Origin of the sequence: Clostridium sartagoforme (assembly GCF_039521405.1) — a bacterium.
Classification (GTDB): domain Bacteria; phylum Bacillota; class Clostridia; order Clostridiales; family Clostridiaceae; genus Clostridium; species Clostridium sartagoforme.
The window spans coordinates 57,672-115,342 of record NZ_BAAACH010000022.1 but is presented as its reverse complement, the minus strand read 5'-3'; the positions used below and the strand labels follow the sequence as shown (position 1 = coordinate 115,342).

Annotated in this window: 52 protein-coding genes, 8 tRNA genes and 2 riboswitches (2 of these 62 cut by a window edge); of the genes, 49 read left to right on the top strand and 11 right to left on the bottom strand. The window is 28.6% G+C overall.

What is annotated here, in order from left to right:
* Together ABDZ60_RS10735 and rpmE are read right to left on the bottom strand one after the other, a co-directional pair.
* Positions 1 to 251: the beginning of an MGDG synthase family glycosyltransferase gene (locus ABDZ60_RS10735; RefSeq protein ID WP_343778045.1), read on the bottom strand. The gene continues 850 nt to the left of window position 1, outside the view; 251 of the gene's 1,101 nt are visible here — the first part of the coding sequence; it begins with the start codon at positions 249 to 251; its stop codon lies beyond the left edge, outside the window.
* 227 nt (positions 252 to 478) lie between these two features.
* The gene (gene rpmE, locus ABDZ60_RS10730) at positions 479 to 685 is read right to left on the bottom strand and encodes a 50S ribosomal protein L31 (protein ID WP_016209119.1); all 207 of its coding nucleotides are present in this window, start codon (positions 683 to 685) and stop codon (positions 479 to 481) included.
* A gap of 152 nt (positions 686 to 837) precedes the next feature.
* Between rpmE and ABDZ60_RS10725 the strand changes: the two genes are divergently transcribed.
* From ABDZ60_RS10725 to mreB, 24 genes are all read left to right on the top strand, one after another.
* Positions 838 to 1,425 (top strand): thymidine kinase, encoded by a 588-nt coding sequence (locus ABDZ60_RS10725; protein ID WP_016209118.1) that lies wholly within the window; start codon positions 838 to 840, stop codon positions 1,423 to 1,425.
* A gap of 17 nt (positions 1,426 to 1,442) precedes the next feature.
* Positions 1,443 to 3,209, top strand: coding sequence for a peptide chain release factor N(5)-glutamine methyltransferase (gene prmC, locus ABDZ60_RS10720; protein ID WP_343778041.1), 1,767 nt, complete (start codon positions 1,443 to 1,445; stop codon positions 3,207 to 3,209).
* A gap of 63 nt (positions 3,210 to 3,272) precedes the next feature.
* Positions 3,273 to 4,358 (top strand): peptide chain release factor 1, encoded by a 1,086-nt coding sequence (gene prfA, locus ABDZ60_RS10715; protein ID WP_343778039.1) that lies wholly within the window; start codon positions 3,273 to 3,275, stop codon positions 4,356 to 4,358.
* A gap of 50 nt (positions 4,359 to 4,408) precedes the next feature.
* On the top strand, positions 4,409 to 4,996 hold the full coding sequence (locus ABDZ60_RS10710) for a hypothetical protein (RefSeq protein WP_016209115.1): 588 nt from the start codon (positions 4,409 to 4,411) through the stop codon (positions 4,994 to 4,996).
* Between the two features lie 20 nt (positions 4,997 to 5,016).
* Positions 5,017 to 6,066 carry an L-threonylcarbamoyladenylate synthase gene (locus tag ABDZ60_RS10705; RefSeq protein ID WP_016209114.1) on the top strand — a complete coding sequence of 350 codons (1,050 nt, stop codon included), beginning with the start codon at positions 5,017 to 5,019 and terminating at the stop codon, positions 6,064 to 6,066.
* A gap of 74 nt (positions 6,067 to 6,140) precedes the next feature.
* A complete protein-coding gene (gene rpiB, locus ABDZ60_RS10700) occupies positions 6,141 to 6,590 on the top strand; it encodes a ribose 5-phosphate isomerase B (protein WP_016209113.1) in 450 nt (149 codons plus the stop codon).
* A gap of 30 nt (positions 6,591 to 6,620) precedes the next feature.
* Positions 6,621 to 7,250, top strand: a complete 630-nt coding sequence (upp, locus tag ABDZ60_RS10695; protein ID WP_016209112.1) for a uracil phosphoribosyltransferase — start codon at positions 6,621 to 6,623, stop codon at positions 7,248 to 7,250.
* A gap of 320 nt (positions 7,251 to 7,570) precedes the next feature.
* A complete protein-coding gene (gene wecB / locus ABDZ60_RS10690; protein WP_047000228.1) occupies positions 7,571 to 8,722 on the top strand; it encodes a non-hydrolyzing UDP-N-acetylglucosamine 2-epimerase in 1,152 nt (383 codons plus the stop codon).
* Positions 8,723 to 8,837: 115 nt separating this feature from the next.
* Entirely contained in the window at positions 8,838 to 10,019 is a 1,182-nt protein-coding gene (locus tag ABDZ60_RS10685; protein WP_343778033.1) for an acetyl-CoA C-acetyltransferase, read from the top strand.
* Positions 10,020 to 10,603: 584 nt separating this feature from the next.
* Positions 10,604 to 10,966: an ATP synthase subunit I gene (locus tag ABDZ60_RS10680; RefSeq protein ID WP_343778030.1), complete on the top strand. Its 363-nt coding sequence runs from the start codon at positions 10,604 to 10,606 to the stop codon at positions 10,964 to 10,966.
* Positions 10,967 to 11,665 (top strand): F0F1 ATP synthase subunit A, encoded by a 699-nt coding sequence (locus ABDZ60_RS10675; RefSeq protein ID WP_343778028.1) that lies wholly within the window; start codon positions 10,967 to 10,969, stop codon positions 11,663 to 11,665.
* 154 nt (positions 11,666 to 11,819) lie between these two features.
* A complete protein-coding gene (gene atpE, locus ABDZ60_RS10670) occupies positions 11,820 to 12,050 on the top strand; it encodes an ATP synthase F0 subunit C (protein WP_016208052.1) in 231 nt (76 codons plus the stop codon).
* A 39-nt stretch (positions 12,051 to 12,089) separates the two neighbouring features.
* Positions 12,090 to 12,572 (top strand): F0F1 ATP synthase subunit B, encoded by a 483-nt coding sequence (locus ABDZ60_RS10665; RefSeq protein ID WP_343778055.1) that lies wholly within the window; start codon positions 12,090 to 12,092, stop codon positions 12,570 to 12,572.
* Positions 12,572 to 13,111 carry a F0F1 ATP synthase subunit delta gene (locus tag ABDZ60_RS10660; protein WP_343778026.1) on the top strand — a complete coding sequence of 180 codons (540 nt, stop codon included), beginning with the start codon at positions 12,572 to 12,574 and terminating at the stop codon, positions 13,109 to 13,111. Before ABDZ60_RS10665 ends, ABDZ60_RS10660 begins: the two co-directional genes overlap by 1 nt.
* A 10-nt stretch (positions 13,112 to 13,121) precedes the next feature.
* Positions 13,122 to 14,636 carry a F0F1 ATP synthase subunit alpha gene (gene atpA / locus ABDZ60_RS10655; protein ID WP_047000234.1) on the top strand — a complete coding sequence of 505 codons (1,515 nt, stop codon included), beginning with the start codon at positions 13,122 to 13,124 and terminating at the stop codon, positions 14,634 to 14,636.
* A gap of 36 nt (positions 14,637 to 14,672) precedes the next feature.
* Positions 14,673 to 15,524 (top strand): ATP synthase F1 subunit gamma, encoded by an 852-nt coding sequence (gene atpG, locus ABDZ60_RS10650; protein ID WP_016208047.1) that lies wholly within the window; start codon positions 14,673 to 14,675, stop codon positions 15,522 to 15,524.
* A gap of 15 nt (positions 15,525 to 15,539) precedes the next feature.
* Complete coding sequence (atpD, locus tag ABDZ60_RS10645) at positions 15,540 to 16,931, top strand: F0F1 ATP synthase subunit beta (RefSeq protein WP_016208046.1); 1,392 nt, start codon at positions 15,540 to 15,542, stop codon at positions 16,929 to 16,931.
* A gap of 11 nt (positions 16,932 to 16,942) precedes the next feature.
* On the top strand, positions 16,943 to 17,347 hold the full coding sequence (locus ABDZ60_RS10640) for an ATP synthase delta/epsilon chain alpha-helix domain-containing protein (RefSeq protein ID WP_343778022.1): 405 nt from the start codon (positions 16,943 to 16,945) through the stop codon (positions 17,345 to 17,347).
* Between the two features lie 419 nt (positions 17,348 to 17,766).
* On the top strand, positions 17,767 to 18,414 hold the full coding sequence (locus ABDZ60_RS10635) for a hypothetical protein (RefSeq protein WP_016208044.1): 648 nt from the start codon (positions 17,767 to 17,769) through the stop codon (positions 18,412 to 18,414).
* 21 nt (positions 18,415 to 18,435) lie between these two features.
* Positions 18,436 to 19,695: a UDP-N-acetylglucosamine 1-carboxyvinyltransferase gene (murA, locus tag ABDZ60_RS10630; RefSeq protein WP_047000238.1), complete on the top strand. Its 1,260-nt coding sequence runs from the start codon at positions 18,436 to 18,438 to the stop codon at positions 19,693 to 19,695.
* A gap of 345 nt (positions 19,696 to 20,040) precedes the next feature.
* On the top strand, positions 20,041 to 21,084 hold the full coding sequence (gene spoIID, locus ABDZ60_RS10625; RefSeq protein ID WP_047000239.1) for a stage II sporulation protein D: 1,044 nt from the start codon (positions 20,041 to 20,043) through the stop codon (positions 21,082 to 21,084).
* A gap of 224 nt (positions 21,085 to 21,308) precedes the next feature.
* The gene (locus ABDZ60_RS10620) at positions 21,309 to 22,037 is read left to right on the top strand and encodes a M23 family metallopeptidase (RefSeq protein ID WP_047000240.1); all 729 of its coding nucleotides are present in this window, start codon (positions 21,309 to 21,311) and stop codon (positions 22,035 to 22,037) included.
* A 99-nt stretch (positions 22,038 to 22,136) separates the two neighbouring features.
* Positions 22,137 to 22,388, top strand: a complete 252-nt coding sequence (gene spoIIID, locus ABDZ60_RS10615) for a sporulation transcriptional regulator SpoIIID (RefSeq protein WP_016208040.1) — start codon at positions 22,137 to 22,139, stop codon at positions 22,386 to 22,388.
* 139 nt (positions 22,389 to 22,527) lie between these two features.
* On the top strand, positions 22,528 to 23,562 hold the full coding sequence (mreB, locus tag ABDZ60_RS10610) for a rod shape-determining protein MreB (RefSeq protein ID WP_016208039.1): 1,035 nt from the start codon (positions 22,528 to 22,530) through the stop codon (positions 23,560 to 23,562).
* A gap of 55 nt (positions 23,563 to 23,617) precedes the next feature.
* Here the strand turns inward: mreB and yyaC are convergent, their stop codons facing one another.
* Entirely contained in the window at positions 23,618 to 24,139 is a 522-nt protein-coding gene (yyaC, locus tag ABDZ60_RS10605; RefSeq protein WP_016208038.1) for a spore protease YyaC, read from the bottom strand.
* A gap of 111 nt (positions 24,140 to 24,250) precedes the next feature.
* Here yyaC and ABDZ60_RS10600 point away from each other — a divergent pair, with 111 nt between their 5' ends.
* The 9 genes from ABDZ60_RS10600 (at position 24,251) to metK (ending at position 27,932) form a co-directional block, all read left to right on the top strand.
* Positions 24,251 to 24,760 carry a hypothetical protein gene (locus tag ABDZ60_RS10600; RefSeq protein WP_047000242.1) on the top strand — a complete coding sequence of 170 codons (510 nt, stop codon included), beginning with the start codon at positions 24,251 to 24,253 and terminating at the stop codon, positions 24,758 to 24,760.
* Positions 24,761 to 25,032: 272 nt separating this feature from the next.
* Positions 25,033 to 25,117: transfer RNA gene (locus ABDZ60_RS10595), tRNA-Tyr, on the top strand.
* Between the two features lie 27 nt (positions 25,118 to 25,144).
* Positions 25,145 to 25,219 (top strand) — tRNA-Thr (locus ABDZ60_RS10590).
* A gap of 6 nt (positions 25,220 to 25,225) precedes the next feature.
* Positions 25,226 to 25,310, top strand: a tRNA-Tyr gene (locus tag ABDZ60_RS10585).
* A 29-nt stretch (positions 25,311 to 25,339) separates the two neighbouring features.
* Positions 25,340 to 25,415, top strand: a tRNA-Val gene (locus ABDZ60_RS10580).
* 105 nt (positions 25,416 to 25,520) lie between these two features.
* Positions 25,521 to 25,595, top strand: a tRNA-Thr gene (locus tag ABDZ60_RS10575).
* Positions 25,596 to 25,599: 4 nt separating this feature from the next.
* A tRNA-Tyr gene (locus tag ABDZ60_RS10570) sits at positions 25,600 to 25,684 on the top strand.
* Between the two features lie 129 nt (positions 25,685 to 25,813).
* On the top strand, positions 25,814 to 26,380 hold the full coding sequence (locus tag ABDZ60_RS10565) for a DcrB/PsbP domain-containing protein (protein WP_047000243.1): 567 nt from the start codon (positions 25,814 to 25,816) through the stop codon (positions 26,378 to 26,380).
* A gap of 169 nt (positions 26,381 to 26,549) precedes the next feature.
* Positions 26,550 to 26,657, top strand: a riboswitch (SAM riboswitch).
* A gap of 99 nt (positions 26,658 to 26,756) precedes the next feature.
* Positions 26,757 to 27,932 carry a methionine adenosyltransferase gene (metK, locus tag ABDZ60_RS10560; protein WP_016208035.1) on the top strand — a complete coding sequence of 392 codons (1,176 nt, stop codon included), beginning with the start codon at positions 26,757 to 26,759 and terminating at the stop codon, positions 27,930 to 27,932.
* Between the two features lie 176 nt (positions 27,933 to 28,108).
* On the opposite strand, the gene nagA is transcribed toward metK, so the two are convergent.
* On the bottom strand, positions 28,109 to 29,245 hold the full coding sequence (nagA, locus tag ABDZ60_RS10555; protein ID WP_343778016.1) for an N-acetylglucosamine-6-phosphate deacetylase: 1,137 nt from the start codon (positions 29,243 to 29,245) through the stop codon (positions 28,109 to 28,111).
* A 203-nt stretch (positions 29,246 to 29,448) separates the two neighbouring features.
* On the opposite strand from nagA, the gene recD2 reads away from it, so the two are divergent.
* The 6 genes from recD2 to prfB all read left to right on the top strand — a co-directional run bounded on the left by recD2 (position 29,449) and on the right by prfB (position 38,437).
* Positions 29,449 to 31,677 (top strand): SF1B family DNA helicase RecD2, encoded by a 2,229-nt coding sequence (recD2, locus tag ABDZ60_RS10550; protein WP_343778014.1) that lies wholly within the window; start codon positions 29,449 to 29,451, stop codon positions 31,675 to 31,677.
* Between the two features lie 14 nt (positions 31,678 to 31,691).
* A complete protein-coding gene (locus tag ABDZ60_RS10545; protein WP_343778012.1) occupies positions 31,692 to 32,714 on the top strand; it encodes a hypothetical protein in 1,023 nt (340 codons plus the stop codon).
* Positions 32,687 to 33,331 (top strand): ComF family protein, encoded by a 645-nt coding sequence (locus ABDZ60_RS10540; protein WP_047000247.1) that lies wholly within the window; start codon positions 32,687 to 32,689, stop codon positions 33,329 to 33,331. Before ABDZ60_RS10545 ends, ABDZ60_RS10540 begins: the two co-directional genes overlap by 28 nt.
* A 434-nt stretch (positions 33,332 to 33,765) precedes the next feature.
* Positions 33,766 to 34,302 (top strand): ribosome hibernation-promoting factor, HPF/YfiA family, encoded by a 537-nt coding sequence (hpf, locus tag ABDZ60_RS10535; protein ID WP_016208030.1) that lies wholly within the window; start codon positions 33,766 to 33,768, stop codon positions 34,300 to 34,302.
* Positions 34,303 to 34,537: 235 nt separating this feature from the next.
* Positions 34,538 to 37,051 carry a preprotein translocase subunit SecA gene (gene secA, locus ABDZ60_RS10530; protein WP_343778009.1) on the top strand — a complete coding sequence of 838 codons (2,514 nt, stop codon included), beginning with the start codon at positions 34,538 to 34,540 and terminating at the stop codon, positions 37,049 to 37,051.
* Between the two features lie 281 nt (positions 37,052 to 37,332).
* A protein-coding gene (gene prfB / locus ABDZ60_RS10525) for a peptide chain release factor 2 (RefSeq protein WP_343778007.1) occupies positions 37,333 to 38,437 on the top strand; the annotation gives its coding sequence in 2 pieces (ribosomal slippage) (positions 37,333 to 37,410 and positions 37,412 to 38,437; 1,104 coding nt in all).
* A gap of 76 nt (positions 38,438 to 38,513) precedes the next feature.
* On the opposite strand, the gene ABDZ60_RS10520 is transcribed toward prfB, so the two are convergent.
* Together ABDZ60_RS10520 and ABDZ60_RS10515 are read right to left on the bottom strand one after the other, a co-directional pair.
* A complete protein-coding gene (locus tag ABDZ60_RS10520) occupies positions 38,514 to 39,872 on the bottom strand; it encodes a M28 family metallopeptidase (RefSeq protein WP_343778005.1) in 1,359 nt (452 codons plus the stop codon).
* A gap of 83 nt (positions 39,873 to 39,955) precedes the next feature.
* Positions 39,956 to 40,297: a hypothetical protein gene (locus ABDZ60_RS10515; protein ID WP_047000251.1), complete on the bottom strand. Its 342-nt coding sequence runs from the start codon at positions 40,295 to 40,297 to the stop codon at positions 39,956 to 39,958.
* Between the two features lie 232 nt (positions 40,298 to 40,529).
* Between ABDZ60_RS10515 and ABDZ60_RS10510 the strand changes: the two genes are divergently transcribed.
* Together ABDZ60_RS10510 and ABDZ60_RS10505 are read left to right on the top strand one after the other, a co-directional pair.
* Positions 40,530 to 42,692 carry a Tex family protein gene (locus tag ABDZ60_RS10510; RefSeq protein WP_343778003.1) on the top strand — a complete coding sequence of 721 codons (2,163 nt, stop codon included), beginning with the start codon at positions 40,530 to 40,532 and terminating at the stop codon, positions 42,690 to 42,692.
* A gap of 95 nt (positions 42,693 to 42,787) precedes the next feature.
* A riboswitch (FMN riboswitch) is annotated at positions 42,788 to 42,906 on the top strand.
* Positions 42,907 to 43,122: 216 nt separating this feature from the next.
* Positions 43,123 to 43,725, top strand: a complete 603-nt coding sequence (locus ABDZ60_RS10505) for an ECF transporter S component (protein WP_047000252.1) — start codon at positions 43,123 to 43,125, stop codon at positions 43,723 to 43,725.
* A 41-nt stretch (positions 43,726 to 43,766) separates the two neighbouring features.
* Here the strand turns inward: ABDZ60_RS10505 and ABDZ60_RS10500 are convergent, their stop codons facing one another.
* A complete protein-coding gene (locus ABDZ60_RS10500; protein WP_052953897.1) occupies positions 43,767 to 44,894 on the bottom strand; it encodes a diguanylate cyclase domain-containing protein in 1,128 nt (375 codons plus the stop codon).
* 182 nt (positions 44,895 to 45,076) lie between these two features.
* On the opposite strand from ABDZ60_RS10500, the gene ABDZ60_RS10495 reads away from it, so the two are divergent.
* Both ABDZ60_RS10495 and ABDZ60_RS10490 read left to right on the top strand, forming a co-directional pair.
* A complete protein-coding gene (locus ABDZ60_RS10495) occupies positions 45,077 to 45,508 on the top strand; it encodes a MarR family winged helix-turn-helix transcriptional regulator (RefSeq protein ID WP_016208022.1) in 432 nt (143 codons plus the stop codon).
* A 4-nt stretch (positions 45,509 to 45,512) separates the two neighbouring features.
* Entirely contained in the window at positions 45,513 to 46,889 is a 1,377-nt protein-coding gene (locus ABDZ60_RS10490; protein WP_343778000.1) for an MATE family efflux transporter, read from the top strand.
* A gap of 26 nt (positions 46,890 to 46,915) precedes the next feature.
* On the opposite strand, the gene rimI is transcribed toward ABDZ60_RS10490, so the two are convergent.
* Genes rimI through tsaE form a run of 3 tightly spaced genes read right to left on the bottom strand, consistent with a single transcriptional unit; the run spans position 46,916 to position 48,535 of the window.
* Positions 46,916 to 47,377, bottom strand: a complete 462-nt coding sequence (gene rimI / locus ABDZ60_RS10485; protein ID WP_016208020.1) for a ribosomal protein S18-alanine N-acetyltransferase — start codon at positions 47,375 to 47,377, stop codon at positions 46,916 to 46,918.
* Positions 47,361 to 48,077: a tRNA (adenosine(37)-N6)-threonylcarbamoyltransferase complex dimerization subunit type 1 TsaB gene (gene tsaB, locus ABDZ60_RS10480; protein WP_016208019.1), complete on the bottom strand. Its 717-nt coding sequence runs from the start codon at positions 48,075 to 48,077 to the stop codon at positions 47,361 to 47,363. Before tsaB ends, rimI begins: the two co-directional genes overlap by 17 nt.
* Positions 48,074 to 48,535, bottom strand: a complete 462-nt coding sequence (tsaE, locus tag ABDZ60_RS10475; RefSeq protein ID WP_016208018.1) for a tRNA (adenosine(37)-N6)-threonylcarbamoyltransferase complex ATPase subunit type 1 TsaE — start codon at positions 48,533 to 48,535, stop codon at positions 48,074 to 48,076. Before tsaE ends, tsaB begins: the two co-directional genes overlap by 4 nt.
* Before the next feature lie 426 nt (positions 48,536 to 48,961).
* Between tsaE and ABDZ60_RS10470 the strand changes: the two genes are divergently transcribed.
* The 6 genes from ABDZ60_RS10470 (at position 48,962) to ptsG (ending at position 56,923) form a co-directional block, all read left to right on the top strand.
* Entirely contained in the window at positions 48,962 to 49,837 is an 876-nt protein-coding gene (locus tag ABDZ60_RS10470) for a metal ABC transporter substrate-binding protein (RefSeq protein WP_343777997.1), read from the top strand.
* Between the two features lie 39 nt (positions 49,838 to 49,876).
* Positions 49,877 to 49,952 (top strand) — tRNA-Trp (locus tag ABDZ60_RS10465).
* A gap of 215 nt (positions 49,953 to 50,167) precedes the next feature.
* A tRNA-Trp gene (locus ABDZ60_RS10460) sits at positions 50,168 to 50,243 on the top strand.
* A gap of 150 nt (positions 50,244 to 50,393) precedes the next feature.
* Positions 50,394 to 53,633 (top strand): ligand-binding sensor domain-containing protein, encoded by a 3,240-nt coding sequence (locus ABDZ60_RS10455; RefSeq protein ID WP_343777995.1) that lies wholly within the window; start codon positions 50,394 to 50,396, stop codon positions 53,631 to 53,633.
* Between the two features lie 182 nt (positions 53,634 to 53,815).
* Entirely contained in the window at positions 53,816 to 54,664 is an 849-nt protein-coding gene (licT, locus tag ABDZ60_RS10450) for a BglG family transcription antiterminator LicT (protein WP_016208015.1), read from the top strand.
* A gap of 213 nt (positions 54,665 to 54,877) precedes the next feature.
* Positions 54,878 to 56,923, top strand: coding sequence for a glucose-specific PTS transporter subunit IIBC (gene ptsG / locus ABDZ60_RS10445; protein ID WP_343777993.1), 2,046 nt, complete (start codon positions 54,878 to 54,880; stop codon positions 56,921 to 56,923).
* A gap of 60 nt (positions 56,924 to 56,983) precedes the next feature.
* Here ptsG and ABDZ60_RS10440 read toward each other — a convergent pair whose 3' ends face one another.
* A protein-coding gene (locus ABDZ60_RS10440; RefSeq protein WP_343777991.1) for a phosphatase domain-containing putative toxin crosses the window boundary here: on the bottom strand, positions 56,984 to 57,671 show its 3' portion. It continues 242 nt past the right edge of the window; the window shows 688 of its 930 coding nt (coding positions 243-930); its start codon lies off the right edge, out of view; it ends in the stop codon at positions 56,984 to 56,986.

The following is a 57,671-nucleotide window of genomic DNA, read 5'->3' as shown; positions in this document are numbered from 1 at the left end:
ACAAGAGATAATAGTTTATTTGTAAATCCAGTATCAGTAAGTTTATAGGCTAATCCATATGTCTTAGGGAAAAATGAAGCAGATATCTCATATCCGCTAATAAATAATTTGGTCAAAATCTTACTATTATTTTTCAAAAAATCATGGCGTATAACTTCATATCCAGATTTTTCAAAATTTCCAGATATAGAATTTGCAGCTTGATTATGACCCTCACCCGTAGAAGTTGATATTATTAAAATTTTCTTCATGATTATATAACACTCACTTTTCTAAATAACATAATATATTTTTAATAGAAATTAAAATAGTTTTGAAATTTATGACAATAAATAATTACTATTATATTATAATATAAATTTTAAAATAAAGTATAAAAAAGAAAAAATCTAAGATAAATTTAAGAAACTGAAGAAAAAATTAAGAAAATAAAGATAGTAAAGAAAAAATGGGAAAGACAATGTCTTTCCCAGAATTTCTATTTGTTAAGATTAAATCTCTTATTGAATTTGTCAACTCTTCCGCCAACATCAATGATTTTTTGTTTACCAGTGAAGAATGGGTGGCATTTAGAGCATATTTCTACTTTAAGTTCTTCTTTAACTGAACCAGTTGTAAAAGTATTTCCACATGCACACTTAACTACAGCTTCGTGGTTGTATTTTGGATGTATGCCTTCTCTCATATTTTTCACCTCTTTCGACTACTTAAATAACCATTTGAGTATATCATAGGAGAATAATTGAGTCAAGATAATTACATAATAAAATATCTTTGATTAGTTATAAGGTAAAATGCTATAATCTTAGTATATATCTAATGAAAAGGAGACGTATTATGAGTAAATTATATTTTAGATATGGTGCTATGAATTCAGGAAAATCAACACATCTTATGCAAGTAGCCTATAATTATGAAGAGAGAGGCATGAAGGTTATATTGATGAAGCCTCATACTGATAAGAAAGGTGGAGAGAAATTAATTTCAAGATTAGGTGTTGAAAGAAAAGTAGATTTAGTTGTTTATAATGAAGATGATGTATTAGAAAAGGTTAAAGAATATAAAGAAAAAAATGGGAATATAGATTGCATTTTAGTAGATGAAGTTCAATTTTTAAAGGCAAATCAAATAGATCAATTATTTGAATTAGCAATTGTTTTAGATATACCAGTAATATGCTATGGTTTAAGAACAGATTTTAAAATGCAAGGTTTTGAAGGAAGCACCAGATTATTATTGCTTGCTCATAGTATAGAGGAAATGAAGACAATATGTAAATGTGGAAGAAAAGCAGTTTTAAATGGAAGAAAAATTAATAATAGATTTGTATTCGAAGGAGAACAAATTGCTATAGACAATGTGGACAATGTAGAATATGAATCTTTATGTGGGCACTGTTATTTTAAGTACAAAAATAATTTATAAATAGGAAGAGTGGTAGAATGAAAAAGTGCGAGGTTGGAGGTCAAGCTGTTATTGAAGGTGTTATGATGAGAGGAAGCAGAGGTCAAGCTACAGCTGTTAGAACTCCAGATAAAGAAATAAAGATAGAATTTAAGAAAATAATTCCTATAACTAAAAAATACAAATTTTTAAATATTCCATTTATTAGAGGTATATTTGTGCTTTTAGATTCTTTAATTACAGGAATTAATACATTAAACTATTCAGCATCATTTTTTGAGGATGAAGATGAAATAGAATCAAAATTTGAAATATGGCTAAAAAATAAATTTGGAGATAAAAGTAATGATTTAATAATAGGAGCAACAATGATATTATCCTTTTTTATTGCTATAGGGTTATTTGTGGCTTTACCAACAGGGATAGCTTCTTTATTTAACATGAGATTAACTATGCCAGCAATAGCATTAAATTTAATCGAAGCTATAATTAGAATTGCAATATTACTTATATATATGTATTCTATAAGCAAGATGGAAGACATATATAGAGTATTTCAATATCATGGAGCTGAGCATAAATCAATATTCTGTTATGAATCAGGAGAAGAATTAACAGTAGAAAATGTAAGAAAGTTTGGTAGATTCCATCCAAGGTGTGGAACAAATTTCTTATTTTTAATTATGTTTGTTAGTATAATAATATTTAGCTTCACTGGTTGGGGAGGATTTTTTGAAAGACTTATACTTAGAATAGTCCTAATTCCATTCGTATCAGGAATAACATATGAATTAATAAGATGGCTTGGCAAGAATGACAATAAGTTATCAAAAATAATAGCATACCCAGGATTGAAACTTCAAGAGTTTACAACTAAGGAGCCAGATGATGATCAAATAGAGGTTGCTATTGCAGCTCTTATGAGTGCAGAAGGAATCAAGCCAAAAGAAAAGACTATTGGAGATTTATTAGATATAGGATCAAAAATATTAAAAGCAGAAGACATAGATACATATATGTTAGACGCCCAATTATTACTATGTAATGTTTTAGCAAAAGATAAGGTATATATAATAACAAATAGGGAAAAAGAAGTTTCAGCTAAAGATGAAAAAGAATACTTAAATTTAATAGAAAAAAGAAAAGGAAAAATGCCTATAAAATATATTTTAGGTGAAACAGAATTTATGGGATTAGACTTTGATATAGAAGAAGGAGTTTTAATACCAAGAGGAGACACTGAAATATTAGTTGAAGAAGTATTATCAGTTATAGGAGAAGATGATGAAATAGAAATCTGCGATTTATGTTCAGGAAGTGGAGCAATAGGTATATCTATTGCATCTTACAGAAAAAAAATAAGAGTAGATGAAATTGATTTTTATAATATTCCAGGGAAGATAACTAAAAAGAATATAGTTAAGCATGGGTTAGAAGACAGGGTTCTCTTTATAAAGAGCGACTTGTTATCAGAAGCAATAAAAGAAGAAAAGAAATATAGTATAATAGTATCTAATCCGCCATACATTAAAGCCTATGAAATTGATAATTTAATGGATGATGTTAAAAAATATGAACCACATACAGCTTTAGATGGTGGAGACGATGGATTAATATTTTATAGAAGAATAATAAAAGAAAGTAAGTATGTATTAAAAGAGAATGGGTTATTAGCATTTGAAATTGGTCATGATCAAGGAGAAGATGTTAGTGAGTTAATGAAAGAAGCTGGATTTTCTAATATAAAGTTAGTAAAAGATTTGGCAGGATTAGACAGAGTTCTACTGGGATACTTTAAATATTGATAAGTTTCTATCTCTTGTGATATAATATGGAGATGTTAAAAAATATAGTACGGAGTGATATTTATGTTATTAGATAAATTGGCTTTTATAGAAAATAAATATGATGAGTTATCTGTAAAGATATCAGATCCTTCAATAATGGCTAACCAAAGTGAATGGAGAAAGCTATGTAAGGAGCACGCTGATTTAGAAGTTATAGTTACTGCATATAGAGAATATAGAACAGTTACAGATGATTTAGAAGCAAACAAAGAAATGTTATCAGAAGAAAGCGATAAAGAAATGAGAGAAATGCTTTCAGAAGAAATTTCATTGTTAGCAACAAGAAAAGAAGAATTAGAAAATCATATACAAATTCTTTTATTACCTAAGGATCCAAATGATGATAAGAATGTTTTTGTAGAAATAAGAGGTGGTGCAGGTGGAGATGAAGCAGCATTATTTGCAGCAAATCTATTTAGAATGTACACAAGATATGCAGAAACACAAAGATGGTCAGTTGAACTAATGAGTGCTAACGAAACTGATATTGGTGGATTTAAAGAAGTAGTATTTATGATTAAGGGTTCAGGAGCTTACTCTAAACTTAAATATGAAAGTGGAGTTCATAGAGTTCAAAGAGTTCCAGATACAGAATCAAGCGGTAGAATTCACACATCTACAGCAACGGTAGCTGTATTACCAGAAGTTGATGACGTTGAAATAGAAATAAACGAAAAAGACTTAAGAATAGATGTATATAGATCTTCAGGTAATGGAGGTCAATGCGTTAATACAACAGATTCAGCAGTAAGAATCACACATTTACCATCAGGACTTGTTGTTGCATGTCAAGATGAAAAATCACAATTAAAAAATAAAGAAAAAGCTATGAAGGTTTTAAGGTCTAGATTATATGAAGCTGCAGAAGCTGAAAGAAGTGCTGGGATAGCAGAAGATAGAAAGAGCCAAGTAGGTTCAGGGGATAGAAGTGAGAGAATAAGAACTTATAACTACCCACAAGGAAGAGTTACTGACCATAGAATTGGATTAACACTTTATAAATTAGAATCATATTTGAATGGTGATATAGATGAAGTTATTAATGCATTAATTACAGCTGACCAAGCAGAAAAAATGAAAAAAATGGGAAATACTGACGCTATTTAATAAAAAAGCCTTGCATTTGATAATGTAGGGCTTTTAAAGTAGGTGGAAGAATGAAAATAAATAAAGCATTAAAAAAGGAAAGAAAGCACAAAAATCAATTCTTTATATTAATGTTCATACTATTTATAATACTTCCTTTAGTAGCTTTATTAGCAGAAATAAGAGCTATGTTCTTATGGATTTATCTATTAGTTTTAGAAGTATTAATAATAATATCATGTATAAGTAAATTAAATTATCACAGATTAAAGTTTTCGTGTATAAATAATAAGTTAAAATTTAAAAGTGGACTATTTTCTAAAGAGTCTGTTATACTATGTGATAAAGTAATTTCTGTTCATACTGATAAATTTAGAGAAGATATGGATATAGTAATTATGACTACGACCAGATTCAGGAATAAGTATTTGAAGCCTATAAGCAAGATATTTATTAAAAAATATCCAGAAGCTGCAGAAGAATATTTAAAAATAAAGAAGATTAATCCAGAAGAAACTTATTATTTCCAAGTTATAAGAAAAGGTGCTCTTAAAAAATATATTTTATTAGATGAAATATATAAAAATTGTGTTCGAGCATCATATACAGCTTCAGCTATAGAAAATATTAAAATAGCAAGAGAACAAATAGAAATATAAAGAGAAAGAGGGTAGAACTTTTGGAAACAAAGGTAGCTATTATAAAAGATATTGATAAAGATATTGAATATTTAATTGAAGCGGCAAAGATTATACATAATGGAGGAATTGTTGCATTTCCAACAGAAACTGTATATGGATTAGGTGGAAATGCTTTAAATGCTAAAGCTGTAGAAAAAATATTTAAAGCCAAAGGAAGACCACAAGATAATCCTTTGATAGTGCATGTATCTTCAAAAGAAATAAATTATTTAGTAAGTGAAGTGCCCGAAGTAGCACAAAAGCTTATTGATAAATTCTGGCCAGGACCTCTTACAATAATACTAAATAAAAAAGACATAATTCCAAATGAAACTAGTGCAAATTTAGATACAATAGGTATAAGAATGCCAAATAGTAATATTGCATTAAAACTTATAGAGTTATCAGGATATCCAATTGCAGCACCATCGGCTAATATATCAGGAAGGCCTAGTCCAACTGAAGTTGAACGCTGTATTGAGGATTTAAATGGAAAAGTGGACTATATACTTGGAGGAGAAAAAAGCAATGTTGGGGTTGAATCAACCATAGTTGACTGTACAGTATATCCTCCTATGGTCTTAAGGCCGGGTGGAATAACTTTAGAAATGTTACAAGAAGTTTGTAAGGGCATAAAGATAGATAAAGCAATACAAGGAAAACCAGATGAAAATCTAAGGCCAAAGGCGCCAGGAATGAAGTATCGACATTATGCACCTAAGGCAAAATTGAAAATAATAAAAGGAAATAAGCAAAAAACTATTGAAAAAATTAATGAAATAGTACAAAATTATATAGAAAATCAAAAAGAAGTTGCAATACTATCTACAGATGAATTATGTAGTAATTTTAATAGTGGTAAAGTAATTTCCTTAGGAAGTGAAAAAAATCTATACGATGTAGCAAGAAACCTATTTGAATCTCTTAGAGAGTGCGATGATTTAAACGTAGATGTTATTTTATGTCAAGCTTTTGATGAAGAAGGGGTAGGTTTAGCTATAATGAATAGATTAAATAAAGCATCAGGCTTTGACATATTAGAAGTATAATTAGGGAGGGAGGGGGAAACCTTTCCTTTTTTATTATAAAAAATTACCAATACAGTGATAGGAGGTACATTTTTATGAAAATAGCAATTGGATGCGATCATGGTGGAGTCGAATTAAAAGAAGAAATAAAAAAATACTTATTCGAAGCAGGTTATGAAACAAAAGACTTTGGAACTAACTCCAACGAATCTTGTGATTATCCAGATTACGCCATATTGGTAGCAGAAGCAGTAGCATCAAAAGAATTCGATTTTGGAATTCTAATATGTGGAACAGGTATAGGTATTGGTATTGCAGCCAATAAGATTCCTGGAATTAGGGCAGCACTATGCTCTGATACCTTTAGTGCACATGCAACAAGAGAACATAATGATGCAAATATATTAACTATAGGGCAAAGGGTTGTAGGACCAGGATTAGCATTAGATATAGTAAAAACATTTTTGAACACAAAGTTTGAAGGTGGAAGACATCAAAATAGAATTGATAAAATAACAGAGATAGAAAAGAAATATTATAAATAATAAAAATAAATAGCCGTAGGAGGAATATAAATGAGTAAAGTAACACAAATAGATCACCCATTAATATTACATAAATTAGCTTTTATAAGAAGTAAGGAAACAGGATCAAAAGACTTCAGGGAATTGGTAGAAGAAGTTTCAATGCTTATGGCTTATGAAGTAACAAGAGATTTAAGTACAGAAGAAGTAGAAATAGAAACACCAATTTGCAAAACAAAATGCAAAATGTTATCAGGTAAGAAGGTGGCTATAGTTCCTATATTAAGAGCTGGGCTTGGTATGGTAGACGGTATGCTTAAGCTTATACCAGCAGCTAAGGTTGGTCACATAGGTTTATATAGAGATGAAGAAACTCTTCAACCAGTAGAATACTTCTGCAAGTTACCACAAGATATAGCAGAAAGAGATGTAATAGTAGTAGATCCAATGTTAGCAACAGGAGGATCAGCTGCAGATGCTATAACTATGCTAAAGAAAAGAGGAGCTAAGAATTTAAGACTTGTATGCTTAATAAGTTCTCCAGAAGGTATTGAACTTGTTCAAAAGCTTCATCCTGATGTAGATATATATGTTGCAGGAATTGATGAGAAGTTAAATGAGCATGGATACATAGTCCCAGGACTTGGAGATGCAGGGGATAGATTATTCGGAACTAAGTAATTATTATGTAATTGGAAATGAGCTGTAGTAACAGCTCATTTTTTATGATTTTTTATTAGGCATTATAAAGATACGCAAATTTGATTTTAATTGTAGAAGAGTAACATAATAATTAAAGCTATATATGTGAACTTCGTTATCTTAAAATAATATTAAAAAAGACATCAAAATTTGTTTATGTAAAGTATAAAGTGTATAATTATATATACTACATATTTGTAGACTAAAATTATAGAACTGAATAAAGACTATGTAAAATAGAAATAGTATATAGTAGTGAAAAAATAATAATTTTATAATTTAATTAGGAGGAACCTAAAATGAATAAAAAAAAGGTAATAACTATATTTGGAACTAGGCCAGAGGCAATAAAAATGGCACCTTTAGTAAAAGAGTTAGAAAAAAGGGAAGGAATAGACTCTAAAGTTTGTGTCACAGCTCAACATAGAGAAATGCTAGACCAAGTATTAGATTACTTTGATATAAAACCAGATTTTGACTTAAATATTATGAAAAGTAAGCAGACTTTAACAGGAATAACTAATAAAGTATTAGAGGGATTAGAAGAAATATTTATACAGGAAAAACCAGATATGATATTAGTTCATGGAGATACAACTACTACATTTTCAGGCGCGCTTGCAGCTTTTTATCAACAAATTAAAGTTGGACACGTAGAAGCAGGCCTTAGGACATTTGATAAATATTTTCCATTTCCAGAAGAAATGAATAGAAAACTTACGGGAGCTTTAGCTGATTTACATTTTGCACCAACAAAGGGCTCTAAAGCTAATCTTTTAAGAGAAGGCGTAAGCGAGAATGATATTTATATAACAGGAAATACAGTTATTGATGCTATGGCTCATACAGTTAAAGATGATTATATATTTGATAATGACATATTAAATGAAATAGATTTTAAAAACAAAAAAATAATAATGGTAACTGCCCATAGAAGAGAAAATTGGGGAGAAGGAATAGATAATATTTGTGAAGCATTAAATAAAATAGTTGATGAAAATAAAGATGTTGAACTTATATATTTAGTTCATTTAAACCCAGTAGTAAAAGATGTTGTTTACAGTAAATTAGGAAATAAAGAAAGAGTGCATCTATTACCTCCATTAGACACTAACGAAACTCACAATTTAATGAATAAGTGTTTTATGGTAATGACAGATTCAGGCGGACTACAAGAAGAAGCTCCCCATCTAGGAAAACCTGTATTAGTGCTTAGGGATGTTACAGAAAGGCCAGAGGCAGTAGAATATGGAACAGTAAAATTAGTTGGAACAGATATTAATAAAATAGTAACAGAAGCTAATAATTTAATAAATAACAAAGATGAGTATATGAAAATGAGTAAAGCGGCTAATCCATATGGGGATGGTTTGGCATCAAGAAGAATTGCAGATATAATAGAGAACTATTTTTCAATAAGAATGGTAGAAACTGAAGAATTTATAAGATAAATCATAAAAAGATGAAATTCTAGTTGATTAAAAGGGAGAAAGTGGTATAATTAAATTATGTTAATTGTTTAACAAACATGAAATTATTTTAATTATATAGAGGAGGATGTAAATTATGAGAGAAGTAGTAATTGCAAGCGCTGTAAGAACTGCTATTGGGTCTTTCGGCGGGGGCTTAAAAGATGTATCAGCAGCAGATTTAGGAGCAATAGTAATAAAGGAAGCAGTAGCTAAAGCAGGTATAAAGGGTGAATTAGTAGAAGAAGTAGTAATGGGTAATGTAATTCAAGCAGGCCTTGGACAAAATGTTGCAAGACAAGCAGCAGTAAAGGCTGGATTACCAGTAGAAGTTCCTGCAATGACAATAAATAAAGTTTGTGGATCAGGATTAAGAACAGTTGCATTAGCAGCTCAAATGATAAAAGCTGGAGATGCAGATATAGTTGTGGCAGGTGGTATGGAAAACATGTCTCAAGCTCCTTACCTATTAAAGACATCAAGATGGGGTCAAAGAATGGGAGATGGAAAAATGGTTGACTCTATGATAAATGATGCATTGTGGGATGCATTTAATAATTATCATATGGGAGTAACAGCAGAAAACATAGCTAAAGAGTGGAACTTAACAAGAGAAGAGCAAGATCAATTTGCACTTAATTCTCAATTAAAAGCAGAAGCAGCAATTAAAGAGGGAAGATTCAAAGATGAAATAGTACCGGTAGTTATTCCTCAAAGAAAAGGAGATCCGAAGATTTTCGATACAGATGAATATCCAAGGTTTGGAGCTACAATTGAAGGAATGGCTAAATTAAAGCCAGCTTTTGTAAAAGATGGTACAGTGACAGCTGCAAATGCATCAGGAATAAATGACGGAGCTGCCGCTTTTGTAGTAATGAGCGCTGAAAAAGCAGAAGAATTAGGAATAACTCCATTAGCTAAAATAGTTTCTTATGGACAAAGAGGATTAGAACCATCAATAATGGGATATGGTCCATTCCATGCAACTAAGAAAGCTTTAGAAGTAGCAAATTTAAAAATAGAAGATTTAGATTTAATAGAAGCTAATGAAGCATTTGCAGCACAAAGTTTAGCAGTAGCAAAAGACTTAAGCTTTGACATGAATAAAGTTAATGTAAATGGAGGAGCTATTGCATTAGGTCATCCAGTAGGAGCATCAGGTGCTAGAATATTGGTTACATTACTACACGAAATGCAAAAAAGAGATGCTAAAAAGGGTTTAGCAACTTTATGTATAGGTGGAGGAATGGGAACAGCACTTATAGTTGAAAGAAAATAGTCAAAATAGAATATGAATTGTATAAACTTTCGATAATAAAATATCGAAAGTTTATTTTTTATGAATTATAAAGTAAGAAATAGAAAACAATATTATATAAATAGGTGATTAAATAACTTTATTTGTAACAATAACTAACAATAAATAAAAAGTTATTAATATATGTTTATTAACAAAAATTTTAAAAAAATAAATAAAAATGAATAAACATTTATTTATTTATTCATTTTTATAATTATAATTATAACTTATAAATAGAAAAGTAAGTTTTTTTTAGCGCTATAAAAGGCTAGAAATACAATTGTTGGAAAAAAATATATATAAAACTTAATATGAAAATGATATCATGACTGGAAAAACATAAATTCAATAATTAAAATATTCTGAAAAATGAATAATATTCTTTTGATTTAGCTATATGTTAAGAAAATGTAAACAAAAGTGAATCGAAGTAAGCAAAATCAACATAACTTCTTATAACAAGCTAATATAGCTATTAAAAGGGTTATATCAATTAAAATCACATTTTCATTAATGTTTTCAGAGTACTATAATAACAAGAGTTAGTTCGAGGTGAAGATAAGATGAGTAGAGAAATGAATAAGATGGTATCAAAATTAATAAAATATGATTTAATGATTGTATTCATTTTTGCACTTATATTATCTATTCTGATTGATTTAAAAGTGGCCTTAATTTTTGCATTAGGGATAATGATAGCATTATTAAATACTATAGCTAGCGGATTAATTTTAGAGTACTCATTAAAAAATGACAAAAAAACAATATTAATTCTCAGCTATATAATAAGAATACTAATCATCATTATTATAGCATTGCCATTTTTGAATAATTTAATACAACTTATAACATATCTTATAGGCTATATATTACATTTTGCTGTAATAATATTTTATTGGATAAAGACGGGGAAAGGAAGTGATTAGGTGGAACCACTAGAACCAATATGGTCTTATGTTATTGGACCTATTAAGATTGATTTAGCTCCAGAGGTGGTAATTCAATGGATAACTATTATAATAATAGCTATTGTATCTATATGGGCAACAAGAAATATGAAACTTAGACCTAATAAAAAACAAGCTGTAGTAGAATATATATATACTATGTTAAAAAATGTAGTTACTGCCAATATGGGAGAAGAATTTTTAGAGCTTATTCCTTTTATAGGGAGTTTAGCAGTATTCTTATTATTTATGAACTTTACTGGATTAGTAGGACTACCTGTACCTACAAAAAACTTTAGTGTGACAATAGGATTAGCCTTAATTACATTTTACATGGTACAATTTTATACAATACGTAAGTGTGGATTTAAAAGTTATTTTAAAGGGTATACATTCCCTATTGCTATAATTACACCAATAAATATATTAGAAAGAATAATGCTACCAATATCATTGTCACTAAGATTATTTGGTAATATTCTTGCAGCTACATTCTTGGTAGAATTATGTTATGAGGCATTACACCATATAGGATTTATAGCTCAAATAGGAATACCAGTACCATTACATGCATACTTTGACATTTTTGATGGTGGTATTCAAACAGTTATATTTATAATGTTAACTATGATTAATATTAAAATGATCGCAGAACATTCAGAACACTCAGAACACTAATTTTGTTTAAGTATTTATATATATGTTTCAATTAATAATCTACACCGTTACGATTTTATAAACTTATTTAAGTGTGGAGTATTTATTACAACTTATATATCAATTTTTAATTATATAATATTATATTGTTTTATTTTAAAGGAGGATTTTTATTATGGACACAACATCAATGAGAGCAATAGCAGCTGCTATAGCAGTATTAGTAGGTATAGGAGCAGCAATAGGAATAGGAAATGCAACAGCTAAAGCTGTAGAAGGAATATCAAGACAACCAGAAGCAAGTGGTAAAATCACTACTGCATTAATGCTTGGAGCTGCTTTCGCAGAAGCAACTGCAATTTATGGATTATTAGTATCAATTCTTTTAATATTTGTTTTAAAATAGTGTCTTAGGGCTCCAGAAGGGAGGCAGTAATATATGTTAATGGAAATAAACCCTAGTACCCTTATAGCTACTATTATTAACTTTATTATTCTTTTTGTGGTTTTAAAATATATGTTTTTTGATAAAGTTAAGGCTATTATTGATGAACGGGAAAATCTTATCAATGAACAACTAGATAATGCTGAAGAAGAAGCTGAAAAAGCTAGAATGTTAGCAATAGAAAATGAAAGAATATTAAAAAATGCTAGAGAAGAAGGGAAATTAATTACAGAAAGACATAAGCAAAAGGCTGAAAAGATTTATGATGAGATAGTAGAAGAAGCAAATCAAGAAGCTAAAATCATTTTAGAAAGAGCTAAGGTTGAAATAAATAGAGAAAAAGAAAAAGTAGAATATCAATTAAAGAAAGAAGCTATAGATTTAGCTATCGAACTTTCTAAAAAAGTTATAGAAAAGAATATAGATGAAGAAAAGAATAGAGAGCTAATTGGAGAATTTATAACTAAGGTAGGTAATTCATAATGTATGAATATTTAGACCGTAGATATGCACTAGCTCTATATGAAGTAGCAGAACAAAAAGGGAAAGTTCAACAGTATCTACAAGATTTACGCGAAATATGCAGTCTTATAGATACAAATAAGGAATTCTACGAAGTAATTAAACACCCTCAAATCAGTACTAAAAAGAAAAAGAGGACCTTTATAAATATTTTTAAAGGTCATATAGATGAGGAATTATTATCATTTTTATTAATTCTTATAGAAAAAGATAGAATACTTTATTTAAAAGAAAAACTTAGAGAAATGGAAAAAATTGATTTAGAGAGAAAAAACACTCTAAATGGTATAGTAAAAACTACAGTTCCCTTAAATGAAGAAGAGTTTAATAATTTAATAGCTACATTAGAAAAAAAATATAATAAGCATATTATATTAGAGCAAGTTATTGATGAAAGTATTCTTGGTGGAATATATGTAAGAATTAATAATGATGTTATAGATGGAACTGTTAAATCTAAATTAGAGGAACTAAAGGAATTAATGCTTAGAACAGAATAGAGGTGAAGGTATGAATATTAAGCCTGAAGAAATAACTTCCATAATTAAAAAGGAAATTGAAAGATACGAAAAAGAAATAAAAACTGTAGACTCAGGAACTATAATACAAATTGGTGATGGTGTGGCAAGAGTTTATGGATTAGATGATTGTATGGAAGGTGAATTACTAGAATTCCCTAACAATATTTATGGTATGGCTTTAAACTTAGAACAAGATAATGTAGGTTGCGTTCTTTTAGGATCAGAAGAGGGAATTAGAGAAGGCGACATAGTTAAAAGAACAAATAAAATTGTTGAAGTACCAGTAGGAGAAGCGTTATTAGGAAGAGTAGTTAACTCACTTGGAGCTCCAATAGATGGTAAAGGACCAATAAATAATTCGGGTTATAGGCCTATAGAAGTTCCAGCTCCTAGTATTATAGATAGAAGCTCTGTTAAGGAACCTTTGCAAACTGGAATAAAAGCAATAGACTCTATGATTCCAATAGGAAAAGGACAAAGAGAACTTATAATTGGAGATAGACAAACAGGTAAAACGGCTATAGCTCTAGATACAATAATAAATCAAAAAGGTAAAGATGTAATTTGTATATATGTTGCTATTGGACAAAAACAATCAACGGTTGCAAATATAGTTAATACCTTAGAGGAATTTGGAGCTTTAGATTATTCAATAGTTGTAAGTGGTACAGCATCAGAATCAGCACCGTTACAATATTTAGCTCCTTATGCAGGATGTAGCATGGGTGAGTATTTTATGAATCAAGGAAAAGATGTACTTATAATATATGATGACCTTTCTAAACATGCAGTAGCTTATAGGACTATGTCATTACTACTTAGAAGACCACCAGGTAGAGAAGCTTATCCAGGAGATGTTTTCTATATTCATTCAAGGCTTTTAGAAAGAGCTGCAAAGTTATCTAAGGAAAACGGAGGAGGATCCCTAACAGCTCTTCCAATAATAGAAACATTGGCAGGGGATGTAACTGCGTATATACCAACTAATGTTATATCAATAACAGATGGTCAAATATTCTTAGAATCTGATTTGTTCCACTCTGGACAAAGACCAGCAGTTAATGCAGGTATATCAGTATCAAGAGTTGGTGGAAATGCTCAAATCAAGGCAATGAAACAAGTTTCAGGAACGTTAAGACTTGAATTAGCTCAATATAGAGAGCTTGAATCTTTTGCTCAGTTTGGTTCGGATTTAGATAAAGATTCTAAAAAGAGGCTTGAAAAAGGTAAGAGACTGGTAGAAGTATTAAAGCAAGATCAATACTCACCTATGGAAGTAGAAGAACAAATTGTGATTTTATATGCAATAGTAAAAGATTTCTTATCAGATATAAAAGTTAGTGATGTTAGAAAGTTTGAGAGAGAACTTTTAGAATATATGGATACTCACCACAGAGATTTATTAAAGAAAATAGTAGATGTAAAATCATTAACTGATGAAATAAAAATAGAATTAGAGAACTCTATAGTAGAGTTTAAGAAATTATTCTTACAAGATGCATAGCTTAAATAGCTATGCACTTCTTTAGGAGGTGGAAATTTGGGATCAGCAGGACTTATAGAAATAAAGAGAAGAATAAAGTCGGTTGAAAGTACAAGAAAGATAACAAAAGCTATGAATCTTGTAGCCACTTCTAAACTTAGAAAAGCAAGGAAAGAGCTTAATGATAATGAAGAACACTATAAATTATGTGAAGAGATATTATATAATCTAATGTCAGCATTACCAGAGGAATATGAAAGTTCTTTCTTTAAAAAAGCTTCTAAAGATTTAGATAAACTATATATTGTTATAGCTTCTGATACAGGTCTTTGTGGAGGCTTTAATGGGAATATAGCTAATAATATGAATGAAATGATTAAGGATAAAGAATCAGCTAGAATAGTTGTTGCAGGAAGCAAAGGTATTTCTTATATGAGGAAATATGGCTTTGATACAGTTAGAGAATATGTAGAAATTCCTGACATACCTACAATAAAAGAAGTAAGATCTATATATGAGGATGCTTTATATATGTTTAAAACTGGAGAAATAGGTGAAGTTAATATAGTATTTACAGAATTTAAATCTCCTATAAAGCAGGAAGTAAAAATAGAAAAGCTATTCCCAATAGAAATGGAAAATATAAAGTCAGAACAATTATTAATTGAACCTAGTTTAGAAGAGGTTTTAAATTCAAGTTTAGATGTATATTTTAAGAGTAAATTAAGAAGAGCTATGTTGCATTCAAAAGTTAGTGAACAAAATGCTAGAATGACTGCTATGGATGGAGCAACGCAAAATGCCAATGATATATTGCAATCTTTAAATCTTAAGTATAATAGAATAAGACAAGGAATGATAACACAAGAGATATCAGAGATTGTAGGAGGAGCAGAAGCTCAAAAATAGTAAGGAGGTATTACTATGCCTGAGAGAATAGGAAAAGTAGTTCAAGTAATTGGACCAGTAGTAGATATAAAATTTGATTCAGATGGACTTCCTAATATCTATAATGAGATTAGAATAGATATGGGAGAAAAACTACTAATAGTAGAAGTTGAACAGCATATGGGAGACGATATAGTTAGAACTATAGCTATGGAATCTACTGATGGATTAAAAAGAGGAATGAAAGCTACTGATATGGGAAGATGTATATCTGTTCCAGTTGGTAGAGAAGTATTAGGAAGAGTGTTTAATGTTCTTGGCCATCCTATTGATAATGCTGGAGATGTAGATATTAAAGAAATGTATCCAATTCATAGACCAGCACCAAGTTTTAAGGAACAATCTTTAGAACCACAAATGTTTGAAACAGGAATAAAAGTTATAGATTTATTAGCTCCATATCAAAAAGGTGGAAAGATAGGTCTATTCGGTGGAGCTGGAGTTGGTAAAACAGTTCTTATACAAGAATTAATAAATAATATAGCAAAAGAACATGGAGGTCTTTCTGTATTTACAGGGGTTGGAGAAAGATCAAGAGAAGGTAACGATTTATATTATGAAATGAAAGAGTCTGGAGTTATAGACAAGACAGCTTTAGTATTCGGACAAATGAATGAATCACCAGGAGCTAGAATGAGAGTTTCATTAACTGGGTTAACTATGGCTGAATACTTCAGAGATCAAGGTCAAGATGTTCTTTTATTTATAGATAATATATTCAGATTCACACAAGCAGGATCAGAAGTTTCTGCATTATTAGGAAGAATTCCTTCAGCAGTTGGATATCAGCCAACTCTTGCAACGGAAATGGGAGCTCTTCAAGAAAGAATAACATCAACAAAAAATGGCTCAATTACATCTGTTCAAGCAGTATATGTACCAGCAGATGACCTTACAGATCCAGCACCAGCAACAACATTCACTCACCTTGATGCAACAACAGTTTTATCAAGAAGTATAGCTGAACTTGGAATATATCCAGCTGTTGATCCATTAGAATCAAACTCAAGAATATTAGATCCAAGAGTTGTTGGAAGAGAACATTATGATGTTGCTACTGAAGTTAAAAATATTTTAGAAAGATATAAAGAACTACAAGACATAATTGCAATTCTTGGAGTTGATGAATTATCAGATGAAGATAAAAAAGTAGTTGCTAGAGCAAGAAGAGTTCAAAGGTTCTTATCACAACCATTTACAGTTGCAGAGCAATTTACAGGAATGCAAGGAAGATATGTACCAGTAAAAGAAACTGTAAAAGGATTTAAAGAAATTTTAGACGGTAAGCATGATGATTTACCAGAATCAGCATTCTTATTTGTAGGGTCTATAGAAGAAGCTATAGAAAAAGCTAAGACCTTAAGATAGGGGATGAATTTATGAGTAAGACTTTCAAAGTAAGTATAATTGCTCCTGGAAAAGCTCCAATAAAGATGGAAGCTGAGAGACTGACTACATTAACTAAGGATGGGCAAATTGAATTTAAAGCAAATCATGCACCGATAATAGTAAGTACTATTCCAACTTCAACTCTTATAGTAAATGGCGATAAAAAAGAAGAAGTATTTACATCGTCAGGAATCATTTATATAAAAGAAAATGAGCTAAAGTTTTGCTGTGATGCTGCAGAAAGACCTACAGATATAGATCTAGAAAGAGCTGAAAAATCAAAGGATAGAGCTGAAAAAAGATTGAAAGAAAATAAAAATATAGATGTAGAGAGAGCAAAGCGAGCACTTGCAAGAGCTAATGCAAGAATTAATATTATAAGTGTTAATCATTAAATTTATAAAAAATAGAGGGCTGAAAGAAATATAAATTCTTTTATCCCTCTATTTTTTTATATTTTTTGAGTATCTTGTAGTGTACAGTGTATAATTCTCAATTTTTTGCACAAGGTAACGGATATTAGGTAACAAGTAACAGTTAATGAGTAAAGTGAAAGTGAAATAGAATATATGGAAAAGTTAGAGAGGAAATTCTCGCAGGATTTTTGGATAAAAGGTAGTTTGCACATATAGTTTAAGTTCTACCTAGCAAAATATTATTAAAATGTTAGTTGTTAATTGTTAATTGTCAATTGACTAAATACTGACAATTAATCACAAATTTCAACTTAATTTATATATTATATTATAGCTATTAATTTTGAATAAAAAAAAATAAACTGGACAATAATTTAATTGAAAGGTAGGGGGATATTATGAAGAAAATGATGAAGGTGATATCTACTATAGTCTTATCTTTAATAGTTATTGGTGCAGTTCCAACTAAATCTGAGTTACCCTCAGATAATTTTGATTTTATAGAAAATCAAATTAAAGAAAGCAGTGAATTTATTCAAAATGGAATTAAGGTAGAATATAGTGTAAGTCAACCAATTAGTAAAGAGATTTCTAGAATTGAAAAATACTTCAATTTAAATTTTCACAAAAATGTACAAACTGATGGAAATAGTATCATTTATGATGATTCAACCAAACAAATAAAAGCATTAGTATGGAGTGATAATGAAAACACAAAAGTTCAAATAATCTATATAAATAATGATAAAAATGCTAATACTTTTCATTTAAAGAAGGAATTAAATCAAATGCAAAATATTGCAGCGAAAAATATAAAATATTTTAATTTTATAAAGGTAAAAATAATAGAAGAGCGAAAGCAGAATCTTTTAGAAATACTAAAGAACAATATAGATAAGGATACTTTAGAAATAATGGATATTCATAATGGATCAGTAGGAAAAGCAAATTTATATGATGGTAATAAGGTTAATATAGGATTTGTTAAATACGATACAGGAGAATATTTAGTTATTGGAACACCAGTGATATTCATAACATACTAACAATTCATTATGGAGGATAATATGGAAAAAATTATAGTTGAAGGCGGTAATAAACTAAATGGTGAAGTGAATATTAGTTTAGCTAAAAATTCTGTTTTACCAATAATAGTTGCAAGTATTTTAAGTCCAAATGATATTATTATTAATAATGCACCTATATTAGAGGATGTAGTAGTTTTAAGCGACTTATTAACAGGCATGGACTGTGAAATTAAAAATGATTCAAATGGAAATCTTAAAATAAATACATCGAATATAAAAGAAAGTAATATGAATAGCGAATTAATAAGAAAAATGAGGGCATCCTTTCTTATTATGGGACCTATGTTATCAAGGTTTGGCAAATGTAAAATATCTATGCCAGGAGGATGTAATATAGGAAGTAGACCAATTGATTTGCATTTAAAAGGCTTTAAACTTTTAGGGGCAGAAATTGAAATAGGACATGGTTTTGTAGAAGCTAAAGCTAAAAAGTTGAAGGGAAATAGAATTTATTTAGATTTTCCATCAGTGGGAGCAACAGAAAATTTATTAATGGCATCTGTTTTAGCTGAAGGAACAACTATTATTGAAAATGCTGCTGAAGAACCTGAAATATGGGATTTGGCTAATTTTTTAAATTCTATGGGAGCTAAGGTTACTGGAGCAGGAGTAGGTAAAATAACAATAGAAGGAGTAGATTCCTTAAAAGGAATAAGCTACACACCGATATACGATAGAGTTGAAGCAGGAACCTTCATGGTTGCAGCAGCAATTACAAATAGTAAAATAACAATAAATGGAGCTAATGAAGAACAATTAAGACCAACTATAGAAAAATTAAAAGAGTGCGGAGTAAAATTTGAAAATATAAAAGAAAATGTTATGCTTGTTGATGGAACTGGTATAAAAAATTCAGTTGATATAAAAACATTACCTTATCCTGGTTTTCCAACAGATATGCAAGCTCAAATGATGACATTATTAGCCGTAACAAAAGGATCAAGTATAATAACAGAAACTGTTTTTGAAAATAGATTTATGCATGTTGCAGAATTAGTGAGAATGGGTGCAAATATTAAAATTGATGGAAGAACAGCTATAATAGAAGGTGTAGAATCATTAACAGGATGTGAAGTTAAAGCCACAGATTTAAGGGCTGGTGCAGCAATGATATTAGCAGGATTAGTAGCTCAAGGAAAAACAGAAATAAGTGATTTATATCACATAGATAGAGGATATGTAGATATAGAAGAGAAATTTAGAGGTTTGGGAGCTAATATATATAGGGTTGATAAATAATAAGTATATTTAAATAGATATAGCTATATTCGCCTAATTAAAGAACTTAGAATAAATTCTAAGTTCTTTAATTTTATTTTGCTTCGCAAAATAAAAGTTAAAAAATGAAGGAGTGAAAAAATTATGTAGGAAAATTATTAGGGTATTTTTTTATAGATATTTTCATCTACTTAAGGTAAGCCCTGTTCATTGTTACCGTATACAAATTATAATCAGAAACTGTGAACTGTGTCTTGTGAACTTTTAATTGAACCAAGTAACTTAACATAAAAAATAAAAAATAAAGTATACTTGATAAATTTAAACATATATTAAATTGAACTTAATTTAAAAGGGGGAATACGATTGAAAAATACTTTGAAATCACTTGAAGGATTATTATCACTTATAGTCTTCAGCTTATTAATTTTAATATCAATGATAGTAATTCCTATGTTAGTAATTAAATCATCTCCGGTAAGTGCTCATGAAGAAAATGGGCTAAACATATCTGAGGAGAATAATAAGGAAGAGGTAAGTTATGTTAGATTAAGTGGTAATGAAACTATAAAAGTCCACATTACAAATACAGATAAGATTATAGAAATTCCTTTAGAAGAATATGTGAAAAGTGTTGTTTCAGGAGAAATGCCAGTTAGTTTTGAAATTGAGGCACTAAAATCTCAAGCTGTAGCAGCAAGAACATATGTAGCAGCAAAAAAAACTAGACCTTGCAATGAAGCTAAGGGCGGAGATGTATGTGATACTACTCACTGTCAAGTTTTTATAACTAAAGAAAGTCGATTAGAAAAATGGGGTGATCAAGGAAATGAATATTGGGCTAAAATATCAGAAGCTGTTGATGCAACAAAAGGTATGGTTTTAACATATGATAATGAATTAGTACAATATCCACAATTTTTCTCTACAAGTTCAGGAATGACGGAAAATGCTGTGGATGTATTTTCAAGCGATGTTCCTTATTTAGTATCTACAGAAAGTAAGGGAGAAGAAATAGCACCCAAATATGAAAGTGAGTTTAAATTTAACATAGGTGAATTCGTAAGTAAGGTAAATGAAAAATATCCAAATGCAAATTTAAATGAAAAAACTATAAAAGAAAATATAGAAATCTTAAGTAAAAGTGAAGCTGGGGGAGTAAAAGAAATCAAACTTGGAGAAACTAAAGTTAAGGGATTAGATTTTAGATTAACACTTGGATTAAATTCTACTAACTTTAAATTTAGTATAAATGAAAATGAGATAGTATTTAACTGTAAGGGATATGGTCATGGCGTCGGAATGAGTCAATGGGGAGCTAATGTTATGGCTAAAGACGGTAAAAAATATGATGAAATATTAAAACATTATTATACAGGAACTAAGTTAAAGGAAGTAAAATTTGATTAGAGATATATAGTATTAAATTATTATAAAGTTTACATTTTATTGAAAGAAGTAGATATAAGGCTTTAAAAGCATTATATTGCTTCTTTTTTTGTGTGTAAGAATAATATTATTGGACAGAAAAAATAAAAAAATGGTGGTAAATGTAGAAATTTGATGTAAATAAATCCAAAGTTCATTGTATTAATTTATTATAACGGGCAAGAATACAAAAAGGAGGTGTTGATATGGACCAAAATAAGAAAGATAAGGCAAAAGACTTTTTCAGAAAGGAGGGCTTTTATTTAGTACTATTCCTTTGCTTATGTATAATTGCTACTGTTGCTGTTGTTACTACAAGAAAAAACAGAGCATTACAACAAAGCAACAAATCAGAAAACGAATTTACTTTAAATGTTGAAGATAAAGCAACTTCAGAAGTACAAAAACAAAATGCTGATAGGGTAGAAAATGATCAGAACAACGAATTAGCACAAGAAGAAATTGCATCCACAGAAGAAGATGTTAATGTTTCTACTGGAACTAATATAGAAGTTAAATTTTCAAATCCTATAGATGGGTTGCTTTCAAGAAGCTACTCCTATCCAAAACCACAAGTTATAAGTGAAGGAGTTAGCAGAAACATTAGAGGAATAGATATAAAAGCTAGTGTTGGAACAGAAGTTAAGGCTGCAGCAGTAGGTGAAGTAAAAGAAGTTTCAAGTAAAACTGAAGAAGGCAATTACGTAGTTATTGCTCATGCAAATGGGCTGTACACAAAATATTGTAATCTTGCTAAAGATATAAAAGTAAATGTTGGAGATAAAGTAACAGAAGAAACTGTAATAGGAACTGTTGGAGATAGCTCTGTAATATTTAAAAATAGCGAATTTGGAGAGCATTTAAATTTACAAGTTCAAAATTCAGAAGGAAAAGATATAGATCCAACAACATATTTTACATTTAATGAAGAGTAATAAATAATAATTCATCAGTCATTAAAAATAAATGGCTGATGAATATATTAAGGCTAATGGTCACCTATAATAAGTTATCAAAAAAAAGGAGGTAATGTTTTGAAAGATTATATAGAAGAAAGAGTTTTAGAAGTAGCAAAATATATTATAGATTCAAAAGATACAATCAGAAAAACTGCTAAGGTATTTGGCGTAAGTAAAAGCACTATTCATAAAGATATGACTGAAAGATTACCTAAGATAAATCCAGTAATTGCAGAACAAACTCATTCAATATTAGAGCTGAATAAGGCAGAAAGACATATCAGAGGCGGAAAAGCCACTAAGATGAAATATAAAACAGCAGAGTAGTAATTGATTACAAAATTGATACAAATATATTGAAGGATTACCATATTCCATATATAATAAGAAATAGAGCAATCGAAAAATGTAAAATAAGAGCGATTTGTAATAATATATATTGTGATAGAGTAGGAGTGAGTAAGGAATGTGGTTTTGGAGAAATAGGAGCGATTTAGGAATAGACTTAGGAACAGCAACTGTTTTAGTTTATGCTAAAGGTAAAGGTATAATATTAAAAGAGCCATCAGTTGTAGCAATAAACAAAAATAACAATAAAATACTTGCGGTTGGAGAAGAAGCAAGAAGAATGATTGGAAGAACTCCAGGTAACATAGTTGCGGTCAGACCATTAAGAGATGGAGTTATATCAGATTATGATATAACAGAAAAAATGTTAAAAGAGTTTATTAAAAAAGCATATGGGAAGAGTAAGATTACAGCTCCTAAAGTAATGGTATGCGTTCCGTCACAAGCCACAGAAGTGGAAAAAAGAGCAGTTATTGATGCTGCAAGAAATTCTGGAGCAAAAAAAGTACATTTGATAGAAGAACCTTTAGCAGCAGCAATAGGTGCAGGTTTAGATATAACTAGACCTACTGGATCTATGGTAGTAGATATTGGTGGTGGAACTACTGATATAGCTGTAATATCGTTAGGGGGAGTTGTAGTAAGATCATCTATAAAGGTAGCTGGGGATTCTTTTGACGATGCTATAATAAAGTACGTAAGAAATAAGTACAAGATAATGATAGGTGAGAAAACAGCAGAAGAATTAAAAGTAACTATAGGATCAGCATTTAAGGGTTCAAGGAACTTAACTTCTAATATGAAAGGAAGAAATTTAATTACAGGATTACCAGATGAAATTTCTATTTCAACAGAAGAAATAGTTTATGCTTTAAAGGAGTCAGTATCTTTAATTGTTGATAGTGTTAAATTTGTATTGGAAAAAACACCACCTGAACTTGCGGCTGATATAATAGAGAGAGGTATTTTAATGACTGGTGGAGGAGCTTTATTAGATGGATTAGATAAGTTAATAGAGCATGAAACTGGTGTTAGTGTTGAGGTAGCTAATAATTCTGTAGAAGCAGTTGCAGAAGGTACAGGTAAGGTTTTAGGATATTTAGATAAGATAGAATATGGTTCATTAGATGGCGAAATAACTCTAGTTGAGTAAATACATAGTATAGATAATATTTCTTATAAATAAAAGGGAGTACTTGTACTCCCTTTTATTTATAAGAAATATTATATGCGTAAATGATTGCAGATGATATGATTCTTGCCATTTCCATAACTAAATGAAGACGAATACTTCTAGAAGTAAAAAATTCAGCGTTTTCACTTGAATCTATAATTCCAATTATTGAAGCTGTACCAACATCTGGTAAGCTTTTACCTACACCTTTTCCGGGATGGATTGGATAATCTCTGGTATGTATTTCACCAATAGAATTAACCTCGCCTAAACAAGCATCAATTCCTATAATTAATGAATTAGGATGCATTTTATTAATTTCTCCTAATCGTCTATTTATATTTAAAGCGTGAATTGGAGATTCTATGGTTCCATAGACAGGAAGAGGGAATCGTCTTTCTTTTAAAAATGTTCCTACCATAGGACCTAAACAATCACCAATACATTTATCAGTACCTATACAAACTATTATAGTATTGTTCCTAATATAGCCTTTAATATGGTTTGCTATTTCAATATGAGAATTAAATTTGTTATATAATACTTTATGCTTCACTAAAAATTCACCCCCGATTATACAAATATATGTCTATAAGAAGATAATTATAATTAAATGTATAAAAAAACATAAAAAGGAAATTAATTAAATAAAAGGAGATGAATAAATTTGAAAAAGATTCTTATTTACATTACTACTATTTTAATAGGTGCTAGTATACCGGTGTACTTTCTATTAATATGGGAACCTCTAAAAAGTGAAGAAACTATAAGTAGAAATTCTATAGATATAAATACAGAAAATAAAATAGATATGGAAAAGTCAAATGCGAATGAAAAAGTTTTGAGTGATGAAAAAGCTCTAGAAGATAAAGAAATAAATAATGATAAAGAAATTAATAAAAAAGAAGTAACTTTAATAAAAAATGGAACCATTAATAATAATTTATTTAATGGATTAGAAAAAACTAAAAGAGAAGAAATAAATAAAATACTTAAAAACTTATCTGTAGTAGACATAATACAAATAAATGAATACTTTTCTAATAGTGAAGATAAAATAAATTTAAAAAATGGAATTTTATTAGTAAAGAAGAGGACATCAAATTCAGAGTATGAAGTCTTTAAAAATATAATGAATGAATATATTAATTTAGAAGAGTTAGAAGTAGAAATATAAAGGTATTCATAAATGTAATGTGAAAATTGATATAGACATAAAGTTATACATAAATGAAAGAGAAAATTGAAATTTAATATTATAAAGAAATGATAAGAAAAAAAGATATTAGTATTAAATTAAAGAAAATAGGAGAAAAATAGATTATAATAGATATAAATTCTCTAAATGCGTAGAAATTACACTTGAAATTAAGATATAATAAATATATACTAATCATTGTCAGTTAAGGCGGCAAGGTTTACTTAACTGATAAATGAATAAATTTTAATGGGGGAGTTCCCGAGTGGCCAAAGGGGGCAGACTGTAAATCTGTTACGTTTCGTTTCGATGGTTCGAATCCGTCCTCCCCCACCATTTTAAAATTTATTTAGTATATAATGTGCTGGCATGGCTCAACGGTAGAGCAGCTGACTTGTAATCAGCAGGTTGTAGGTTCGATTCCTATTGCCAGCTCCATAAAATGGGGGAGTTCCCGAGTGGCCAAAGGGGGCAGACTGTAAATCTGTTACGTTTCGTTTCGATGGTTCGAATCCGTCCTCCCCCACCATTTTATAAATAATTTTTGAAATTTAACGTGGAAGCATAGCTCAGCTGGGAGAGCATCTGCCTTACAAGCAGAGGGTCACAGGTTCGATCCCTGTTGTTTCCACCATTTTGGTATTGAACACTTGATGAAGTAGAGAGTAGTAATAACTGAATTTAGTGTGAAATTCCATCTGCTGAAAGAAGAGAATTAGATATTTTATTAATTAAATATGCTGGCATGGCTCAACGGTAGAGCAGCTGACTTGTAATCAGCAGGTTGTAGGTTCGATTCCTATTGCCAGCTCCAATATGGGGGAGTTCCCGAGTGGCCAAAGGGGGCAGACTGTAAATCTGTTACGTTTCGTTTCGATGGTTCGAATCCGTCCTCCCCCACCAAAGTTATTATCGGTCAAACACCAATTTAATGAAAAAGTGTTTGACCGATATTTTTTTATTTGTTAAATAGTGGGACTACCACTTAATAAAATTTAATGGGTTAATTTATATAAAATTAAGGAGGTCTTTATGAAAAGGTTATTAATATCCATATCAACATTGGTTTTGACATTTTTCTTGTTTACTGGGTGTAGCACATTTGCAGAAGGTGTTAAGGAAGGTTTAGAACAAGCTAAGAGCAATGACATTGAAAGTGTTCAGACGATAAAGTCTAATCTTTCTAATATTTCTATGAGTTTCCCAGAATCTTGGAAGGAAGCAAGTCTAAATGATGTGGCAACTATTCAAATGAGTCTTGAGGCAAAAGAGCAGTATATGATTGTTATTGAAGAAACTTCTGAGGATTTTGAAGACGAGTTTACTGTTGATGACTATGCTACAATCATAATGGAAAACATGAAAACAACTGTTGAAGGTGCAGATGTTTCAATGATTAATGAGTCAATAATCGGTAATAATATTTCTGCAAGGCAATTTGAGCTGTCAGGCTCAGTAAATAAAATTAAAGCTAAGTTTTTAATTACATGTATTGAACATGAAGATGTTTTTTATCAATTTACTGCATGGTCTACGCAATCTAAATATGAAGAAGCAAAGCCGGTTTTCGAAAATATTCTTAAAAGTATAAATTTCTAAAATAGTAATTTATATAGTAAAATAAAAAAGACAATATTTTGTCTTTTTTATTTTTTAATTTAAGTAATATTCGACAAAATAATACAATAAACATGAATAATTTTTAGGTTTTATAGTTGACTATTAGTATTAAAGATGCTATAATCTGAAAAGTAAAATTTGATATTAGTTCTTATCCAGAGAGGCGGAGGGAAAAGGGCCCGATGAAACCCGGCAACCTACTTCATTAAGTTTGAGTGTGGTGCCAATTCCTGCAAAGTAATTTGCAAGATAAGAAAGATTATGATTTTTATTATCTCTTCTTATCGAAGAGATTTTTTTTTATAAATAATTTTAGTTTAGAATTAATATCAAATAAAATGAAAGGAGAAATAAAATGAAAAGATTATTTACATCAGAATCAGTTACAGAAGGACATCCAGATAAAATATGCGACCAAATATCAGATGCAGTATTAGATAGTATTTTAGCTAAAGATCCAACAGCAAGAGTTGCTTGCGAAACTGCAGTTACAACAGGAATGGTACTAGTTATGGGAGAAATATCAACCAATTGTTATGTTGATATCCCTAAATTAGTAAGAGAAACTGTAAGGGAAATAGGATATGATAGAGCTAAGTATGGTTTTGACTGTGATACATGCTCAGTTTTAACATCAATAGATGAGCAATCAGGTGATATAGCTATGGGTGTTGATGAAGCTTTAGAGTCAAAGTCAGGCCAAAAGGACGAAGTTGAAGCAGTTGGTGCTGGGGACCAAGGTATGATGTTTGGTTTTGCAACAAATGAAACTGAAGAATATATGCCATTACCAATAGCTATGGCTCATAGGTTATCAAGAAGATTATCAGAAGTTAGAAAAAATGGTACTTTACCATACTTAAGACCAGATGGAAAAACTCAAGTTACAGTTGAATATGATGATAATAAAGTTGTAAGAATAGATGCAATAGTAATATCAACACAACATGGTGAAGATGTATCTCAAGAACAAATAAGAAAAGATTTAATGGAACATGTGATTAAAGCTGTAGTTCCATCAGAATTGTTAGATGATAATACTAAATATTATATAAATCCAACTGGAAGATTTGTTGTTGGAGGCCCACAAGGAGATAGTGGTTTAACAGGAAGAAAAATAATCGTTGATACATATGGTGGATATGGAAGACATGGTGGTGGAGCATTCTCTGGAAAAGATCCAACTAAGGTTGATAGATCAGCAGCATATGCAGCAAGATGGGTTGCTAAGAACTTAGTTGCAGCAGGAGTTGCAGATAAATTAGAAATTCAATTAGCTTATGCTATTGGAGTAGCTAAACCAGTATCAATAGAAATAGATACATTTGGAACTGGAAAGAAATCAGAAGAAGAAATCATTTCAATAGCTGAAAAGGTATTTGATTTAAGACCAGGAGCTATAATAAGAGATTTAGAATTAAGAAGACCAATATATAAACAAACAGCTGCTTATGGACACTTTGGTAGAAATGATTTAAATTTACCATGGGAACAATTAAATAAGGTAGAAGAAATAAAGAAACTACTTTAGTCAGTGAATAGGTTAAAGTTCACAGTGCACAGTTTTGGATGATTTTCAGCTTAGCTAAAAATCTAAAAATAAAATTAGAGCCTAATTAGAAATATACTAATTAGGCTCTTTGCTTTTCAGATGGGATGAAAAGTTACATTCAGCTGTAAATTGTGTACTGTACACTGTGAACTATATTAAGCTGAATGAACTGTTCTTCCACCAACAATTACTTTTTTTATATTTATATCTTCATCAAATAATACTAGATCAGCATCATATCCTTCTTTAACAAGACCCTTTTTATCTTCAACCTTACAATGTCTAGCAGCATTGAAAGTTGCCATTTTTACAGCTTCGTTCAAAGAAAGGCCAACATTCTGATATACATTTTTAACAGCTTTATCTAAAGTTAATATTGAACCAGCTAAACTTCCGCTTAGAAGTCTTGCAGCACCATCTTTAACAATAACATCTTGACCACCTAACGCATACATACCATCAGGCATAGCACATGCCATCATTGCATCAGTAACCAGTAAAACCTTATCTGTAGTTTTTTGATTATAAGCAATTCTAAGAGATGGATAAGATATATGAATACCATCAGAAATTGTTTCAGTAGTTATCTCACTATCAAATATAGCACCTACAACTCCAGGTTCTCTATGAGCAAATGGTGTCATTGCATTAAATAAATGAGTTGAATGACAGCAACCACATTTAATTCCTTCCATAGCTTCATTATAAGTCGCTTTTGTATGTCCTATAGAACAAACTATTCCCTTTCTTGATAATTCTTTTATTAATTCTTTAGCACCAGGAACTTCAGGAGCAATTGTTATAGATACGACGGCATCTTCAGCATCTCCTACCATAGCATTAAAGTTTTCTATTGTTGGTGGAATTAAGAAGTTAGGGTTTTGAGCCCCTATAGCTTTTGGACTAATAAATGGACCTTCAAGATGTGCACCTAAAACGATAGCGCCATCAGTACCATTTTCTTTAGCATCTTTTATAACAGACATTGATTTTCTTATATCATCTACGGATACAGTCATAGTAGTAGGTGTAAAGGAAGTAGTTCCATGTTTAACTATAGTTTTGGAAATTTCATTAATAGCTTCAAATGTACCATCCATTGTATCATAGCCTCCAGCACCATGAATATGAACATCTATAAATCCTGGAGATAAATATAACCCATCTGCATCTATTACTTCACTATCATCTGAAAATTTCGGATTTATTTCTTTAATTTTCCCGTCCTCAATTAAAACAGACCCTTTTTCTATTTTATCAATAAATATTATATTACAATTTTTAATTATCATATTAGCACCTCCAAAGTATAATATTAAAAAATTATTTGCTTGAATTTAATTACTATATTATGTATTCAATTATATCATAAAAATATAATTTGGATTAAACAAATGTATAGTTGTATAGTCTTCATTACGATTTATATATGATATAATTATATAATAAAATTGTAAAAATTAAAATATTATCAAAAAAGATTTGGAGAGATAGCATGGAATTTCTAAATGGAGTAGTAGAATCTATTGTATTCAAAAGTGAAGATACAGGATATGTTGTATCGAAAATAAGAGTTGATAAGGACTGCATTAATGCAGTTGGAATCGTTCCTTTTTTGAAAGAAGGGCAAAGTGTTAAATTAAAAGGACAATGGGTTCTTCATAAACAATTTGGGCGCCAATTTAATATAGATGAATATGAGGAAATACTACCTAATTCAATAGATGGAATTAAGAGATATTTAAGTACAGGAATAATCCATGGTATAGGGCCTATAACAGCAAAGAAAATTGTTGATAGATTTAAAGAGGAAACTTTAGATATATTAGAGAATCATATTGAAAGACTACAAGAAATTGAAGGAATCGGGGAAAAAAAGTTCAAGATAATTTACGAATCTTATATGGAGCAAAAAGATTTGAAAGATATAGTAATATACTTTCAAGGACATGGAATGACAACTAATCAATGTATAAAAATATATAAGAAATTTGGGGTTGATTCAAAGGCGATAATTTTAGAAAATCCATATATACTTTCTGATGAAATATCAGGAATAGGCTTTATGACAGCAGATAGAATAGCAAAAAGCCTTGGAGTAGAATTAATATCACCTTTTAGAATACAAAGTGGAATAAGATATATATTGAATCAATTCTCTGCATCCGGAAATACTTATATGCCTAAAGAAAATTTAATAGAAGAAGTAGGTAAGTTATTAAACGTATCTAGTGAATTGGTTGAAGAAAATTTATATAACTTAGTTTTAGAGACTAAAATAAAAATAGAAAAGATAAATGACATAGAATCAGTATTCTCTTTGCCATATTATTACTGTGAGCTAGGGGTTACCAATAAAATAATAACACTAAGTATAGAGAATTTTAGAAATATAAATGCAGATGTAGAATTTGAAATAAAATCATTTGAAAGAAAAAACAATATAAAATTTGCATCTTCTCAAAGGGAAGCAATAGTGGGAGCCTTTGAAAATGGAATAGAAATAATCACAGGGGGACCTGGAACAGGAAAGACCACAATAATAAAAGCAATAATAGAAATATATGAGAATAATGGAATGAAGGTTTTATTAGGTGCACCAACTGGAAGAGCAGCTAAAAGAATGACGGAATCTACTGGAAGAGAAGCTAAAACAATACATAGATTACTTGAAATGGGTGTAAGTGAAGATGAAAATTCGTACTTTGCGAAAGGTGAAGGGGAACCATTAGAAGCTGACGTAGTTATAATAGATGAAGCATCAATGATAGATATAATGCTTATGCATAGCCTACTTAAAGCTATAAAACTTGGAACCAGGTTAATAATAGTAGGTGATGTAGATCAATTACCTTCAGTAGGAGCAGGGAATGTCCTAAAAGATTTGATAGAAAGTAATTTTATAAAGGTTGTAAGGCTTAAAGATATATTTAGACAAGGAGAAGCAAGTCTAATTGTAACTAATGCTCATAAAATAAATAATGGGGAAATGCCATATATAAATAGAAGAGATGGTGATTTTTTCTTTGAGAATAAAGAGGATTTAGAAGAAATATTATTTACTATAATTGACTTAATAAATAGAAGATTACCTAAATTTAATAAGGAGTGGGATAGATATAGAGATATACAAATCTTGACCCCAACAAGAAAGGGAATATTAGGAGTACAAAATTTAAATAATAAATTACAAGAAGTTTTAAACCCTAAATCACCCACAAAAAAAGAAAAAGAATTAAAGGAAATAATTTTTAGAGAAGGCGATAAAGTTATGCAAACTAAAAATAATTATTCTTTAAAGTGGGTTAGAGTCAATGGAAATGGAGATAATGAAGGTGTAGGTGTATTCAATGGAGATATGGGATTTATACAAAGCATAAATGAAGAAGAAAAAACTATAACCATAGTATTTGATGATGAAAGAAAGGTAGTTTATGACTATATATATTTAGATGAATTAGAATTAGCTTATGCGATAACTATACACAAAAGCCAAGGAAGTGAATTTAAAGTAATTATTACCCCCGCTTTTATGGGGTCACCATTTTTAATGAATAAAAATTTACTATATACGGCTATAACTAGGGCAAAAGAATTAGTTGTAGTTGTTGGTATGCCAAAAGCATTAAAATATATGGTTTCAAATACAAAAGTTATGGAAAGATATTCATCACTTAAAGATAGAATTATAGATATAACAAGTAAAGACGTTTTTATTGAATAAATAAGGAGAGTTATATGTTAGATAAAGGGTTAACAAAAAATAGGGAGTTTAATAATTTTACTTCTAGGATAAATAAATGGTATAACAAACAATCAAAAATACTAACTATAATAACTAATCCATATAATAGTACATTAATATTTATAGACTTAATAGAAAGAATATTAAAAGAGAATAAGAAGATATTATATATTTGGGGGGGAAATGAACCTAATAAAGATATAGTAGAAATATTAAAAGAAAGAAATCTTAATTTTACTTATTCATATATAGAAGAAAAAGAAGGAAAAGAAGATTTAACATTTTTAAACTTTACAAGTACGAGTAAAATAAAAAAAAATTACGACTTGTGTATATTTGATGACATAAGTATCTATTCAAAAATTTCAAAAGAAGATTTAAGAAAATGTGTAGAAGATTTATATTTATATGGTAATAGAATGATAATATTTTCTATAGAAAAAGTAGTAAATATGGGGAAAAGTATATTTCTTTCAGATTTAAAAAGGTCTAAGCCGTTTGTAGAGCCAAGAATAATCACAACAAGAGTAAAATTAGATGAAGATATACCATATACATTATATGATTATTTAATGTGGTTTAAGAGTAATAATAGAAAGGTTATAATATTTGTTCCAACGGAAGAAAAAATAAATAAATTATATAATTACTATAAAGAAGAGTTAAAGATTAAGGATGTAAGAATAATTAAATTTCTAAAGGGAGATAATTTAAAAGAAATAGAATTAATATATAAATTAAAAAATAAAAGTGTATTTGTAATTACGAACAATATAAGAAGTTATGCTAAAGAGACAAGTGATATAGATATAGTAGCATTATTTTCAGATGATATTTTTTATAGTTATAAAAGGATAATATACTTTTGCTCAGATGTAGGGAAAAATACTAAAGATGATAAAATGGGAGAAGTAATTTTAGTTGCTAAAGAAATATCAAAAGATATGGATTTAGCTAAGGATATGACAAGAGGTTATAATAAACAAATATGGGAAAAGGGTTTATTAAATTATTAAAAGAATTCCTTAATGAATTTCTAGATATAATATATCCACCAATAAACAAGTGTATATCATGTGGAAGTGAGTTTATAGGACTATGTCCAATATGTAATAAGAAAATAATAAGGGTAAAGGAAAATCATAACATAATATCATATGGTTATTATAGTGGTGTAATGAAAAAATTAATATTAGAATTTAAATATAAAAAAGATTTTATTTGTGGAGATATATTATCAGACTATTTATTTGAATTAATAGAAGAAAATAACATTAAGGCAGATGCTATATTTTTTATTCCAAGTAGTAAAAAATCCTTAAAAGAAAGAGGATTTAATCAATGTGAATTTATGGCAAATAAAATAAGTGATAAATTAAATATACCAGTGTATAAAGATATTATTAAAGTAAAAAATATAAAAGAGCAAAAAACTTTATCAAAAGAAGATAGATTAAAAAATGTACAGGGAGCATTTGGAGTTATAAGTAATAGAAACATAAGGAATAAAAATATAATATTAATAGATGATGTTGTGACTACTGGTGCAACTTTATTGGAGTGCGAAAAATTACTTATAAATAATGGAGCTTGTTCAATAAAAATGTTGACAGTTGCGAAAAGTTATATATAATAATAATGTAAAGCTAGGTCTGTGGATGAAAGTCGATGCCAGTCGCAGGCAAAACGATCCACGTAAGTTTGGAAAAGTTCCTAATGAGCATGGTGCGGTATAGAAGTAAGTCCTACCAAGAAAATTGAGAGGGTTAGTAGTGAGAGGTTAATTCCGAGTAGCAAAAGCTCCAGTAGGCGAGTGTGGGGTCAAAATCCAGGTCAGCTGACTTTACAAAAAAATAGCTATTAGTTTTTACTGATGGCTATTTTTTTATTTTTTAAACATATAAAAGATAGAGTAAACAGAAGTTATAATGAGTAAAATAAAGTGAATTTTCTGTCAATTAATCTTATTCCCCTTGATTAAAGAAGTTTGAGAATAGTATAATATATATATAACAAAAATTTAATCTATTAAGCTACATATAGCTTATAGAAAGGGGATGAACTTATATGAGAGTTTCAACAATAGCAAAAAATACAACAGTAACACCAGCATTAAAAGAGATGATAGAAAAAAAGCTTTCAAAGGTAAAAAGATACTTTGATCCGGAGGTAGAAGCAAAGGCTACTTTATCAGTACAAAGAAATAAGCAAAAGGTAGAAATAACTATACCGTTTAATGGAATAATATTAAGAGCTGAAGAAGCAACAGAGGATATGTATAAGTCAATAGATTTAGTTGTAGCTAAATTAGAAAGACAAATTAGGAAGCAAAGAACAAAGTTATCAAGAAGAAACAATGAGTCATTAAGATTCCCACAATTAGATGAAGTTGCTTTAAGTGACGAAGTAAAAGAAAATGATGGAGAAGTTGTTAAAGTTAAAAAGTTTAGAGTGAAGCCAATGTCAGCAGATGAGGCAATACTTCAAATGGAATTAGTAGGACATAATTTCTTTGTTTATCAAGATTCAGATGAAAATAAAATATGCGTTGTATATAAGAGAAAAGATGGAGATTATGGTTTATTAGAACCAGATTATATTTAAATTTATGTTAATATTGAATTAAATTAATAAAAGGAAGTGCAATGCACTTCCTTTTTAGTTATAATATTATTAATATTAAGTTATTTCTTGAATTGATTATTAGTAAAATGGTATAATTTTAAAGGAATTTTAATTAATAACTAATAAATAATCCTTAGTAAAACTTATACAAATAAAATAATATGATTAAATTAATAAGAGAAAATAAAATAAAGTGATTGGAAGGAAAATTAGTATGGGATTTTTGGAAAAAGTATTCGGGTCATATAGTGAGAGAGAAGTAAAAAAACTACAAAAAATTGCAGATAAAATAGAAGCATTAGATGAAGAAATGCAAAAATTATCAGATGAAGAACTAAGAGTTAAAACTGATGAATTTAAAGAAAGATTACAAAAGGGAGAATCACTAGATGATTTATTACCAGAAGCTTTTGCGGTATGTAGAGAAGCTGCATGGAGAACTTTAGGAATGAAACATTATAGAGTTCAGCTTATAGGAGGAATGGTTCTTCATCAAGGAAGAATTGCAGAAATGAAAACAGGGGAAGGTAAGACTCTAGTTGCAACACTTCCACTATATTTAAATGCATTGACAGGCGAAGGTGTTCACTTAGTAACAGTTAATGATTACTTAGCAACAAGAGACGTAGAATGGATGGGAAAACTATATAATTTCTTAGGTTTAACTACAGGATGTATAGTTCATGGTTTAACATCAGAGCAAAGAAGAGAAGCATATTCAGCAGATATAACATATGGAACTAATAATGAATTTGGTTTTGATTACTTAAGAGATAATATGGTGATTTATAAGGAAGAAAGGGTTCAAAGAAGATTAAACTTTGCAGTTGTAGACGAAGTTGACTCAATACTTATTGATGAAGCGAGAACACCACTTATAATTTCAGGAGCTGGAGAAAAGTCAACTAAGTTTTATAATGTTGCAGATAATTTCGTAAAGCAATTATTAGCAGAAAAAGACTATACAATTGATGAAAAGGCTAATTCAGTAATGCTAACAGAGGCTGGTGTTGAAAAAGCAGAAAGAGCTTTTGGAATAGATAACTATGCAGATGCAGAACACTTAGAATTACAACACTATATAACTCAAGCATTAAAGGCAAACTACGGAATGAAAATAGATAAGGACTACATGGTAAAGGACGGTCAAGTAATAATAGTTGATGAATTTACAGGTAGACTTATGGAAGGTAGAAGATATTCAGATGGTCTTCACCAAGCTATTGAAGCAAAGGAAGGAGTTAAGATTGAAAGAGAATCTAAAACTCTTGCAACAATAACATTCCAAAATTACTTTAGAATGTATAAAAAGTTATCTGGTATGACAGGTACAGCATTAACAGAGGAAAACGAATTTAGAGAAATTTATGCATTAGATGTTATAGTTGTTCCAACTAATAAACCAGTAGCCAGATTAGATAAGAGTGATTTAATATATAAAAATACTAAAGGAAAGTATAACGCTATTATAGAAGACATAATAGAATCTAATAAAAAAGGTCAACCAGTTTTAGTTGGTACAGTTAGTATAGAAAAGTCAGAGTACTTATCTTCTTTACTTAAGAAAAGAGGAGTTAAGCATCAAGTACTTAATGCTAAGTACCATGAGCAAGAAGCGGAAATAATTTCTCATGCAGGTGAATTAGGCAGTGTAACTATTGCAACTAATATGGCTGGTAGAGGTACTGATATTAAGCTTGGGGAAGGCGTTAAAGAAGTCGGCGGATTAAAGATAATAGGCACAGAAAGACATGAATCAAGAAGAATAGATAACCAATTAAGAGGTAGATCTGGTCGTCAAGGAGATTCAGGAGAATCAGCATTCTATATATCTTTAGAAGATGATTTAATGAGAATATTCGGATCAGAAAAAATCCAAGGAATAATGGAGAGATTAGGTTTAGAAGAAGATGAAGCTATTGATCATAAGATGGTAAGTAAAGCTATAGAAAATGCTCAAAAGAAGGTTGAAGGTAATAACTTTGACATAAGAAAGAATCTTATCGGTTATGATGATGTTATGAATATGCAAAGAGAAGTAATTTACAAACAAAGATCTGAAGTTCTAGAAGGAAAAAATCTAAGAGAACAAATTAATCAAATGGTTAATGAATTAGTATCTGATGCTGTGAAAGCGCATTTAGATGGTGTAAATGAAAATATTGAAGAAGAAATAAATAAATTAATAAAATATCTAGAAGATATATGTTTACCACATGGAATAGTGAAAGTTGAAGATTTAGCAGAATTATCTAATGATGAGATGATTAATAAGCTATTAGATGTGTTGATGAAGATTTATAATGAAAAGGAACAAGAATTTGGTGAAGAACAATTTAGAGAAGTTGAAAGAGTAATACTTCTTAGAGTGGTAGACCAAAAATGGATGGATCATATAGACAATATGGATCATTTAAAACAAGGTATTGGACTTAGAGCATATAAGCAATTAGACCCAATACAAGCATACCAAATGGAGGGTAGTGCTATGTTTGAAGAAATGATAAATGGAATAAAAATAGATACAGTAAAGTTCCTATTCCATATTCAAATTCAAAAACCTGTTGAAAGAGAAAGAGTAGCAGAAGAAACAACAGCAAGCCATGGTGGAGATGATTCAGACGTAAAGAAGAAGCCTGTTAGAAATGAAGCAAAAGTAGGTAGAAATGATTCATGTCCTTGTGGAAGTGGGAAAAAGTATAAAAACTGTTGTGGAAGAGAAGCATAAAATATATATAAATTGTTTTCTATACCATGATAGTATAAAATACTAAATATTTAGATATAAACTAATTCACAATGCGCAATGAGCAATTCACAATTAAGGTATAAACTCCAAAGGAGTTTAGAAATATATTTTTCATAATTCAGCTAAGCAGAATTATTCCTTAAATTATGAATTGTGAACTGTGAATTGTGAATTCTTTATATGATCATCCAAAGTATTATAGAGTTTTTGAGTTATATCTATAGTTAGTTTTTAAAAATAAAAAAGAATAGGGTGATATTATGATAATTAAGTTAGAAGCTGAATTAGGAAAGCTTAATGATATAAAAAAAACTATAAAGGAAATGGGGGCTTCTCTTTGACAAGGAAGTACTACAAAAACAATTACAGGAATTAGAACTTCAAATGCAAGAAAGTGGATTTTGGGAAGATATAAAAAGGGCAGAAGAAGTTACTAAAGAAAGCAAGAGAATTAAGGATAAGATAGATAGATTTGAATCCTTATCATCAAGGGTTGAGGATATTGAAGTTTTATCAGAATTAATAGAAGAAGAAGACCAAGAGTCTATAAATGAAGTTATAAGAGAAATTAGACTTATAGAAAAAGATGTTGAAGAATATAGAATAGAACTTCTCTTATCAGGTGAATATGATAGAAATGATTCAATATTAACATTACACGCAGGTGTAGGTGGAAGTGATGCAAATGATTGGACTGAAATGTTACTAAGAATGTACACTAGATGGTGTGAAAAAAAAGGCTTTAAGGTAGAAACTGTTGATTATTTAGAAGGAGATGAAGCTGGTATAAAAAGTGTAACATTAAAGATAAAAGGTGAATTTGCATATGGATACTTAAAGGCTGAAAAGGGAGTTCATAGGTTAGTAAGAATATCTCCATTCAATGCAAATGGTAAAAGACAAACATCTTTTGCATCAGTTGAAGTTCTTCCAGAGCTTACAAAAGATCAAGATATTGAAATAAAAAGTGATGACTTAAAAATTGATACATACAGATCAAGTGGAGCTGGGGGACAGCACGTTAATAAAACAGAATCTGCAATAAGAATAACCCATTTACCAACAGGAATAGTTGTTCAATGCCAAAATGAAAGAAGTCAATTTGCAAATAAAGATACAGCTATGTCTATGCTTAAATCTAAACTTATAGAATTAAAAGAAAGAGCTCATAAAGAAAAAATAGAAGATTTAACTGGAGAATTAAAGGATATGGGATGGGGTAGCCAAATAAGATCTTATGTATTCCATCCATATAATTTAGTAAAGGATCATAGAACAAGTGAAGAGACATCAAATTTAAATGCAGTTATGAATGGAGAAATAGATAATTTCATAACAGCATATTTAAAGAGTAATAACCTATAGCTCTAATAGCAATTAAAAACCATGTAAAAATAGATTTGTTATTTTTACATGGTTTTATAAAATTTATAAGCTAATCTTAATTAAGATACTTTTTTCTTTTTATATAAGTTATAAAAGGAGAAGATAATAAAAATCCGAACAGTATGGCAAAAGTAAACAAAGAAGATTTACCATGGAAAAATACAGTTAAGGTTCCATAAGCAGATTTATTTATCTTATCTTCAATTACACTGTAAGCACTATCTATAGCATCAGTGCTTATGAATTCTACTTTATCATTAGGAGTATGAATTTTACTCATATCACTATGACAAAAGCTTAATGAATCTATTCCTAAGTTATTGAAACTTGCATGATCACTTGAATCTTCATAAACAACTTTAGTATCCACATTGTTTTTCTTTGCCATTTTTTCAACAGACTTAAGAAGCTCAGAATCCTTATCTTTATATGATGATCCAAGCATTAAAGTAAGAGGATATCCTTTGCTGCCAATCATATCAAAATTAATGACTTCTGCCTCTTTTAGCTTATCAAGATTATTTTCGGCAAAGCTTTTTGAGCCGAGTAATCCAAACTCTTCAGCATTCAATGCTACAAAAATTATATCTCTTTTAGGCTTACCATAACTTGATAAAGTTTTTTGTAGTTCTAATAAAAATGCAGTTCCAGAGGCATTATCCAAAGCTCCATAATAAGTGTTTTTTAAACCATCTACACCTAAATGATCATAATGAGCAGTTAATACAAGAGGAGGTAGGTCACTAGAAGAACCTTTTAAAACGCCGACTATGTTAACAAGTTCTTTTTCACAAGTAGTAAATGGTAAATTTACAGAAACAATTAGTCCAGAGCGTACAGAATCTAGAATTTTATTATAAGTATTAGTATTTATCAAAACCATCATGTCATAAGCAAAATCACTGATAAAAGAACTTCTAAAAGAAAAATCATTATTAGGAGATACATAAAATAAACAATTTCCTTCGCTAGTTATTACTTCAATAGAATTTGTATAAATATTTACTTTATCCTCCTTAGAAAAACTTAAATTATTGATTCTGAAATTAATCATATCTTCTTTATAATCAACTCCATATTTCAAAGTTTCTACAACATCTTCACCGGAGAAGATTTTAAGATAAGGGGAACTATTATTAGTTATAGGACATAATGTTTTGAAGCTTTCTTTAAAGCTTTCATTAAGTGGAACCAATTTGTTATCTTCAAAGTTTTTTCTTATAATTTCTCCAACTAGTAAATTACCGTTGCTACCAGATAGTCTGCCGCCATAAGTTTCAGAAGAAAATGCAGCAATATTTGCCTTTACATTATCAGCATTAAAAGGTGAGTATGTAAAATTAAAAAATATAGAAACAGATAATAATAATAAACTAGTAATTAATGATAAATAGTAAAATAATTTTTTTTTCATAAATATACCTCAAATAATAATTATATTTAATACTATTACTTAAGATATGATATTATGAAGAAATATTAATTAAACATAGAAAATTAAGCTTTTTTATAAACCAATTCTATGAATCCGTAAATCAGAGAAAATAGAATACAAATATAAATAAATATGTTTATTTGATTTGCAACTATTGAAAAAACTCCACCAACTATTGAAGAAAAGAGTATTATGCAATTTATAAATTTGGATAATCCAGATTTATTAACTATAATTTCTTTAGTAGAAGAAATTAGTATTAATATTAATGTTAAGAAATATAAAACATATTTTAGTGTATTAGAGAACTCTATAATATAGTATTCATTTAATATTATGAAAACTATAAAAAATATAAGAAGAATACTTATTATCTTATTAATTAATATTAGAAATTTATTCATATACATCACCCATCTGTAAAATTTTTACAATTTAATTATAAACGGAATTTTACATAATATCAATAAGATAATTAAGATAACTATGTTTAGAAAAACTTTGCAATTATTTAAATCAACCTAATTGAGTAAAATTGTTTTATAAAATACTAAATAGAGTACATAAAAGTTTAATATTGTATTATAATATCATTATGTAAATTTTGGACAAATAAATTATTCATAGGAGGACTTTATGGTTGAAATAGTTGAAAGATTATCTTCTGAATTAGGGATAAGTATAACTCAAGTAAACAATGTAATATCACTGCTTGATGATGGTAATACAGTTCCTTTTATTTCAAGATATAGAAAGGAGCAAACAGGTGCTTTAAGTGATGAAGTGCTAAGAAAATTCCAAGAAAGACTTATATATCTTAGAAATTTAAAAGAAAGAAAAGAAGATGTTTTAAGGCTTATAGATGAACAAGGGAAATTAAATGATGATATAGTAAAAGCTTTAGAAGGTTCAAAAACTTTAACAGAAGTTGAAGATATATATAGACCTTATAAACAAAAAAAGAGAACAAGAGCTACTATGGCATTAGAAAGAGGATTGAAGCCACTTGCAGATATTATATTAAATGGTGATTTCAATGCTAATTTAGATGATGAAGCACGTAAATTTATTGATGAAGAAAAAGGTGTGAATAGTAAAGAAGATGCATTTAACGGTGCATTAGATATAATTGCAGAAGCAATATCTGATGAGGCCAAATATAGAAAGTGGATAAGAGAATTATTGTTTAGAGAAGGAAAAATACAATCAAGCGGTGAAAGTGAAGAGCATACACCATTTGAAATGTATTATGAATATAGTGAAGAAATAGCTAAAATACCTCCACATAGAATTTTAGCCATAAATAGAGGAGAAAAAGAAAAAGTATTATCAGTAAAAATAGTGGTAAATGAAGATAAAATCATAAAATATTTAGAAAGTGAAATATTAAAAGATACTGATATCACTGATGAATACTTAAAAATAGCAATAAAAGATTCTTTGAAAAGATTAATATACCCATCTATAGAAAGAGAAGTTAGAGGCGAGTTAACTAATATAGGTGAAGAAGGTGCGATAAAGATATTTAAGGAAAACTTAAAGGCTCTATTAATGCAACCACCTATTAAAGGAAAAGTAGTTATGGGATATGATCCAGGTTTTAGAACAGGTTGCAAGATAGCTATATTAGATAGTACTGGAAGGTTTTTAGATAAGTCAACAGTATACCCAACAGCGCCACAAAATAAAGTTAAAGAAACCAAAGAGATACTAAAAGATTTAATAAATAAGTATAATGTAGAAGTAATTTCATTAGGAAATGGAACTGCTTCAAGAGAATCTGAGGAAGTGATATCTGAAATAATATCAGAAATAAAGAAAGAAACTGGAAAAGAAATAGCATATGTAATAGTTTCCGAGGCAGGGGCATCTGTTTATTCAGCTTCAGAACTTGCTACTAAAGAATATCCCAATTTAGATGTTACAGTAAGAGGAGCAATATCTATAGGAAGAAGATTACAAGATCCTATGGCAGAGTTGGTTAAGATAGACCCAAAAGCTTTAGGGGTTGGGCAATATCAGCATGATGTTACAGCAAAGAAGCTTGATGAATCCTTAAAAGGTGTTGTTGAAGACTCTGTAAATAAGGTTGGGGTAGATTTAAATATTGCAACACCAGCATTACTTACTCATGTGGCAGGCATAAATTCAAGTATTGCAAATAATATAGTAAATTATAGAGATGAAGTTGGCGGCTTTAAAACCAGAAAAGAATTATTAAAAGTAAAAAGACTTGGGCAAAAAGCTTACGAGCAATGTGCAGGGTTCTTAAGAGTTATGGAGAGTAATGAACCTTTAGATAACACCTCAGTTCATCCTGAATCTTATGAAGCAGCAAGAAAGTTAATTAAATTATTAGGATATACCAAAGAGGATTTAAAAGAAAATAATCTTAAGGATATAGATGAAAGAGTAAAAGATAAAGGCCTTTCAAGTCTTTCTAAGGAATTAGAAGTTGGAGAACTTACACTTTTAGATATAATAAAAGAACTTAAAAAGCCAGGTCGTGATCCAAGAGAAGAAATGCCAAAACCTATTTTAAAAACAGGAGTAATGGATTTAAAGGATTTATCAGAAGGTATGATACTTATGGGAACAGTAAGAAATGTATCTGATTTTGGAGCTTTTGTTGATATTGGAGTTCATCAAGATGGACTTGTTCATAAAAGTCAAATGGCGGATAGATTTGTAAAACACCCATTAGATATAGTTAAGGTTGGAGACATAGTAAAAGTTAGAATTTTAGAAGTAGATAGTAAGAGGAATAGAATTTCACTGTCAATGAAAAATGTTAACTAGTTATTTTGCTTCGCAAAATATTACAATTGTTAAAAAAACTACTTGCAAAAATCAATATATGGACATATAATATAAGTGTAATAATAATATAAATAAATTATCTTCAGGGCGGGGCGTAATTCCCCACCGGCGGTATAGCCCGCGAGCTAAAGTTTTAGCATGATTCGGTGAAACTCCGAGGCCGACAGTATAGTCTGGATGAAAGAAGGTAAGTGGTTAGATATTGCTTAATTTTTATTTTTAAGCACATCTTATTTCTTATGGATTTTAAGCCCTGATATATTTTAGTATATCAGGGATTTTTTATTTATTAGTATTAAATCTGCTAAGAAAAGGATGAGTAAGTTAGTAAAATAATAATTAAACTAATGTCATAGTTATTTAAATCTAACCCATTGCCCCAGGGGATAGACTTTTGGGAGGAGAAAAAATGAACAATCAACAAAACAAAAACCTAAACAAATTTATTAAAATATCACTTTTAGGTGCAATAGCAGTAGTGCTTATGTACTTTGACTTTCCAATACCATTTTTACCATTTCCATGGCTTAAAATTGACTTAAGCGATATTCCAGCACTTATGGGAGCATTTGCTTTTGGCCCAATGGCAGGTATTGTTGTAGAATTACTAAAGAATTTATTAATCTTAATAGTTAAAGGAACAGGAACAGGTTTTGTAGGAGAAATAGCTAATTTTATAGTGGGAGTTTCTCTAGTAGCTCCAGCAGCGTGGGTTTATCATAGAAATAAGAGTAGAAAAAATGCACTACTTGGAATGATATTAGGAACATTATCAATAGAAATTATAGGAATATTAGCAAATGTATATTTATTACTTCCAGCATTTGGGATGAATATGGTTAAAGATGAATTAATTCAATATGTTACTGTGGGATTATTACCTTTTAATGGAGTAAAAGCTATATTGGTATGTGCAATAACATATATATTATATAAGAGGGTTTCAGTAGCAATTTTTAAAGTAGATTCAAATTTTGATAATTCTAGAAAAAGTAAACTAAATTCAATATAAAAATTAAAGCTAACTATTATATTTTTAATAGTTAGCTTTAATTATATTTTAGGAGTTTTTTTTAAGTACTTATTTTGATACATTTTATTATCTATATGATCAAAAAAATCGTAAATGTCATTAAAATCATTGGAATATATACAATAGGAATAACTAAATTTTATAGGATATTTGTTAACAGAATTATAAACTTCGGTAATAATATTTAAGAATCTTATATGACTTATAATTTCTTCATTAGAAGTATTTTCTATAATTATTATAAACTCGTCCCCGCCCATTCTGATAATTTTAGATTTTTTTTTAAAAGCTTTATTTAAAAGTAGTACAAAGTTCTTTAAGACATCATCACCAACTTTATGGCCATAAGTATCATTTATACTTTTAAATTCATCTAAATCTATATTAATTGCGCCTAGTTTAGATAAATTCATTGTAAATTTATTTGTTTTAGAAACAAAACTGTTAAAGAAATTTCTATTAAAGGCACCAGTTAATGGATCTGTTTCAAATAATTCTTGCTGAAGTAATATATAAGAAAATATAAGTACTGTAGTTATACTTCCCCAAGTTAACAAGAGTTCAGGAATAAACAATTCCAGTACAGAAGCAGTAAAAGGGAATATATACATAATGCTTATAAAAATATATATATCATTAGGAATAGTATGTTTATGTTTTACTAAAAATATATATATGCTTATATAATAAAAAGTGCCTATTAAAAAGGGAATTATTGAAAATTTTTCATTTTGGAAAAAATTATTTTTATCAATAGAAAATATAATATTAAACTTTAAATTTATAATAAGGAGTACAGTATTTATAAATAATGGTATTTTAAAGTATTTAACTTTTAGTATATTAATTTTTTTTATTTTTTCTATTTGTATATATAGATATTTATCCCACATATATAAAGGAATTGGAGAAATTAAAAAAAATAGTGTACTGAATAATTTATTTATATATATATTAATATGGCTACTTCCATTTATTAAAACAGTAATAATTTCTATAGAAATTATTAAAAAAATAACACATGAAGTATCTAAAAATATTTTATTTGATAATTTTCTTCTATCAAGTTTTACATAACAATGAAAAATAAGCATAGATAAAATAAAAAGACTTAATATATTTACTTGAAGTTTAATTAGTTTATTCATGTCTAATCCTTTCGTAATGTTAGCATTTAATTATGATGTATAGTATATGTATTACAGATAATATATATTTACTAAATCTATTTAGAAAGTATTCTTATATAAAAATAGTTGCAAATGCAACTAAAAATGATATAATTTAATTCAGTAATAAATTCAACTATTTAAATTGACAGGGAGATAAGATGGAAGATTTAAAATGTGAAAATATAGCAAGATATATTTCTAACATACAAAGAAAATGTGGAACTTTCTTTTTAAAGGAATTAGCTTATCTTGGAATAGGATATGGGCAATTTCTTTTTTTAATGGAATTATATAATAGTGATGGAATAAGACAAGAGGATCTATCTGAAATTTTAAATATAGATAAAGGAACTACAGCAAGAGCTATAAAGAAGTTAGAATCTGAATACTTTATAGTGAGAAATAAAGATAAGGAAGATAAGAGAGCCTATAGGGTTTATTTAACACAAAAGGCATTAGATAAGAAAAAAGAGATATATGAGGTTGCTATAAAGTGGGAAAATAATATTACCCAAAATCTTACCATAGAAGAAAAAAATATTATGTTGAGTTTGCTAAAAAAAGTACATATAGAAGAATGCAAGAGGTGAAGGAATGAGTACGCAAGAATTATTGGCTAAAGAGAAGATAGGAAAGTTATTGTTAAAATATTCTGTACCAGCTATAGTGGGCATGATTGTAAATGCATTATACAATGTAGTTGATAGAATTTTCATAGGTAATATAAAAGGAATAGGCTCGTTAGCTATTGCTGGAGTGGGAGTAACGATGCCGATTACAACTATTATATTAGGGTTTGCAATGCTTGTTGGTGTTGGTGCTACAACAACAATTTCAATAAAACTTGGACAAGGGAAAAAAGAAGAAGCATCTAAAGTAATTGGAAATGCTATAACATTAGCGATAATTATTTCTATTATATTAACAATTCTAGGATTAGCGTTTGGAGATATAATTTTAATAAGGTTTGGAGCTAGTGCTGAAACTTTATATTATGCAAAAGCATATATAAATATAATTTTATTAGGAACTATATTTAATATGGTAGCATTTGCTTTGAATAATACTATAAGAGGGGATGGAAATCCCAAATTAGCAGCAATGATTATGATAATTGGATGTGTAACTAACATAATTTTAGATGCAGTATTAATATTCATATTTAATATGGGAATACAAGGTGCTGCGATAGCTACAGTTATATCTCAATTAGTAACAGCAATAATAGGTATACTGTATTACATTAGGGGAAAATCTAACTTAAGATTTTATAAGTCAAGTTTAAAATTAGATAAGAAAATAACAATGAAGATATTATCAATTGGAGCAGCTCCTTTTGCAATGCAAATAGCAGCTAGTTTTGTTCAAATTATATCAAATAATGTTTTAAAAACATATGGAACAGATTTAGCTATAGGGGCCATGGCAACTATATCATCTGTAAGCTTAATGTGTTTAATGCCTATTTTTGGAATAAACCAAGGAGCTCAACCTATAATTGGTTTTAATTATGGTGCAAAGCAAGAAAAGAGAGCTCAAGAAGCCTTTAAGCTTTCAGCTAAGGTAGCAACAATAATATTAGTAATTGCATTTATTATAGTCCAACTATTTCCAGAAGCTATAATAGGTATATTTAATAAAGATCCTAAATTTATGGATATATCAATTAAAGGAATGAGGATATACTTACTTATGTTACCAATAGTAGGAATATCAATAACAGGATCTAATTATATACAATCTATAGGAGAAGCTAAAACTGCAATGTTTTTAAGTTTACTTAGACAAGTGATATTGCTAGCTCCTTTTATAATAATTCTTCCAAGAGTTTTTAACTTAGGACTAGATGGAGTATGGATTGCTCAACCTGTTAGTGATATATTATCTACCACAATAACAGTCTTTATATTAGCAAAACATATGAAGGTTAAAGAAGAGGTTAGTGAAGTATTATTTGAAGAAGCTAATTAATAAAAAAACAGGTATAAACTATTAGTTTATGCCTGTTTTTTATTATAAAAGTAAGTCATCAAAACTGCATCTTCTTTATTATCTGTATAGTAACCTTTTCTAAGACCATTTTCTATAAATAAAAACTTCTTATATAGGTTTTGAGCTGGAATATTTGAAGATCTAACTTCTAAGTTTATTAATGAACAATCTAGATTTTCACATAGTGATATTAATGAAGATAATAGTTTACTCCCTATTGTCAGATTTCTATAATTAGGATGTACGGCTATATTAGTTATATCCGCTTCACCCATCACTATCCAAGCACCAATAAATCCAATTACGGAGTTTGATTCTAAATCTTTAGCAACTATATATTTAGCTAAGGGATTATTTAGTTCACTATAAATAGAATCTCTACTCCAAGGGGTAGAAAAGCATAAATTGCTTATATTCAATACATCATTAATATCATTAGCTGTCATTAAACTACAGCTTATTCTCATTTTCTAGCGCTAACCTTTTTTCTAATTCTCTTTGTGCTTGAGGTTTTTTTAAATAAAAGGGAGAAGAATTTAACTCATCACATTTATTGTCTAAAAGTAATTTAATTCCTAAGTCTCCTAATGAAGATGCTCTTATTATGCTTAAATGATTAGGAGCAAAAAAGGAATTATTAAGATTTGTTGATAAGTAATCTTTATGCTTAATTAAGCCATCACCAGTAAACATGACTTTTTCATTTTTATCTTTTAGAATTTTGATTAAATCATCCAATTCAAGAGCAGAATAATCAATTAATTTTTCTAATTTACCATTGTTACCTTTATATAGACAAGTATAAACACTATCTCTTAAAGCATCCATAACAGGGCAAATTATTCCATCAAAACTTACAAGAGAATATGCAAGTGCATCTAAACTTGAAATACTAACATAAGGTTTATTTGCTCCAAAGCTTAGGCCTTTAACCGTAGCCATTCCAATTCTTAGACCTGTAAAAGAACCAGGGCCCTTTGAAACTATAAATCCATCTATATCATCTATAGATAGGTTAGAATCACTTAGTAATTTATCTACCATATCCATTATCAAAGTAGAATGTTCCATTTTATTATTTATTGTATATTCTGCTATCAAGTTATTTTCATCTAATAATGCAGCTGTTGCTACTTTAGAAGCAGAATCAATACTTAAAACTATCATAAGTTTAACTCCTTTATATAATTATATCTTTCTCCATATGGAGTAATAGAAATTTTTCTAAAGTTTTCACCTTTAGATAAGTCTTTTTCTATTAAAATATGAAGATATTCTTTTGGTAAAATTTCTTCTATGTAATTTGCCCATTCTATAATAGAAACTCCATTAGAAAATATATAATCATCAAATCCAATAGCATATATTTCATCAGGATCACTAACTCTATAAACATCAAAATGGTAAAGTTTAAGTCTACCTGAATCATACTCATTAACTATAGTAAATGTGGGGCTTGTTATATGTTCATCAATATCTAGTCCTTTAGCAATCCCTTTTGTTATATGAGTTTTTCCAGTTCCTAAATCTCCAGTTAGGCAAACTATATCACTAGGTTTTAAAAGTTTACCAATATAATAACCTATTTTAGTAGTTTCTTCTAAATTATTAACATAAAACTGCATAAATACTCTCCTTTCTTTTCGGTTCACAAGGTACAGTGCACAGTTACTAATTAACAATTAACGATCAACAATTTATGATGAAACTACTATGTAGTTTCTAAAGTTTATATAATTTTCTTAATTCAGCAAAGTTGAATTATTTCCTAAACTTTAAATTCTCCATTAGCAACTATCAATCATAGAAAACTGTGAATTGTGCACTGTGAACTGTGAACTAAAATAAATTTCTTACATCTATTCTATCTAAAAGAATCAAAAAAAGAAAGTTTAAATGTTATACATAATATGGAAATCTATATATTTATGTAGTAAAATAGTAAATAAATATAATTGTAATTAATATGTAATATAATTGTAATTTTTAAATACAAATGATAAGATATTATGAAAGTATGAAAAAATATAAATTCCGTGGAGGAAGTTTTTATGAAGAAGTTAACATATGCATTAGTTATTTTTACTTCTATTTTGTTTCTAGGTTTAACATTTTCTTATAATCCTTTGATGGCTAATCCAACTGACGAGTTTGATGAGGAAAAGGATATATATTTAAACATATTAACGGTTAATAAAGAACAGTATGAAATGACTAAAGCATTAGTTGGAAATAATCATAATGTTGAATATTTATTTAGTGATGAAAAAGAGATAGAATCATTTAAAACTAATGATAATATGATAAGCAATGTTTTAAATATGGATTTATTTATATATAATGGATTAAACTACGAGGACTGGATAAATGATATAATAGATAACTCAAAAAATTCTAATGTTGGAATTATAAATATGAGTAGAGGAATAAGGCCAATTACAACAGAATTAAAATCTGAAAATAAAGAAAATCCGTATTATTTATTGGGATTTAATGAATATAAAATTGCATTATATAATATAAAGACAGCATTACAAGAAAGAGACATTAAAAATAGAAGTTATTACGAAGAAAATTATAATAAATTAGTTAAAGAGTTGGATGATTTTTTATCTAAATCAAAAGAAGAATTAAAGAACTATAAGGATTATTCTATAATTACAGATACTGATAAATTTGATTATTTATTTAGAGATTTAGGAGTACAAGTAAAGAAGATAAAAAATAATTCTTATGATTATGATGGAACTAAATTTATATTAGTTCATGATAAAGAATTAGGAAACTTAGATGACTTAAAGAATAAAATGAAAACTGATTTTTATTATATAGAATTAGAGACTAGTAGCACTAATAGTAAGGTATTAACAGACAATGTTATAAGGTTAATAGATGCTATAAAAAATAAAAGTAGCAATAATGGTTGATTTTTATATATACATAAGATATAATAGTTATTGTTGCAAAGGGGTATAGCTCAATTGGTAGAGTAGCGGTCTCCAAAACCGTTGGTTGTGGGTTCGATTCCTACTGCCCCTGCCAAATAAAAATTAACTTATAAGTATCTTAATATTTATTAAATGCTTATAAGTTAATTTTTTGCAGTAATTTATAAAAATTATCTGAAACTTATAATTTATTATTTATAATAAAATTCTTCATAATAATTAAAGTGGTATTGTTTACAAAAAAAGCGAATTTTGTTAATTATGTTGTTGACAAGTATTAAATTGTCATGATAGAATAAATTTTGTTGAAGGGGTATAGCTCAATTGGTAGAGTAGCGGTCTCCAAAACCGTTGGTTGTGGGTTCGATTCCTACTGCCCCTGCCAAATAAGAGAGTGTAATTTTACACTCTCTTATTTTTGTATAAAAAATATAGAATTGCCTAAAAATGCATAAAATTATATAAATAAACAATAAATCTGATATAATATATTTATTAAAAAGTTGAAATTTATATTTTTTTACGAGGGATGAGGATGAATAAAAGGTTATACAAAATAATACTTAATATATTAGTGATAGTTACTATACTAACTAATATAAGTTTAAATGTATCTGCTCTAATTAATGAAGATAAAAATATTAATTTTAAGAGAATAACTATTGAAGATGGTCTATCTCAAACATCTATTGAATACATATTTCAAGACAGTAAAGGGTATATGTGGATTGGAACAACAGATGGATTAAATAGATATAATGGAGATAAGTTGGAGATATTTAGGTATAAAGAAGATAAACCTAATAGTATAAGTAGTAACTATATTTCGGCAATAAATGAAGACGCAGAAGGTAATATTTGGGTTGGGACATCTAGGGGATTGAATAAGATAAACGCAGAAACTAAAGAGATTAAAATGTATTTACCAGAAGTAGATGGATGTAATCTATCAAATGGTAATATAACAGAAATAATGATAGATTCTAACAATGACATATATATAGCTACCGAAGATGGGTTGAACATATATCATAGTGATATAGATAATTTTGAACGTTTATATAATTCAGAGGATGAGAGATATACATTAAGTAGCCAATTTATATACTCTATAACAAAAGATAATAATAATAATTTATGGATTGGTACTGAAAATGGATTAAATAAGGTTCCGGAAGATTCAAATGAAATAGTTAAATATTACAAAAATGATTCTGAAAATTCAATTAGTGATAATTTTATATTTAAACTATATTCAGATGATGCAAATAATTTATGGATTGGCACATATAGTGGAGGATTAAACCAATTAAACATTAACACTGATAAAATAGAGGTATTTGAAAATAATACTGAAGATAATGAATCATTGCCTGGAAGTTTTGTTAGATATATATTAAGAGATAGTAGAAATATGTTATGGATAGCTACTAATAATGGATTAAGTAGATTTGATGAGGTTAATAAAAAGTTTATAAATTTTGAATCTAAAATATATGATACGCAAAGCATAATAAGCAATAATATATTAAGTTTATTTGAAGATAAGTCAGGATATATATGGGTTGGAACATATGAAGGAATAAGCTTATTTGATCCACAAAATTCATTTAAAAATTATAGAAGTGATCCAATTGATCCTAACTCATTAAGTGAAAAAATGATTGCAGGAATATATGAAGATAATGAAGGTCTTTTATGGGTAGGAACTGTACACAGTGGAGTAAATATAATAAATAGAAAAAGTGGTGAAATATCAAAGTTTGAATATATAAATAATCCAAATACACTAATGGAAAATAATATTAGAGATATAGTAGGAATAAATGATGAAATTTGGATAGCAACAGAAGTTGGATTAATTAGATATAATAAATCCACTAAAGAATCTACAAGGTTTTTAAATAATGGAAGTAATAACTGCTTAGTTTCAAATGACGTAAGAACATTATATATTGATAAGGAAGGTATCCTCTGGATAGGAACTAGAGAGGGCTTATGTACTTTTGATAGAAATGAAAAATTTAAATCATATTCGGATATTCTACTTAGGAATGGAATATCCGATGGAATGATTTCAGATATAATAGAAGATGATGAAGGAATAATTTGGATAGCATCTGGACTAGATGGTGGATTAAGTAGTTTAAACAAAATTACAGGACAAATAAAGAATTATAAGAATGACAAATATGATGATAATAGTATAAGCTTTGATTCAGTTAAATCAATTGCAATAGATAGTAAAAATAATCTATGGATAGGAACTCACTATGGATTAAATAAGTTTGATAGAGAAACTGAAAAATTTTATAGATATACAGAAAGCGAAGGCTTATCAAACAATTTTATTTATGGAATTTTAATTGATGAAGAAGATAATCTTTGGATAAGTACAAATTATGGATTGTCTAAATATGATAATAAAAGAGATAAATTTATAGAATATACTGCAGCAGATGGATTGCAAGGAAATGAATTTAATGGCTTTTCATATTTTAAAAGCACTAAGGGAGAAATGTTTTTTGGTGGAACAAATGGACTTACATATTTTTTCCCGCATGAATTAAAGGATAAAAAATTTGTACCAAGCGTTACACTTGAGAGTGTTTATAGTAGAGAACACGAATTCTTAGATTTATCTAATATATTTATAAATTATAAGAGTAATCATATACAATTCAATTTTTTTATGCCAGATTATAGAAATGTTAATAAGATTCAATATGCATATAAATTAGATGGATTAGACGAATCATGGGTTTTTTCTGAAAATAGAAATTATGCAAGTTATACTAATCTAGAAGCAGGTACATATACCTTTAAAGTAGTTGCAAGAAACTCAAGTGGAGATTGGAGTATTCCAACGAGTTTAACCTTTGAGGTTGGGATGAAGCCATGGGAAACCCCTGTAGCATACATAATATATATTACTATAGTAGTTTTAATAATATATGTAGTTTGGAATAGAGTAAAGATATTAGATAGTTTAGTAGAACAAAGAACTAGTGAATTAAATAATAAACTCAAGGAAAATAAGGAACTTTACGATAAACTTATTAAAAATGAAAGATACAAAAATAATTATTTTGTTAATTTGTCCCACGAATTAAGAACTCCACTTAATGTAATTATATCTACACAACAGTTAATCACTAACTTAAATGAAAAAAATGAGCCAATACCAAAAAACAAAATAGATTATTATATGAAGACTTTAAGAAGAAATTCGGATAGATTATTAAAATTGATCAATAATATAATTGATACTTCAAAAATAGAATCATGTTCATATAAGTTACACATAAAGGAGCATGATATTGTTAATTTAGTAGAAGAAACAGTTTTATCTATGAAAGATTTTATTGAAGAAAATGATATTAAACTTATTATAGATCCAGATATGGAAGAAAAAATAATAGAGTGTGATAGTATTGAAATTGAGAGATGTATGGTTAATTTAATAGGTAATGCTGTTAAATTTACTCCAGAGGGAGGAAGAATTGAAGTTAAAATAACAGATTTATATAAAAAGGTGAAAATATCTGTTAAAGATACAGGGATAGGAATAGAGGAAAAGTATCATGAAACTATCTTTAATAGATTTGGTCAAGCGTATAATGAAGCGTCAGAAGAATATGGAGGAAGTGGATTAGGCTTAACTCTTACAAAGCAATTGGTTACTCTTCATAAAGGAAACATAATAGTTAAAAGTGAAATTGGGAAGGGAAGTGAATTTATAATTATATTGCCAGTTAAGCAAAACAAAAATTAGTAAAAATTAACAAAATTATATTGCTGACTTCCTATAACCTTGACAGTGAATATTGAGAATGATATTATAATTATAAGTAAGAATATGGATTGTTACTGTAAAGCAGGCAATACCTAAGTTAAGATAGGTTAATATCTTAATTTAGGTATTTTATTTTCCAAAATAAGGAGAATGAGAATGATATGATTGTAGAAAAGATATTAAACAATAATGTAGTTGTTTCAATAGATCCAAAAACTAAAAAAGAGGTCATATTAATGGGGTCTGGAATTGCCTTTAAAAGAAAAATAGGGCAAGAGATAGAAGATGATAAAATTGAAAAGGTATTCGTAGTTGATGATAAGCGAATGGGTAATAAACTTAAGAAGCTTATAAATCAAATACCAGACGGAATTTTTGAACTAGCACATGAAATTATAACTTATGCAGATAAAGAGTTAAATAGAAAATTAGATAAGCAAATATATATTTCCTTATCTGATCATATTGCATTTGCAATAAAAAGATATAAAAATAAAGTACAAATAAAGAATGATTTATTAGAAGAAATAAGAAGAATACACAAGGAAGAGTACAAAATAGCATTATGGGCAGTAGGCTATATAAATAATAAACTAAGAATAAACTTACCTGAAGACGAAGCTGGATTTATAGCATTGCATATTGTCAATGCAAGCTACCAAGAAACTGCTAAAGAATCAGTGGTAGCAACAAATATAATTAAAGGTATATTAAATATAATTAGATATTATTATTCAGTAGAATTTAATGAAGAAGATTTAAATTATGATAGATTGTTAACACATCTTAAATATTTTGCTAAGAGAGTAATAACTAATAATCAAAACGAAAATGATACTAGTGAATTTTTAGAAATAGCATCAAGAAGTTATCCAGAAGCTTTTGACTGTGCAGAAAGAATAAAAATATATATAGAAAATAATTATGATTATAAAGTAAATGAAGATGAAATAGTATATTTAACTATGCATATTCATAGGGTTATTTCTGTATTAAGAAGTAACCAATAAAGCACTTATTTATGATCTTAATATATGTTTTATTCTTTAGAAAATTATAAAAAATATATTTTTAAATAATTTTTTATAGTTTTTTCTTAAGTTTTCAAGTGGATATATATAAATTTGCGTTTACTTGGAGCAAAGTAAGTTCATAAGCAAATATATATATATCCACTTCTTTATTTATCAAATATTATGTAAATTGGAAAATTAGGAGGAAAAATGAATACTGTATTTTTAAAAAAATCATTTGGTATTCTTCAAAGAATAGGAAAATCATTAATGTTACCAGTAGCATTATTACCAGCTGCAGGGCTTTTAATGGGATTTGGAACTTTATTTCAAAATACAGATGTAATAAGCAACATTCCTATATTGGCTATAGATAAAATTCAATTAGCAGCAAATATAATGTCTTCTTCAGGAGATATTATATTTTCTAATCTGCCACTTATATTTGCGGTGGGAGTAGCAATTGGGATGAGTAATGGGGACGGGGTTGCAGCATTGGCCTCCATTGTAGCATTTTTGATAATGAATATTACTATGGGAATAACAGCAGGTGTAAGTCCGATGAATATAGAGACAAATCCAATGTATGATATGGTTTTAGGTATTCCTACTCTCCAAACAGGTGTATTTGGAGGCGTAATTATAGGAATGGCATCAGCTTTAATATATCAAAAGTTTTATGATATACAATTACCAGAATTCTTAGGATTCTTTTCAGGAAAAAGATTTGTACCTATAGTAGCTGCTATATCAGGTCTTATATTAGGTATTTTAATGGCTATAATATGGCCTCCAATACAAAACTTTCTATTATTATTTTCAAGGAGTATGATAGGAACAAACCAAACAATTTCAGCATTAATTTTTGGTATTATAGAAAGAGCATTAATACCATTTGGGTTGCATCATATATGGTATAATCCATTTTGGTATCAATTTGGAGAATATATTAATTCATCAGGTCAATTAATTATAGGAGATCAAGCCATATTCTTTGCACAGTTAAAAGATGGAGTTGATTTCACTGCAGGAACATTTATGACAGGAAAATTTCCATTCATGATGTTTGGCCTTCCAGCAGCTGCATTAGCTATGTACCATGAAGCTAGTAATGAAAAAAAGAAATTAGTAGCAGGTATATTATTTTCAGGTGCACTTACATCTTTTTTAACAGGAATAACAGAACCTATAGAGTTTATGTTTTTATTTGTAGCACCAGTATTATTTGCAACTCATTGTATATTTGCAGGGCTATCATTTATGATAATGCAAATTTTAAATGTTAAAATAGGTTTGACATTTTCAGGAGGACTTATAGATTTTATCTTGTTTGGTATATTACCAAATAGAACAAGATGGTGGTGGGTAATAATAATAGGTCTTATATTTTCAGTTATATATTATTTAGGTTTTAGATATATAATAAGAAAATTAGACTTAAAAACGCCAGGAAGAGAAAAGGAAGAAAATGAAATTGATATAGATATTTCAGATGGTGACTTAGCCTATAATGTACTAGAAGCTTTTGGAGGAGCTAAAAATATAAAATATTTAGATGCCTGCATAACAAGAGTCAGAGTTACAGTAAAGAATTTAAGTTTAGTAAACAGAAGTAAGCTTAGATCATTAGGATCAGCAGATTTAATGATAATAGGAGATAATATTCAAGCTATCTTTGGACCAAAGTCAGATATACTTAAAGGACAAATGAAAGATATTATGGATGGTAAGGAGATAGTAGTTAAAAAGCCTAAAAGGATAGAGAAAATAAAAAAGGGAATTAAAACAGAAAGCTTTATCACCATACCGGTTACTGGGAAATTATTAAGATTAGAAGAAGTACCAGATGCGATATTTTCTATGAAACTTATAGGTGATGGATTTGCGATAAACCCCAAAAATAATGTTCTAATATCACCAATAAAGGGAATTGTTTTAACAATTTCACCAACTTTTCATTCAATAACAATAAGAGGCACGGATGGTTTTGATATATTTATTCATATAGGAATAGATAGTATAAATTTAAGAGGTGATGGCTTCAAGGCATTTGTGCAAGAAGGAGATATTGTAAAAGAAGGAGATTTATTAATAGAATTTCCTTTAGAGGAAATGAATAAAAAGTTAAAGTCACCGATTATTCCTATAATATTTAAAGGATTATCTAAAGAGAAATTTATATACTTTAAAGATAATATAGAAGTAATGTCTGGAGATATGAATAAAGTAGAGATACATGAAAAGTTAAAATTATAAAAAATGAGTTAAAGATTATTAATACTTAATAGTATAATATCTTTAACTCATTTTAATTATTTAATTATTTTCATGTAATGGAGCCCCTTCAATATATAAACCATTTTTATTCTTAAGCCAATTGGAATAACTTTCTTTATAATTCGATGAGCTGTTTTCTAAGGTATAATTATAAAAATACTCTAAAAATGTTCCTCTAAACATACTATCTGTAAGAACTATTCCTCCAACAGAAATTTGATCATTAAGTATTGTTGATAATGACAAATTAGAGCTGTTTTTTAGCATTTGAAACATAGCCATAAACATAGTTGTTCGCCCTTCTCCAGCATGACAATGAAATAGTAAATGAGCATCATCATCAAGATTATTCACAAAATTCACAAAGTCATCAACCTCATTGGGAGCTGGAATGAAGTTATCTCTAACAGGAATTCTCTTATATCCAAGTCCAAAATTCTTACAAAGATTTTCTTCGTTTAGTATAGTTGAAGCTTTTATTGACTCTAAATATTCTCCAGTAGGTTTAAAGATTGGAATATTATTTTCTAAAGTTATTTTTGATAAATCTTCAGATTCGTATTTTAGTGTAGCTTCAGAATTTAAATTATTATTTATAGTTTGAAAAAGACTATAATAACTTATTGGATTATCATCGATAAAGCCATGAGATTCTTGTCTTAGATCTACAATAATTATTTTAGGACTATTTATGGCTACCTTTATATTATCTATTTGACTAGGTCTA

Excerpts from the sequence above, each read along its gene's own strand:
- rpmE (WP_016209119.1), bottom strand. The coding sequence starts at position 685 with ATGAGAGAAGGCATACATCCAAAATACAACCACGAAGCTGTAGTTAAG.
- ABDZ60_RS10725 (WP_016209118.1), top strand. The coding sequence starts at position 838 with ATGAGTAAATTATATTTTAGATATGGTGCTATGAATTCAGGAAAATCA.
- prmC (WP_343778041.1), top strand. The coding sequence starts at position 1,443 with ATGAAAAAGTGCGAGGTTGGAGGTCAAGCTGTTATTGAAGGTGTTATG.
- prfA (WP_343778039.1), top strand. The coding sequence starts at position 3,273 with ATGTTATTAGATAAATTGGCTTTTATAGAAAATAAATATGATGAGTTA.
- ABDZ60_RS10710 (WP_016209115.1), top strand. The coding sequence starts at position 4,409 with ATGAAAATAAATAAAGCATTAAAAAAGGAAAGAAAGCACAAAAATCAA.
- rpiB (WP_016209113.1), top strand. The coding sequence starts at position 6,141 with ATGAAAATAGCAATTGGATGCGATCATGGTGGAGTCGAATTAAAAGAA.
- upp (WP_016209112.1), top strand. The coding sequence starts at position 6,621 with ATGAGTAAAGTAACACAAATAGATCACCCATTAATATTACATAAATTA.
- wecB (WP_047000228.1), top strand. The coding sequence starts at position 7,571 with ATGAATAAAAAAAAGGTAATAACTATATTTGGAACTAGGCCAGAGGCA.
- ABDZ60_RS10685 (WP_343778033.1), top strand. The coding sequence starts at position 8,838 with ATGAGAGAAGTAGTAATTGCAAGCGCTGTAAGAACTGCTATTGGGTCT.
- ABDZ60_RS10680 (WP_343778030.1), top strand. The coding sequence starts at position 10,604 with ATGAGTAGAGAAATGAATAAGATGGTATCAAAATTAATAAAATATGAT.
- atpE (WP_016208052.1), top strand. The coding sequence starts at position 11,820 with ATGGACACAACATCAATGAGAGCAATAGCAGCTGCTATAGCAGTATTA.
- ABDZ60_RS10665 (WP_343778055.1), top strand. The coding sequence starts at position 12,090 with ATGGAAATAAACCCTAGTACCCTTATAGCTACTATTATTAACTTTATT.
- ABDZ60_RS10660 (WP_343778026.1), top strand. The coding sequence starts at position 12,572 with ATGTATGAATATTTAGACCGTAGATATGCACTAGCTCTATATGAAGTA.
- atpA (WP_047000234.1), top strand. The coding sequence starts at position 13,122 with ATGAATATTAAGCCTGAAGAAATAACTTCCATAATTAAAAAGGAAATT.
- atpD (WP_016208046.1), top strand. The coding sequence starts at position 15,540 with ATGCCTGAGAGAATAGGAAAAGTAGTTCAAGTAATTGGACCAGTAGTA.
- ABDZ60_RS10640 (WP_343778022.1), top strand. The coding sequence starts at position 16,943 with ATGAGTAAGACTTTCAAAGTAAGTATAATTGCTCCTGGAAAAGCTCCA.
- ABDZ60_RS10635 (WP_016208044.1), top strand. The coding sequence starts at position 17,767 with ATGAAGAAAATGATGAAGGTGATATCTACTATAGTCTTATCTTTAATA.
- murA (WP_047000238.1), top strand. The coding sequence starts at position 18,436 with ATGGAAAAAATTATAGTTGAAGGCGGTAATAAACTAAATGGTGAAGTG.
- ABDZ60_RS10620 (WP_047000240.1), top strand. The coding sequence starts at position 21,309 with ATGGACCAAAATAAGAAAGATAAGGCAAAAGACTTTTTCAGAAAGGAG.
- mreB (WP_016208039.1), top strand. The coding sequence starts at position 22,528 with ATGTGGTTTTGGAGAAATAGGAGCGATTTAGGAATAGACTTAGGAACA.
- ABDZ60_RS10565 (WP_047000243.1), top strand. The coding sequence starts at position 25,814 with ATGAAAAGGTTATTAATATCCATATCAACATTGGTTTTGACATTTTTC.
- metK (WP_016208035.1), top strand. The coding sequence starts at position 26,757 with ATGAAAAGATTATTTACATCAGAATCAGTTACAGAAGGACATCCAGAT.
- nagA (WP_343778016.1), bottom strand. The coding sequence starts at position 29,245 with ATGATAATTAAAAATTGTAATATAATATTTATTGATAAAATAGAAAAA.
- recD2 (WP_343778014.1), top strand. The coding sequence starts at position 29,449 with ATGGAATTTCTAAATGGAGTAGTAGAATCTATTGTATTCAAAAGTGAA.
- ABDZ60_RS10545 (WP_343778012.1), top strand. The coding sequence starts at position 31,692 with ATGTTAGATAAAGGGTTAACAAAAAATAGGGAGTTTAATAATTTTACT.
- ABDZ60_RS10540 (WP_047000247.1), top strand. The coding sequence starts at position 32,687 with ATGGGAAAAGGGTTTATTAAATTATTAAAAGAATTCCTTAATGAATTT.
- hpf (WP_016208030.1), top strand. The coding sequence starts at position 33,766 with ATGAGAGTTTCAACAATAGCAAAAAATACAACAGTAACACCAGCATTA.
- secA (WP_343778009.1), top strand. The coding sequence starts at position 34,538 with ATGGGATTTTTGGAAAAAGTATTCGGGTCATATAGTGAGAGAGAAGTA.
- ABDZ60_RS10520 (WP_343778005.1), bottom strand. The coding sequence starts at position 39,872 with ATGAAAAAAAAATTATTTTACTATTTATCATTAATTACTAGTTTATTA.
- ABDZ60_RS10515 (WP_047000251.1), bottom strand. The coding sequence starts at position 40,297 with ATGAATAAATTTCTAATATTAATTAATAAGATAATAAGTATTCTTCTT.
- ABDZ60_RS10510 (WP_343778003.1), top strand. The coding sequence starts at position 40,530 with ATGGTTGAAATAGTTGAAAGATTATCTTCTGAATTAGGGATAAGTATA.
- ABDZ60_RS10505 (WP_047000252.1), top strand. The coding sequence starts at position 43,123 with ATGAACAATCAACAAAACAAAAACCTAAACAAATTTATTAAAATATCA.
- ABDZ60_RS10500 (WP_052953897.1), bottom strand. The coding sequence starts at position 44,894 with ATGAATAAACTAATTAAACTTCAAGTAAATATATTAAGTCTTTTTATT.
- ABDZ60_RS10495 (WP_016208022.1), top strand. The coding sequence starts at position 45,077 with ATGGAAGATTTAAAATGTGAAAATATAGCAAGATATATTTCTAACATA.
- ABDZ60_RS10490 (WP_343778000.1), top strand. The coding sequence starts at position 45,513 with ATGAGTACGCAAGAATTATTGGCTAAAGAGAAGATAGGAAAGTTATTG.
- rimI (WP_016208020.1), bottom strand. The coding sequence starts at position 47,377 with ATGAGAATAAGCTGTAGTTTAATGACAGCTAATGATATTAATGATGTA.
- tsaB (WP_016208019.1), bottom strand. The coding sequence starts at position 48,077 with ATGATAGTTTTAAGTATTGATTCTGCTTCTAAAGTAGCAACAGCTGCA.
- tsaE (WP_016208018.1), bottom strand. The coding sequence starts at position 48,535 with ATGCAGTTTTATGTTAATAATTTAGAAGAAACTACTAAAATAGGTTAT.
- ABDZ60_RS10470 (WP_343777997.1), top strand. The coding sequence starts at position 48,962 with ATGAAGAAGTTAACATATGCATTAGTTATTTTTACTTCTATTTTGTTT.
- ABDZ60_RS10455 (WP_343777995.1), top strand. The coding sequence starts at position 50,394 with ATGAATAAAAGGTTATACAAAATAATACTTAATATATTAGTGATAGTT.
- licT (WP_016208015.1), top strand. The coding sequence starts at position 53,816 with ATGATTGTAGAAAAGATATTAAACAATAATGTAGTTGTTTCAATAGAT.
- ptsG (WP_343777993.1), top strand. The coding sequence starts at position 54,878 with ATGAATACTGTATTTTTAAAAAAATCATTTGGTATTCTTCAAAGAATA.